The organism is Actinomycetota bacterium (genome assembly GCA_035540895.1).
Lineage (GTDB): Bacteria > Actinomycetota > JAICYB01 > JAICYB01 > JAICYB01 > DATLFR01.
In genome coordinates this window covers 1-45599 of sequence record DATLFR010000057.1, presented here as the reverse complement: position 1 = coordinate 45599, position 45599 = coordinate 1, and the positions used below count along the sequence as shown (strand labels likewise).

Sequence of the window (45599 nt, the reverse complement as noted above, 5' to 3'; positions counted from 1 at the left end):
CTGCTGCTCGGAGCGATCCTCGCCTCGACCGACCCGGTCGTTCTGCGCGACGTGCTGCGCGACCGGAGGCTGCCGCGCTCGGTGCGAGCCGCGCTCGGCATCGAGGCGGGCACGAACGACGTTGTCGTCCTGCCCGTGATCCTCGTCCTGGTCGCCGTCGCCAACGCGGAGGTGGGCGGGGTCGGAGGATGGGCCCGGTTCGCGCTCAGCCTCTTCGTCGTGGGCCCGGCCGCCGGGTTCGCCGTGGGAGCCGGGGGAGCCTGGTTGATGTCGCGTGCCGACGCGGCGTTCGGCATCCGTCGCACCTACCAGTCCCTGTTCGGCGTGGGGCTCGTCCTGGCCGCCTACGTCGCGGGGGTCGCGGTCGGGGGGGACGGCTTCCTCGCCGCCTTCGCGGGCGGTCTGGCCGTCACCGTGCTGAACCAGTCGCTATGCGACTGCTTCCTCGAGTTCGGCGAGTCGGCGGCGGAGATGTCGATGCTGGTCGCCTTCGTCCTCTTCGGCGCGCTGCTGTCCACGCAGATCCCGCTCGTGCCCGTAGGGCCTGCGGTGCTCCTCGCCGTACTCGCCATCGTCGTCATCCGGCCCCTCGCCATCGGCGCCGTACTGGTCGCGCGGTCCCGGGCGCTCTCGCGCAGCGCTCGTCTCTTCATCGCCTGGTTCGGCCCCCGCGGGCTCAACTCGCTCCTGTTCGCGTTGATCGTGGTCCACGCGGACGTGCCCGGCTCCGACCGGCTGCTCGCCGCCACCGGTGTGGTGGTGGTGGTGTCCGTGCTCGCGCACGGCGCCTCGGCGACGCCGCTCTCCTCCTGGTACGCGGCGCGCCTCGCCGAGACGACCCTCTCCGAGGAGAGGACATCGCTCGCCACGGGGCTGTTCGAGGGTCCGGACCCGGACGTCCCCCGGACGACCGTCGAGGAGCTCGCGGCCCTGCTCGCGTCTCCCGCACCGCCCGTGGTGATGGACGTCCGTTCCCGTTCGTCCTACGAGCACGACGGCGTCCGGATCCCGGGGGACGTCCGAGTGCCTCCCGACCAGGTCGACGAGTGGGCCCGTGAGCGCCTCGAGAACCATCCGGTCGTCCTGTACTGCACCTGACGCGACGAGGCGACCAGCGCCCGTGCGGCGCGGCGACTGATCCAGCTCGGCGTGCAGGCCTCGGCCCTGCAGGGCGGGCTCGACGCCTGGCGTGCCAGGTACGACGTGGAGCCGGTCCAGTAGCGTTGGGGGCCTGGGCGGCAGGACACAGGAGGGTGCATGGGCATCTCTGACCTCTTCTCGATCGAGGGCAAGACCGCGGTCGTCACCGGCGGCTCCCGAGGGATCGGCCTGATGATCGCTCGTGGCTTCACCGAGGCGGGAGCCAAGGTCTACATCTCCTCGCGGAAGGCCGACGTCTGCGACGAGGTCGCCGCGGAGCTCGGATGCGGATCGATCCCCGCCGACCTGTCCAACGACGAGGGGGTCGAGCACCTGGCGCGCGAGCTGCAGGCGCGGGAGGGGTCCGTCCATATCCTCGTCAACAACGCCGGCAACGCCTGGGGAGCCCCCTTCGACGAGTTCCCCATGCACGCGTTCGACCGGGTGTGGAACCTCAACGTGAAGGCGCCGTTCCACCTCACCCGGCTCCTCCGACCCCAGCTGCGGGCCGCCGCCTCCGACCGCGACCCGGCCCGGGTGATCAACATCGGGTCGATCGACGGGATCCACGTCCCGATGATGGACAACTTCTCCTACTCGGCCTCCAAGGCCGCCATCCACCAGCTCACCCGCCACATGGCGAAGGAGCTCGTGCAGGACAACATCACGGTCAACGCCATCGCGCCCGGACTGTTCCCGAGCCAGATGACGAAGTGGGCCTTCTCCGACGAGTCGGTGGGGGAGGCGATCCGGACGTCCATCCCGATCGGGCGACACGGTGAGCCGGAGGATATGGCCGGCACCGCGATCTACCTGTCCTCGAAGGCGGGGGCGTTCGTCACCGGAGCGGTCGTCGTGGTGGACGGGGGGAGCGCGACGCTGAAGTGACGGACCGTTCCCGCACCGTGTCCTGTTCGCGCTGCGGCGAGAGCGTCACCTGCGCGGAGGACTCGATCCCGCCGGGGTGGACCATCCTCACGGAGGACCGGCGCGTCTCCTACGTCTGCGTGGCGTGCGCGCGGGAGAACCTGCGCTCCATCGAGGCCAAGCTCCCCGAGGAGTACTGGTAGGTCACTGCGGCGGTAGCCCGACGACGATCGGACCCGGCGGCTCGGAGTACTCGAAGCGGGTGAGGGTGGAACCCCCGGGGAGCCGCTTCAGGACCCAGATCTCCAGACCCCCGGCCTTCACCGCGCTCCCGTCGGGGTTGCCCCGGGCCAGCGCCGCGTGGCTGTTGTAGAAGCCGGTCGTGGCGTTGCGGACCGGGACCCGCCCGTAGCGTCCGCGCAGCCTGGCCCAGCTCGAGCTCCCCGTCATCTGGCACGGGGTCAAGGAGGTGCCGTCGTCGAGCTCGGTCAGGTACCACCGCGACCCGGCCCAACCGCCGGAGTTGTGCATGATCGAACCGTTCCAGTCGGGGTTCGCGCAGCCTCCAGGGCCGGTCGCCGAGTACAGGTCGGGTGAGTTGAAGGCGTAGTGCATCAGCTCGTGGGTGGCCACGTATCCGAGGTGCAGGTCGTCGCGCCACCTCGTCGCCAGCAGCTGTCCGCGCCTCCCGAGCGAGATCTGGGTGCAGGGCGACTCGATGGCGAACCCGCTCCAGGTGTGGCTGTCGTGGGGGATCGTCGTCTGTATCAGGAAGTCCGCCATGTTGCCCTTCGTGAACCCGCACGGCGCGTTGTTGTAGAAGGGCACGTTCGCGGCGTGGTCGAGGTTCGTGTCCGTCACGAGGACGCGCCCGACCCGGACGAACCCGTCCGAGGCGTCCCACGTGCGCTCGGCCATGATGTCCATGCCGCGCGCTATATCGGCCAGGTTGGCGCCGTCGGGACCGCGGTCGACGACGGGTCTCTCCGGGCTGTCCAGCTGGGCGACCAGGTCGATCGTGTAGGGGTCGCCGGGGTCGGTGTAGGCGTTCACCGCCCGGAAGCTCACCGTGCTCGAGGCCTCGCCCGTGCGCGTGTCGACCACCTGCGCGTAGTAGGTGAGGCCGACCGTGAGACCGTCGAACATCACCATCTGGGCGGTGTCCGGGAGCCCGGGCTCGGGAGCCGCCGTCCGGTCGAGCGCGCCGGCACTCGTCCCGTACCGCACGACACCGGAGACGGGCTGCGTCGCCTGCCATGCGACGACCCCCCTGTACCCGGTCTTCGTCGCGAACGCGACCACCTCGGTGAACAGTCCTCCGGCTCGCGCCGGGAGGGGGACGATCACGAGCGCGGCCACGAGGGCCGCCATCAACGCTGTCCAGGCTCTGCGCACGCGTGACTCCATGCTCGGGGGAGGGCTACCGGTCCATTCGCCGCCGCCCACGCGTTCCCTCCCCATGGCGCGGGGTTGGCCGACCTGCCAGAGTCGGAGGCATGTCGGGGTACGAGATGCCTCCCGATGCCTCCCTGGCCGGTTACGAGCTCCGGGTCCGCGACCTGGAGGCGAGCGTCCGGTTCTACACCGACGTCCTGGGACTGCACGCCGACCGGCGGGAGGACGAGCTCCTCCTCGCCCCGTCCGGCGGCGGGTTCACGGTGCGCCTGACCCACGACCCGGGAGCCCCCATCCGCCCCTACCCCTCGGTCGGGCTCTACCACTGCGCGATGCTCGTCCCCGACCGGCCGGCTCTCGGCTCGATACTCCGCCGGCTCCTCGAGATCGGCTGGCCCCTGGAGGGGGCAGCCGATCACGGCGTGTCCGAGGCCGTCTACCTGCGCGACCCCGAGAACAACGGGATCGAGCTGTACCGCGACCGTCCCCGCGACGAGTGGCCCCGGGAGCAGGACCAGGTGGCCATGTACAGCCGGCGGCTCGACGACGAAGGGATCCTGGGCGAGGCTCCCGCGTCCGGACCGCTGCACCCCGACACGCAGCTCGGACACGTCCACCTGCACGTGCCGGACATCGAGGGAGCCGAGCGCTTCTACGCGGACGGACTCGGCCTCCGCGTCACCCAGCGGACCCTGCCGGGAGCCCTCTTCCTGGCCGCCGGCGACTACCACCATCACCTGGGGACGAACGTGTGGGCGCGCGGCCGGACCGCGCCCCCGGAGGCCACCGGGCTCGTGCGCTACACCTGGACCGTCCCCGATCTCGCCTCCCTCGAGACCCACATGTCGTCGTCGCCGCTCGACCCCCGCCGGACCGACACCGACCTCCGGGTCACCGACCCGGCCGGTGTGGAGGTCGTGCTGCGCTCCGCCTGACCCAGGGAGGACAGATGACCCTGTACGCCGAGACGCCGTCGCTGCGCGCCCGTCAGATGGCGCTGGACGCCGCGGTCGCCGCCTGGACCTATCTCTGGGTACGGACGGGCATGTGGCTGCACGACCTCGTCGCTGCCCTCGTCGAGCCCGGCCGGATGCTCGAGGAGGGGGGCTCCCGCATAGCGCAGGGGCTCGGGTCGGCCGGGAGCAGCGTCTCCGGCGTCCCCGTCGTCGGGAGGCTGCTGTCCGGCCCGCTGGACACGGCGGCCGAGGCCGGACGCGCCTTGGAGCGTGCGGGAGCCGCCCAGCAGGAGGCCGTCATGACCCTCGCACTCGTCCTCGGTGTGGTCGTGGCCGTCCTGCCGATCGCGTTCGTCGCGCTGCGTTACCTGCCGGGTCGCGCCAGGTGGGTCAGGGAGGCGACCGCCGCCCGTCGGCTCCTGGGCTCCGCTCCCGACCTGCGTCTGTTCGCGATTCGGGCCGTGGCCAACCGCCCCCTCAGCGAGCTGAGGCGGGCGACGCCGGATCCCGCCGGCGCCCTCGAGTCGGGGGCGTACCACGCCCTGGCCGCGTTGGAGCTGCGCGCGCTCGGGATAAGGACGCGCCAGTGACGCCGCTCGTCGGATGGGGTGCGCGATGATCGAGGCATGGGGACACCTCCGCACGTGCTGCTCGTCGACGACGACGACGACTTCCGCACCCTGTGCGCGCGGATCCTGCGCGAGCAGGGGTACCGGGTCTCCCAGCTGGGAGACGGCGACCAGCTGATCGCGCACCTCGAGGGGAAGGGGGCGCCGGACCTGATCGTGACCGACCTGATGATGCCCGGCCGTACGGGGTGGGCCGCGCTCGGGGACCTGCGCCGCGACACGCGATACGCGTCCGTCCCGGTCGTGGTCATGACATCGCGGGACGACGAGGATTTCCGCCAGATGGCCCGGACGCGCGGCGCCCAGGCGTACGTGCTGAAGCCGGTCGGCCCCCGCGAGCTCATCGACGTCGTGCGTGAGGCGCTGGCCGCCGCCGCCCAGCCGGCCGACCCCCGCTGGCGCGACCGCTAGGCGTCGGACATCGCGCAGTGCGCGGCGTTGCGCCCCGGCGCGCCGGTCACCGCCCCGCCCGGGTGGGCGCCCGACCCGCAGAGGTATAGCCCCCGGACGCCGGTGCGGGCGGTGAACCGCCCGTCGAAGCACTGTTCCGGGGTCATCTCGCCGTGGAAGATGTTCCCGCCCGTGAGGCCGAACCGGTCCTCGAGGTCGGGAGGTCCGAGCACCTGCCGGGCGACGATCGCGTCCGGGAGGTTCGGCGCGTGCTCGGCCAGCGTCTCGACCACGGCGTCCCCGGCCGCGGCACGGAGACGCTCCCACCCTGCGCGGTCTGCGTCCGATATGCGTCCGAGGGCGTCGGACAGGCCCGACGGTGCGTACTGCGCGAACGCCGACAGAACGTGTCCGCCTCCGGGGGCGAGGGTCGGGTCGGTGACCGACTGGATGAACACCTCCATCCACGGACGGCGTGATACGGCGCCCCCGGCCGCCTCCGCGTACGCCTCCTCCAGGTAGCCCAGCGACGGCGAGACCTCGATCGTCCCGGCGTGCTGGGGGGCGGGCTCGGTCCCCGGCGAGGAGACGAAGCTGGGGAGCTCGCGGAGGGCCAGGTTCACCTTCACCACGGGGCTCGCGGTCCGCCAGGCGGACAGCCGCTGCGCGTACCGCTCGGGGACCGCCTCCATGAGGCCGCCTGTCCGCACCGGGTCGGCGCACGAGAGGACAGCGTCCGCCCCGATCTCGGTCCCGTCCTCGAGCACGACGCCCCGGACTCGGTCCCGCTCCTGGACGACCCGCGCCACGGGCGCGGAGGTCCGGATGGCGGCTCCGGCCTCGGCGGCGGCCGCGGCCAGCGCCCGGGACACGCCGCCCATCCCGCCCCGGACGTACGCCCAGGTGCCGGTCGCACCGCAGAGCTCGCCCCCGAGCGCGTGGTAGGTCAGGACCCAGGCCGTCCCGGGCGCGCTGGGCGGGACCGACGCACCGATGATCCCCTGGGACCCGAAGATCCCGCGGAGCTCGTCGGAGGCGAAGAACCGGGAGACCGTCTCGGACGCGGAGCCGACGATGGCATGCCGGAAGACCTCCTCTGGCAGCTGTCGCTCGAGGTCGGCCAGCGCCGGGGGCTCAGGGGCCTCGAAGGCAGGCCGGATGAGCCGAACCGCCGCGTCGAGGAACGCGCCGTACCGCGCGTAGCCGTCCGCGTCGCCGGGCGCGATGCGCTCGATCTCGGACCGGGTCCGGGCCGGGTCGCGCCAGACGAGGAGGTGCCGTCCACCGGGCAGGGGCGCGAAGAGCTGGGGGTCCTTCGGCTGTATCACGAGGCCGTGCGTGGCCAGGTCCAGCTCGGCGTGGATACGCGGACGCAGCAGCGAGAGCGAGTAGGAGGCGGTTGAGACGCGGAAGCCGGGGGCCAGCTCCTCCGTGACCGTGGCGCCGCCCACGACGTCACGCCGCTCGAGCACCGTGACCGCCCAGCCAGCCCGGGCCAGGTACGCGGCGGCGACGAGCCCGTTGTGACCCGATCCGATGACGACCGCCTGCCTCATTCCCCCCGAACCTACAGGTTTCGTGGTCCCCCGCCCGGGGGACCACTTCACCGGTAGTGCAGAAGGTCTAGACACCTGGGGAGGGCCGAGAGGCCGTGCACGGACGCGAGGGCACAGGCGACGAGGGCTTCGACCTGCCGCGCCGTCGCATGATCCAGAAGGCCCGCCGCCGGGCCGAGGACATCGTCGCCCAGGGCATGGCCGAGGCGTACGCGATCCGCCGGGAGGCGGAGCGCGAGCGGGAGACCGTCCTGAAGCAGGCCGAGGCCGAGGCTCGCAGCCAGGTCACGACGGCCGAACACGAGTTGAACCCCGCCATAGCCGCGCTCATCGCGGACGCCCAGGAGGAAGCGGAAGCGATCATCGAGCGGGCTCGGGCCGAGGCGGGCTCCATCGTGGCTCAGGCCGAGGCCGCTGCCGACGTAGCCGCCATCCGTCAGGCCGCGCTCGAGGAGGCCGAGGCGATCAAGGCCGTCGCGATCCAGGAGGCCGAGCGCATCCGCCGTCGCCGGGAGGAGCAGGTCCTCACCCCCGTGCACTCCGCCGAGATCGCTACGCGCGAGTTCCCGACCTCCATGCGCGGGCTCGATCAGCAGGCCGTCAAGGGGTGGCTCTCGCTCGTCGCCGCCTCCCATTCGTTCCTCGAGGACGAGGTGGCTCGCCTGCAGGAGTGGTGGGACGCGCTCCTCGAGACGCTCGTCGACATCCGCACCCAGGAGGCGACGAAGCCCGAGGCCGCCCGCGAGGACCCGTGGGACCGCGTGGTGACCGCCCTGAACGAGGCCCGTCCTCGGCAGGGGGAGCCCCGGGACAACTTCGAGACGCTCCTCGTGCGGTCGGCGCTGCTCGAGACCCCATTCCGCCGCTCGCTGTACGGGCTGGAGCCCTCGCAGGTCCGGCGGGTCCTGGAGGACGCCGCCACCCGCCTCGCCCGTCTGCAGCACCGGGTGGCGGTGCTGGAGAGGCAGAACGACCGGATGCGGGACCGCCTGCTGACGAGGCTCATGTCACCCGACGCGCTCGACGCCGACGTCCGGCCGCTGCGCCAGGTGGGCGACGCCAGGGGCACGCTCCCAGCGATCGACGGGCGGTAGACCGTGGCCGGCGCCTGGGCGCTCGTGAGCGGGGGCCGAGGCCCCGACCTGCTCCGGGAGACCGTCACCCGTATACCCCTGCCGCAGGACAGGATCCACTGCGTGGTCGCCACGCCCGAGGAGGCGGACGCAGTGGTCGGGCTGGCCAGGGCCCAGGTCCTCACCGAGTGGCCGGGGCCGCCCGCCGCCCTCGCCTCGCTCGTCCGCAACCTCGCTGCGACCATGGGCAGCGACCCCGTGACCCTGCTGGCATCCGGCACGGTCCCCCGTCCCCTGCTGTGGACGGAGGTCCAGCGGCTGCTCGCCCAGGGTGGTCTCGTCGTGCCGGCCGACCGGTCCGCAGGCGGCTGGACGCGCCTCGGGAGGATGGCCCCCCGGGTCCTGCCCCACGCGGTCCTCGTGCCCCAGAGCGGGATGGCCGCGCGCGCGGACGTGCTACTCGACCTCGTCCACCGGGGCCTGCTTGGGGAGGAGGGGCTCACGCTCGCCGAGGTCGCCGAGGTGGCCGGCGGCCTGCGCGTCATGAGCGGCAAGGTCGCGCAGTGGCTCCCGCAGCCGCCCCGCCCCGACCCGGGGAGGCCGTCGACCGTGACGGTCATGATCCCCGCGCACAACGAGGAGGCCTGGATAGGACACACCCTCCGGAGCCTGCACCGGCAGACGCGGCGTCCCGACCGGATCCTGGTGATCGACGACTGCTCGACGGACCGCACCGCTGAGATCGCGCGCCACCTCGGCGCGGATGTGCTGCACACGGAGATCAATCGGCTGAAGGCGGGAGCCCAGAACCTCGGCCTCCAGCACGTGCAGACCGACCACGTCATCTCGATCGACGCCGATACCACCCTGCACCCCGAGTGCGTCGAGCGGCTGGTGGCCGACCTCGACGGAGGGTGGGACGCCACGAACGGGGCCGTCCTCCCGCAGTTCGAGAAGGGGATGTGGGCCAGGGGACGGATGGTCGAGTACGCGATGGCGATGCGGGTGCATAAGCGGGCCCAGCGGACGCTCGGGACGATGTTCGTCCTCTCCGGCTGCGTGGCCGCCTTCCGGACGCAGGCGCTCCGCGCCGTGGCCGGCTACGAGAGCAATACGCTCGCCGAGGACATGGACATCACCTGGCGCATGCAGTTCGCCGGCTTCCGGGTCGGCTACACCCCTCGCGCGATCTCGTACCCGGTCGAGCCGCAGACATGGACCCTGTACAAGGCGCAGATGCGCCGCTGGGCGGGCGGGTTCTTCCAGTGCCTGGCCACCCATCGCCGGGCGATCGGTCGCCGCGCCTCCCTGAGCTTCCTCGTCCTGGCCGGGCTGATCGACCTCGTCATCGCCTGGCTGATGGTTCCGCTGCTCCTCACCTACGGGGTCGCGGGGGCACTCAGGGGCGACCTCAGGGTCGGTCTGCTGGTCGCCGCTCCCCTGTTCGCGGTGGCCATACCCGCCGTGGCGGCGGCGGCGACGGTCGGGGTCCGCCGGGCGCTGGTTTCACTCCCCGCCTATGTGGTTATGACCTACCTAGCGCAGTGGTTCTACCTCGAAGCCCTGTTCCGGGAGTGGGTCCTGCGCCGCCAGAGCCTGACCTGGGTCAAAGGACACTAAGGAGACGCGATATGGGCACCTACTACGCACCGACCAGCGTCGGGGCGGCGGCCGTCCTCGGGGCCGCAGCCGCGAAGGGTGTGCAGGCCGCCGCAGCGGAAGGCTTGCAGCGCCTCCCGTCCACCGGCGCGTCGATCCAGGCGCTCGCCGGCCTGGGGACCACGCTCGCCGCGCTGGGAACGCTGATGATGCATCGTGGGCGCGATCGCAGGCTGAGCCCGGCGACGCCCCTCGAGCACGACTCGTAGCGATCGCACCCCGTACCAGGAACAAGGAGGCCCGGTGCTCGGCACCGGGCCTCATCCTTGCTAGGCTCCGAGCGGCGAACCCGGGCTGGGTGACCCGCCGACGAGTCCGCATCTGGTCCGAACGGACTATTCGGTCGAGTCGTTCCCGGCCGATGCATCAACCATGCGGACAAATCGGAACCACATCAGCACGCTCGGGGCGAAGGCCGGCCGGACATCGGCCGCCGCAGGTCTGGCCTTCCTCCTGGCGCTCGTGATCCTCCCCCCGGCACCGGCAGCGGCCTCCACGTCCGGACCGAAGCTCGCCGCCTGGCTCCCGTACTGGGACCAGGCCAGGGCGCTCAAGTCCTTCACCGACAACGCCGACCTCTACTCGGAGCTGTCGCCGTTCTGGTACGAGATGCGTGGGACGACCTCCGTACTCGCGTACCCGGGAGCCGGCGACAGGACCGTGGTCGACGCGGCGCGATCGCGGGGGGTCCGCGTCATACCGACGATCAACAACGACTTCGACCCGGCCAGGGTCTCGACGATGCTCGCGTCCTCCACGAACCGGACGGCGCATGTGAACACGCTCGTGAACCTCGTCGTGAACAACGGCTACGACGGGATCGATATCGACTACGAGAGCATGTACGCAGCCGACCGCGACCGCTTCACCTCGTTCATGACCGAGCTGGGCTCGGCTCTGCGCAGCCGCGGCAAGGTGCTCGCGGTCGCCCTGCACCCGAAGACGTCGGAGCCCGGGACCTGGGACGGTCCGAGGTCCCAGGACTACGCGGCTCTGGGCAGGGTGGTCGACCGGGCTCGCGTCATGGCCTACGACTACCACTGGTCGACCAGCACCGCCGGACCCGTCGCGCCGCTGGCCTGGGTCGACGACGTCGCCCGCTTCACGGCATCGGCCATCGCTCCCTCGAAGGTGCAGCTGGGGATGCCGCTCTACGGCTACGACTGGCTCGGCAGCTCCGGGGAGGGCCTCGTTCACCAGGACGTCGAGGCTCGCCGCGTGAAGTACGGCGCGACCCGCCGCTGGGACGACACGGCGAAGGCGCCCTGGTACTCCTACAGCGTCAACGGGTCGACCCGGACCGTCTACTACGAGGACCGCGAGTCGATCAAGGCGAAGATCCCCGTCGTCTCCCGCTACGGACTGGCCGGCGCCGCCACCTGGAGGCTCGGCGGTGAGGACGCCAACGTCTGGAGCGAGTTCCGGACAGCATGGGGCAGCGGGGGGACCACGACGACGACGACGCCGCCCACAGACGGGACGGCGCCGTCCAAGCCAGCCAGCGTCAAGGCAGCCACGATCACCGGCGGGGTCCGAGTGACCTGGACCGCCTCCACGGACACGGGTGGCAGCGGCCTGGCTGGATACGAGGTCCACCGCAGCACGAGCCACTCGTCGGGGTACGCGAAGATCGCCACGGTGGCGTCGCCCTCCACCGCCTACTCGGACACGGGCCACAAGAAGGGCGTGCGGTTCTACTACAAGGTGCTCGCCTACGACGGGGCCGGGAACAAGAGCGTGCTGTCCAGCTACGCCACCGCCCGCACGGGCTAGAGAACACACGGGGGGTTGTCAGTGGGGGCTCGGCCTATAGGCCGGGCCCCCACCGTCTCTCCGGGGGGTACCCTGGACGTCTCTCGCGGCCCCCGGGCCGCCCCCGAGCGACCGAGGACCCGTGACCGCGACCGTCGACGCCCCCCAGCGCCTGGCCAACCCGCTCTTCGTGAGGGTCGTCCTGGCCACCTTCGCCTACTTCGTCGCCGTCGGGGCCCTGCTGCCCACCATCCCCCTGTACGTGAGGGGGCCCCTCGGACGGGGAGACGCCGGGGTCGGCATCGCGGTCGCCGCCTTCGCCGTGTCCGCGGTCGTGCTGCGTCCGTTCGCCGGCCGGGCGGGAGACCGGCGGGGCCGCCGTCTGATCATGGTGGGCGGAGCGGGAGCGCTGGCTGCGTCGATCGCCGCGTACACCCTGGCGGACTCGTTGCCCGTCCTCGTCCTCCTGCGCGCCGTCACGGGGGCGGGGGAGGGGTTCTTCTTCGTGGGCGCGGTCGCGGTGGTCAGCGACCTCGCCCCCGATGCCCGGCGGGGAGAGGCGATGTCCTACTTCTCGCTCGGCCTCCATGGCGGGCTCGCGCTCGGACCCGCCTTCGGGGAGACGGTCCTGCGCCTGGCCGGGTTCGACGCGGTCTGGCTCGTGTCCGGCGCATGCGCCGCCCTCGGGGCCGTCCTGTGCATGACCGTGCAGGAGACCCGACCCCCAGCGGCGGCGCTGGCTCAGCGGGCCCGGTTGATAAACCCCTCCGGCGTCCTGCCCGGGACGATCCTCTTCTTCATGATGCTCGGCATAGTCGCCTTCACCGCGTTCCTGCCCCTGTACGCGCGGGAACTGGGCCTCAGGGGCTCGGCCGTCGCCTTCCTGCTCTACAGCGGGATCGTCCTGGTGATCCGCTCCGTGGGAGCCAAGCTCCCGGACATCCTGGGCTACCGGCGCGCGGCCGCGCTCGCGCTGACGGGAGGCATGGTCGGGCTCCTCGTCGTGGCCGGGGTGGGCAACGTCGTGGGTCTCTTCGTCGGCACCGCTCTCTGCGCGATCGGACACGGCCTGGCCTTTCCGGCGCTGATCTCGATGGCGGTGACCTCCTCCCCGGAGGCGGAGCGCGGTTCCGCGGTCGGGACGGTCAGCATGTTCTTCGACGCCGGTTTCGGGTTCGGGGCGGCCGTCTCCGGGCTGCTCGCATCGTGGCTCGGATACCGGGGAGCGTTCGCGGCCGCCGCGGGCGGCGTCTTCATCGGCCTCCTGTTGATCGCGGGATCGAAGCGCGGGTTCGCGGCGGCGTCCCCGCCGGCGGGGACGCCCCACGGAGCCCCGGCGGGGGCCGAAGGAGCGGGGGCCCCGGCGGGGGCCGAGGTGTCCCCCTCGCCGCCCGGCTGACCCCGCCGCTCCACCCGGGGGCTCGGGAGCTCGGGGGCGGGCTCCCGTGCACGTCCCGATCGCCGGTCCGGGACACGCGTCCGCCCGGGTTGGGGGTAGGTGGCGGTCCGTGCGCGGGAGCGGCAGCATGTCGCCGGTCCGGGACACAGGCCGCGCAGGAGAGCCGCGAGGCGAGCCCGTGTGTCCCGGAACGGCGAAGGAACTCGGTCCGTCCGATCGAGGGACGGCCCGTCAGTCGTCGGTCAGCGGCTCCCGCGCCTCGGGGAAGTGCCCCTTGTCCTGGGGGGCGTCGCGCTTGTAGACCATCACCGACCGCTTCCAGGTCAGGCAGACGTCGCCGTCCTGGTTCAGCCCGCGCGTCTTGACGCTCACGATCCCCGCGTACGGCCGGGACCGCGACTCCCGCTTGTCCACCACGAGGCTCTCGGCGTAGAGGGTGTCGCCGACGAAGACCGGGTGGAGCAGCTTGATCTCCTCCCAGCTCAGGTTGGCCATCGCGTTCTGGCTGACGTCGGAGACCGAGATCCCGAGCACGATGGCAACGGTGAGGCCCGAGTTCACGAGGTACTTCCCGAACGTGCTCTTCTCGGCGTAGTGGGCGTTGAAGTGCATCTGGTTCGTGTTCATCGTCAGCAGCGTGAACCAGATGTTGTCCGCCTCGGTGATGGTGCGGCCGAGCGGGTGGCGGTAGACGTCGCCGACCTCGAAGTCCTCGAAGTACCGGCCCGTCCACATCTGCGGCGCGTTCATGTCCGAGAGCATACCGCTGGGCGGTCCAGCGTTCCTCCCACTGGAACAGGCGTCCGGACGGGACTATCCTGGACGGACGATGAAGCCGCTGGGGGATGTCCGCATCGTGGCGCTCGAGCAGTACGGCGCCGGACCGTTCGGCTCCCTGCACCTGGCCGACCTGGGAGCCGAGGTCATCAAGATCGAGGACCCCCGGACGGGCGGCGACGTCGGGCGGTACGTCCCCCCGTTCGCGCAGGGCGAGGACTCACTGTTCTTCGAGACGTTCAACCGCAACAAGCGCTCGCTCAGCCTCGACGTGTCCACCGACGCGGGGCGTGAGGTGCTCGAGGACCTCGTGCGGGTGTCCGACGCCGTCTACTCCAACCTGCGGGGAGACGTCCCGCAGCGGCTGCGCATCACCTACGACGACCTGAAGCACCTGAACCCGGCCATCGTCTGCTGCTCGCTCACCGGGTTCGGGATGACCGGGCCCCGGCGGGCCGAGCCCGGTTACGACTACATCCTGCAGGGCATCGCGGGGTGGATGAGCCTGACCGGGGAGCCCGACGGCCCCCCGGCCAAGTCGGGTCTCTCCCTCGTCGACTACATGGGCGGGATCGTGGCGGCCACGTCCCTGCTCGCCGGTCTGCACGCCGCGCGGCGCGACGGCGTCGGCACCGACTGCGACGTCAGCCTGTTCGACGTCGCGATAGGGATGCTCAGCTACCCGGCCACGTGGCACCTCAACGGGGGGTTCACGCCGGAGCGGCTCTCGCGTTCGGCGCACCCGTCGCTCGTCCCCTTCCAGAACTTCCCGACCGCCGACGGGTGGATCATCGTCGGGTGCGCCAAGGAGAAGTTCTGGCAGCGCCTGGCCGCCGCGATCGGACAGCCCGAGCTCGCCGACGACGACCGGTTCCGCGACTTCGATGCGCGCCGCCGCAACCGCGACGAGCTGATCGCCATCCTCGACGCCGCCTTCCGCGCCCGGCCCGGCGACGAATGGCTCAAGCTCCTCACCGAGGCCGGGGTGCCGTGCGGACCTGTCAACGACGTGGCGCAGGCCCTGGCCGATCCGCAGACCGAGGCGCGCGGGATGCTCGTCACCGTCGAGCACCCGGCCTTCGGCACGGTCACCGAGCCGGCCAGCCCCGTGCGCGTCGGGCCGCCGCCCACCGAGTACCGCCGGGCTCCCACGCGCGGCGAGGACGAGCCCTACGTGCTCACCGAACTCCTCGGCTACGACGAACCGACCGTGACCCGCCTGCGGGAGGCGGGGGCGTTCGGACGATGACCGCCGCCCGACGCATCAGCGAGTGGGCGCTCTCGCTCCACGACGTCCCGCCGGAGGTGGAGGCGAAGGTAACGAGGCACATGCTGGACGGCGTGGGCTGTGCGCTGGCCGCCGTCCGGACGGGCGCCGTCCCGTCGGTCCTTCAGGCCGTCCGGACATCCGACGAAGAGGCTCCCGTCCTCGGCGTCGGACTGCGCGCATCGGCTCCCATGGCCGCGCTCGCCAACGGCGCGCTCGTCCATGCGCTCGATTTCGACGACACGCATCCGGCGGCGCTCGTGCACGCAACCGCCGCCGTCCTGCCCGCCGCGCTCGCCTTCCCTACGGCGTCCGGGCGCGAGGTACTGGCCGCCGCCGCGGCCGGGTACGAGACGGTGGTCCGGCTGGGCGCGGCGGTCCCGCACGGGTTCCACTCCCGCGGCCTGCACGCGACATCGGTCTGTGGCGTCTTCGCGGCCGCCCTGGTCGCCTCCCGCCTGATTGGGCTGGATGCCGAGCGGACCACCCATGCGCTGGGCATCGCCGGGAGCCTGGCCGCCGGATCGCTCGAGTTCCTGCACACCGGCTCCTCGACGAAGCAGCTGCACCCGGGGCTCGCGTCGATGAACGGGATCATGGCCGCGCGCCTGGCGGCGGCCGGGGCGGACGGACCGGACACGATCCTGGAGGGCAAGCACGGCCTGTACCGCTCGTACCTGCAGGCCGAGGTCGACCCGTACGCGCTGACCGCCGACCTCGGATCGCGCTGGGACATGCTCGCCACGTCTATGAAGCCCTACCCGGCGTGCCAGCTCGTCCTTGCGCCGCTCGACGCGCTGCGCACGCTGCTGCCGCTCCCGGACGACGACCTCGTCTTCCGGGTGCCGCCCGGCGCGGTCGAGATCGTCTGCGAGCCGGCTGCGCAGAAGGCCCGGCCCCGGACCCCTTACGAGGCCAGGTTCAGCCTCCCGTTCTGCGCGGCGGTCCTGGCCACCGACGGCGAGCTGACCGTCGACTCGTTGGAGCGGCTGGACCGTCCGGAGGTGGCCGAGCTGGCGGGACGGGTCCGCTACGAGGTGACGTCGTTCGCCGGACCACCGGCCGAGGCTCCCGGCCGGGTCGAGGTCGGCGGTCGCGTGGGCGAGGCTCCCGCGCTGCGCGACCCGTCAGACGCCGAGCTGATCGCGAAGCTGCGCGCGAACGCCGGGGGCCCCGTGGAGCGGCTCGCCGACACGGTGCTCGGGCTCGCGTCGCTCGCTTCGGTGGAGGAGATCTTCGAGGCGGCGCTCGCGCGGGAGCCGGTGGCGTGACTCTGCTCACCGACGAGATCCGCACCCACATCGGGCGCGAGGTCGTCTACACGGCGAACGAGGAGGTCGGACGGGCCGCGATCCGCTACTTCGCGCGCGCGATGGGCGACGACAACCCGCTGTACCGCGACCCCGCGTACGCTCGCGACCACGGGTTCGACGACGTTGTCGCGCCCCCCACCTTCGTCTGCGAGTCGAACCAGTTCGTCGAACTCCCGCCAGACCCCGACGGCTACGCGGGCCACACGTGGGGGCTCCCGGTCGATCACCTGGCCGCGATCAGGGGCGGCAACGCCTACGAGTTCCACCGGCACCTGCGTCCCGACGACCTCGTCACCACGACGTGGCGACTGGTCGACATCACGGAGCGAACCACCTCGGCTGGGGAGGCGATGCTGGTCGTGACCTCTGAGGTCACCTACACAGACGCTTCCGGAGAGCCGATCGCGCGCAACACCGAGACGCTGATCTACAAGGAGCGGAAGTGAAAGCGGGCGACGCGCTCCCGCCGCTCGAGCGGACGATCACGATCGCGGACATGGTGGCCTACGCCGGCGCGACCTGGGACCACCACCGCATGCACTACGACCGGCAGGTCTCCGAAGCCGCCGGGCTCCCGGGTCCGGTCGTGGACGGACAGGCGCTCGGTGCGCTCATGGCCGAGCAACTGATCGACCACCTCGGCCCCCGGGCGTTCATCACCCACCTGAGCTTCCGGTTCCGGTCGATGGTGTTCGCGGGGGAGACCGTCCGGTGCGAGGCCGAGGTGACCGAGGTCGGTGAGGAACACGTGTCGACCGAGCACAAGGTCACGGTCGGGGAACGCGTGGCGGCCACGGGGAGCGCGCGGGTGCGGCTGTGACCGCGTGCATCGTGGGCGTCGCCGAGTCCGACCTCGGAGTGACGGGCCGCACCGCCCTCGACCTGCTGGCCCAGGCCTCGAAGGCGGCCCTGGACGACGCCGGCTTGGCCTTCCCGGACGTCGACGGGCTCTTCACGGCGGGCGTCGGACGGTTCCCGGCCACGCTGGCCGCCGAGTACCTCGGCATCTACCCGACCTGGACCGACTCCACGATGGCCGGCGGCTCCTCCTTCGAGATCTTCGTCTCCCACGCGGCGGCCGCGATAGAGGCCGGGCTCTGCGAGGTCGCGCTGATCTGCTACGGGAGCGACCAGCGCTCGGCCAAGCGGAGAAGGCTGGCCGGCACCCCGGACGACCGGACGCCCGCCGGTCAGTTCGAGACCCCGTACGGACCGCTCAACCCCCTGTCGATGTACGCGCTGGCAGCGCAGCGTCACATGCACGAGTTCGGGACCACGCCCGAGCAGCTCGCCGAGATCGCCGTCGCCGCGCGGGAGTGGGCGCTGCTCAACCCGAAGGCGTACCGCCACGGCGACGGACCTCTCACGGTGGAAGACGTGCTCGCGTCGCCGACGGTCAGCTCGCCCCTGCGCACGCTCGACTGCTGCCTGGTCACCGACGGCGGGGGGGCGGTCGTGATGACCTCGCTCGAGCGGGCCCGCGACCTCTCGGAGACGCCGGTGGTCGTGCTCGGACACGGGGAGTCGAGCACGCACAGCTCGTTCTCGCAGATGCCGGACCTCACCGCGACGGGGGCCTACCTGTCCGGACGCATCGCGTTCGAGAGCAGCGGCACGACGCCTGCGGACATCGACGTCCTCCAGATCTACGACTCGTTCACGATCACCGTGCTGCTCACCCTGGAGGCACTGGGGTTCTGCGAGCGCGGCGAGGGGGGCGCGTTCGCATCGGCCGAGCGGCTCGGTCCAGGCGGCGACCTGGCGATGAACACGTCCGGGGGCGGGCTCTCGTACTGCCACCCGGGCATGCTCGGCATCCTTCTCGTGGTGGAGGCGGTGCGCCAGCTCCGAGGGGAGTGCGGCGCCCGGCAGGTCCCGGACGCGCGGCTCGCGCTCTGCCACGGGACGGGCGGGATCCTGTCCACGCACTCGACCGTCGTCCTGGGGGTGGACCGATGAGCGAGCCGCGCCCGATCGCTCCTCCCGACGCGCTCACCGCACCGTGGTGGGAGGCGACGTCCGAGGAGCGTCTGCTCGTCCAGCGGTGCGGTTCGTGCGGGAACGCACAGCACTACCCGCGCTCCCTATGCACGAAGTGCTGGTCCGCCGACCTCGCATACGTGGAGTCGCCCGGGGAGGGTGAGGTGTACTCCTACACGGTCGTGCACCGGTCCCCCCACCCCGCCTTCGCGGCTCCCTACACGGTCGCGCTCGTCCGGCTAGACGAGGGTCCGGTGATCCTCACCAACATCGTCGGGGGCGAGGTCGGGTGCGGCTCCCGGGTGCGCGTCGTGTGGGAGGACCTGTCCGACGGACGCAAGCTCCCCCTGTTCACACCGGTTGGAGGATAGATGGACTTCGAGCTCTCCGAGGAGCAGCAGCTCTTCCGCAAGGTGATCGCCGACTTCGCGCGCGACCACATCGCACCCGTGGCCCGCGAGTGGGAGCACGACGGCACCTACCCGACGCCGATCGTGGAGAAGATGAAGGAGATGGGCCTGTTCGGGCTCACGGTCCCGGAGGGCTACGGGGGCCTGGGCGTGGACATGGTCTCTCTCGCGCTCGTCTTCGAGGAGATCTCGAAGGCCTGGATGGGGGTGGCCGGCACGATCGGGAGCCACTCGCTCGCGTGCTGGACGATCGACCACCACGGCACCGAGGAGCAGAAGCAGCGTTGGCTCCCGAAGCTCGCCACGGGCGAGATGCGCACGGGGATCGGGCTGACCGAGCCGGGAGCCGGCAGCGACCTGCAGGGCATCACGACCCGCGCGACCCGCGACGGCGACCACTACGTCGTGCGCGGGACGAAGACCTGGATCACCAACGCCCGCCACGCGGCGATCCTGCCCGTGCTCGTGAAGACCGACCCCACCGCCGACCCGCCCCACCGCGGGATGAGCGTGCTGATCGTGGACATGGACGCACCCGGCGTCGAGGTCTCCCGCGACATCGGGAAGCTCGGCTACAAGGGGACCGAGTCGTGCGAGGTGGTGTTGGACGACGTCCGCGTCCCCGCCGACCACCTGCTGGGTGGCGTCGAGGGGCGGGGCCTGCAGCAGGTGCTGTCCGGACTCGAGGTCGGACGGATCAACATCGCGGCCCGCGCGGTCGGGATCGCCCAGGCCGCCCTGGACGCCGCCCTGTCCTACTCCGAGCAGCGCCAGGCGTTCGGACGTCCGATCGCCGATTTCCAGGCCATCCAGCTCAAGCTCGCGGATATGGCCACCGAGGTGCAGGCGGCCCGCCTGCTCACCTGGTGGGCTGCGTCACGATCGGACTCGGGCAAGCGGGCGGACATGGAGGCCGGGATGGCCAAGCTGTTCGCGTCCGAGGTGGCGATCAAGGCCTCGCTCGAGTCGATGCGCATCCACGGCGGGTACGGGTATTCCACCGAGCTCGACATCGAGCGCCTCTACCGCGACGCCCCGCTCATGGCCATCGGCGAGGGGACCAACGACATCCTGCGCACCGTCATCGCCAAGGGGCTGCGGAGGGGGGAGCGTTGAGCGCGCGCTCCTATCTGTACGTGCCGGGCGACCAGCCGGAGAAGCTGGCCAAGGCCGCCGGCCGCGGGGCGGATGCGCTCATCGTCGACCTGGAGGACGCGGTCGCCCCCGAGAACAAGGAGCTCGCCCGTCGGACCGTCCGCGACTGGCTGGGCTCCCGTGGTGCGGACGGCCCCCCCGTGTGGGTGCGCGTGAACTCGGGGCCCACGATGTCGGACGACCTGTCCGCGATCGCCGGACTCGGCTCGGACGGGGTGATGGTGCCGAAGGCGTCCCGCGCGTCGGTGGAGCAGGTGAGGGAGCTGTCCGTGATCGCCCTCATCGAGACGGCGGCCGGACTGGTGGACGCGGTCGGGATAGCGTCCTGTCCGGGGGTGGTGCGGCTCGCCATCGGGGAGGCGGACCTGGCCGTCGAGCTGGGTGTGGAGCCTTCGCCGGGGGAGCCGGAGTTCGCGTACCACCGGGCGCAGGTCGTCCTCGCATCCGCCGCCGCCGGCCTCGACGCGCCCATCGCGCCGGTATCGACCGACTTCCGCGACCTCGATGCGCTGCGGGCGAGCACGCTGGAGCTCCGCCGGATGGGTTTCGGCGCCCGGTCCGCGATCCACCCGGCTCAGGTGCAGCCGATCCACGAGGCGTTCACGCCCTCCCCGGACGAGCTCGCCCGGGCGCGCCGTCTCGTCGAGCTGTTCCACGCGGCGGGAGGCGGGGTGTGCGTGGACGACGAGGGCCGGATGGTCGACGAGCCCGTCGTGCGCGCCGCGAGGCGACTGATCGGCAGGAGCTCCCCGGGCGTTGAAGAAGAGGGTGGAGCAGGAACGGGTTCTTCGTGACGCGACGTCGTTATCTTGACGACGCGATGTCGTGAAGGTACGCTGACGGGAAGGGCGTCGGGCGGCATCATGGAGAGGATGCGCCGGCGAAGCGGGAAGGCGAGCGGTTGCGCTTGACTGAGCCTCTGGGGACGTCGTCGAACCCGAACTACCGCGCGCTGCTCGCCGTCGCCACCGTCGTCGTCTCCCTGGCCTCCCTGACCGCGGCGAAGCGGGTCGTGGTCGACGAGGCGGCGTCGACGTCGCGAGGCGGCTCGACCTCATCCCGCGCCGACGGACTGCTCGCGGACGGGACCAACCCGGCGGACCCGACCGCCGACCCTCTCTCGGGTCCGGGGTCCGGCCGGGGGTCCGTGGCCGGGGGTGCGGTCTCCGCGACCGAGACGGGCCGGCGCGTGGACGGCCCACAGGTCCCGGGGATCAACGCCTCCAACGAGATCGTCCTGACCTACTACTGGAAGGGCGACCGGACCATGACCAGCCCGTACCTGAAGGGCAGCGGGCACGACGGCAACGTCGACGAGGGCAAGGCCTTCATGGGACTGGTCAAGTACATCAACTCGCACGACAACGACGGCACCCGCTTCATGGGTCACCCGATCAAGCTCCACGGCCGGAAGATCCGCGGCGTCGTGCTCGAGGCCGGGCAGTACCCCGACAGCTACGCGTTCACGGCCGAGAAGATCGCGAAGGAGGTGAAGCCGTTCGCGGCGATCGCCGCCCACGGGTCGATCTCCTCCTACATCTGCCCCCGGCTCGCCCAGGCCGGGATCTTCAACCTGAGCACGTACGACCTCGGCGGGTCGCTCTCCCAGCGGACGAACGGCTACTGCGTACCGTCCGGCCTGCCCTGGGAGCGGCAGGTGCAGGCCTCCACCTCCTACCTGACCTGGCATGCAGCGAACACGAAGTACAACAACACCGAGCCGCGGGTCTACGGCGTCATCTACGTGGAGTACCCCGGGCTGGTCGACTCCGCCCCCAAGATGGTCGAACGGCTCCGCGCAGCCGGGCTGAACGTTCCGCCCCGCGCCGTCCGATCGCTCGCCTCCGACCTCGCCACGTCTCAGCAGCAGGCGCCGGGGGTGGTGGCGAGGATGCGCGAGGAGGGTGTGAACACGATCATCATGCCGGACGCCGGCGCCCCGATGAACTTCACCCACGCCGCGCAGACGAACGGGTTCAGCCCGGACTACTTCGTCTGGCCCTGCTCCGGACAGGACACGACGGCGATGGTCCGGCTGTACAACGCGGTGCAGTGGGCGCGCGCCTCGGGCCTCACCTGCTACGACGCCGAGTTCACCCCGGACCTGACGAACGACGACGCCGCCCGCAACGCGGAGTGGTACAAGGCTTACGTCGAGGCGACCGGGGACCGCGACGTCCCGTCGGCCGCCTCGCTCGTCTACGCGGCGCTCGCCCAGGCCGTCTTCGGGATCTCCAACGCCGGACCCAACCTGACACCGGACACCTTCAAAGCGGGGCTCGGCGCCATGCAGCCGTACCGCTACAGCGCCACGAGGGGCAGGACCGACAACCAGTCGAGCCTGCTCCTCGAGATGGGTTCGCCTGACCGGGCCTTCATCGGGGACGTGACCCGCATCCAGTGGTCGGCCTCCGCGCGCAACCCCGGGTCCGCCGCCCCCGGGGCCTACCAGTTCCCGGACCCGAGACGGTACTCGGCCGACACGCGCTTCTAGGACCTCCACGACGCATACATGTCCAGGCTCCCCGTAGGGATCATCGCGCTCGGGCTCGTCCAGGGATCCCTGGCCGCGTTCAACAGCCTCGGCATCGTCATGCTGTGGCGCACGACCCGGGTCGTGAACCTGGCCCAGCCGGCTCTAGGCCTGGTCTCGGGCGTGCTGGTCGGGATGCTCGTCGCGTCCGCGGGCTGGGGCTTCTGGTGGGCGCTCCCGATCGGGCTCGCGCTCGGAGGCGTCCTCGGCCTGCTGGCGGAGCGAGCCGTGCTGGTCCGGCTCCAGGACGTCCCCCGGGTCGTCCTGCTCGTGGCCACGGTCGGGCTCGCCCAGATCTTCGGAGCCGTCCAGGCCGCCCTCCCGTTCATCTTCGGCGGGCGGCTCCCCACCTACACGGTGGAACTCGGGATCTCGATCGAACTGTTCCCCGTCCGCCTCCTCGGGCCACACCTGCTCGCCCTGATCTGCATGCCGCTCGCGTTCTTCGGGCTCTATCACTTCCTCCACCGGAGCCGGTTCGGCCTCGCCGCCTGCGCGCTGGGCCAGGACGCGGAGCGGGCCCGGGCCCTCGGCATCCCGGCCAACGTCGTCCGTGCGGTGGTCTGGGCGATCGCCGGCGTCGTCTCCGCCTTCAGCGGCATCCTCGCCATCCCCGTCCTCGGGTTCAGCCTGGACGCGGGGATGGGGGCCACCGTCCTGCTCCTGGCGCTGACCCCAGCCGTCCTGGCCGGGCTGCGCAGCCTGCCCGGTGCCGTAGCGGCCGCGCTCGGGCTCGGCGTGGCCTACCAGGCCTGCCTGTGGTGGGCCCCCACCGCGGGACTGGCCGACCTCTTCCTCGCCCTCTCCGTCCTGGGCGCGGTGGCGTTGCAGCGCCGACGCTTCGGACGCGAGGCCGCGGCCGGACGGGCCTCCTCGTGGGAGGCGGCCACCACGCCGCGGCCCCTCCCGCACGCGATCTCCACGTCCTTCCCGATCAGGACAGCGGCCGGCCTGGGAGCCGGGCTCGCCGTGGCCGGTGCCGCGCTCGTTCCCGTCTTCCTCTCACCCAGCCAGGACGTCCTGTACGCGACCTCGGCCGCGCTCGCCCTGGGAGCCCTGGCGGTCGCGGCCGCCTGGATGTTCGCGGGCGAGGTGCCGCTCGGACACTGGGGGCTGGCCGGCCTCGGCGCGGCCGTCGCGGCGTTGACGCCGGGTCCGTGGGCTCTGAAGTGCGCGCTGGGCGGGATCGTGCTCGCCGGGTCGGGAGCGGTCCTTGCGCTGGCATCGCGCCGGCAGTCCGGGCTGTCCTTCGCCGTCCTGGGCCTCGCCGCGGCCGCCGCCGCCCCCGTCGCCCTGCTCAGGGTGGGAGGGGGAACCGTGCCCACCGACCCCGGGGTCGTGGGAGCGGTGGGCGGAGGCATCTGCGTCGTCGCCGCGATCGCGCTCTCCCGACTGCGAGCGTCGGTGCTCGGCGCCCGCATGGTGGCGGCCCGCGACGACCCCCAGCGCGCCCCCTGGCTCGGATCGGACCCCACCACGTCGCGGGTGCTCTCGCTCGCGATCTCGGGGGGACTGGCCGGTCTGGCCGGCACGCTCTACCTCGCTTCCACACCGGCGGGGATAGCCCCCGGCGCTTTCGACCCGGGCCGTTCGCTGGAGCTGCTCGCGATGGCCGTCGTGGGCGGGCTCGGCTCCCCGGCCGGCGCCCTGCTCGGCGCGGCCGTCCTCCAGATCGCCCGGTTCGCCCTGCCCGGGCCCTGGGCGATGCTCGCCTCCGGGGCCGGCGTGCTGGTGGTGGTGCTGTTCATGCCGGCCGGGCTCAGCAGGCTGATCGAGGCGGCCCGGTTCCGGTGCGTCCGGCTGATCGTGGGCGACGACGTCGTGCTCGCGCCGGTGAAGGAGCGGGCGTCGGGGCTGGCCCGGTCCGGTCCGCGCGCCTTCGCGGGAGCCGGCCCCACCGACGGCACCGGACCCCGCATCGCGGGCAGTGACACGAGGGAGGCGGCCGCCGCGCCGTCCGTGCGGGCCGCGGCCACCGCCGCTGCGCTGGGATCGGCCCCCGCCTGGGCGGCCGTCTTCGGGCTCCCCGCCGCATGGGGGGCCTACCTCGGGCTCCCCTCCGCGGCCCGGCCGTGGGCCGTCGTGGCTGGTGCCGTGCTCGCCGTCGGCTCCGCGGTGGTCGGCTGGAGGCTCTCCCCGATCCTGTTCCCCGGCCCGTCCAGGGTCGGGGCGGGACTGCTCGCCGCGTCCGGCATCGGGGCGCTCGCGCTCGCCGTCGCCGTGACTGGCGACCCGGAGGCGGGCGCCCTAGGGCTGATCGCTGTCGCGGTGCTCGGGGGGTGGCTGTCCGGACAGGCGGCCCGGCTCGCCGCGTCGGCCTGCGTCCCGGGGGTGCGGTCCGCCGCGTCGGGCGTGGTCGTGATGGGAGCCCTGCTCGGGACGATCCCGGCCGGCCACCTCGGACTCGTCGCCGCAGGCAGCGGGATGCGCCGGGCCGCGGGCTGGACCGTCGTCTACGCGGCCCTGGCCGTCTTCTGGCTCGTCCGGACGCACCGCGCCCTGCCGCACGACCGCCGCCGCATGCGCGCCCGGACCGCGGCCCGGCCCGCGGCCGGCCCCGTGGTCGAGGACGGAGAGCCCTGCCCCGCCCTCGTCCTGGACGGGGTCGGCGCGACCTTCGGTCTGACCACGATCCTGAGGTCGGCCACGCTCACCGCCTCGTCGGGTGAGCTGGTCGCGCTCGTCGGGGGCAACGGGGCGGGCAAGTCGACGCTCCTGCGGCTGGCCGCCGGCCTGATCGTCTCCGACTCCGGACGGGTTCTCGTGGCGGGTGAGGACGTCACGACCCTGCGCCCCGAGGAACGGGCCGGCGTGGGCCTGGCCTTCGTCTCGGGAGCCCGACCCGTCTTCCCCGATCTCACCGTGCTCGAGAACCTGAGGGTCGCCGCCTTCCGCACCCATCCGACCGGCAGCTCGTTCTCAGCAGCGACCGATGCCGTGCTCGATCTCGTCCCGGCCCTGGCGCATCGGCGCTCGTCCAAGGTGGGCGTGCTCAGCGGGGGGGAGCAGCGCCTCCTCGCCGTCGCGCAGACCCTGTACCGGCGGCCGGTCGCCCTGCTGGCCGACGAGCTCACGCTCGGTCTGGACGTCGAGGCGCGCCACGCCGTCCTGGACATGCTGCGGATGCTGGCCGACGACGGGGTCGCGGTCGTCGTGGTGGACCACGACCTGCCCGCGCTCCTGCCGCGTTCGGACCGGGCCGCCCTCGTCGCGCAGGGCGTGGTCCGCGACTTCGACGACCCGCTGGCCCTGCTGGAGCGGAGGTCGGACCTCCTGCCCGCCACCTTCCTAGCCGGGGTCAGCGGATGAGCGTGCTCGAGCTGCGCGAAGTCGTCGTCGAGATCGGCGACGCGCGCCTGCTCGACGGGGTCACCCTCGAGATAGCGCCGGGCCGGGTCTGCGCCCTGGTCGGCGCCAACGGAGCGGGCAAGACGACCCTGCTCGACGCCGTATGCGGCGAGATCGCATCCACCGCCGGCGAGGTGCTCGTGGACGGACGGCCGGTCACCCGCCGGGTGGGCACCGCGCCCCCGCGCGACGTGGGCCGCGTGTTCCAGGGCTCCCCGCTGCCGGAGACGCTCACGGTCTCCGAGGTGGCCGTGCTGGCCACGGGGGACAGGGGGGCGGCGGACCGGCTCATGGGGCGGTTCGGGCTCCGGGTCCACGCCACGACCTTCGTGGCCGAGCTCTCCACCGGGATGCGGCGCATCCTCGACCTGGCCGTGGCCGCCGCCCGGGAGCCGAGGCTGCTCATCCTGGATGAGCCCGCCTCCGGGCTGGCTCCCTCCGAGGTGGACGAGCTGGCGGCCATCCTGCTGCGCTGGCGCGACGAGACGGGCGGGTCGATCCTGATCGTGGAGCACGACACGGGCTTGTTGAGACGGGTGGCCGACGAGGTCGTCGTCCTCAACGCGGGCCAGGTCATCGGGACGGGCTCCCCGGAGGAGATGCTCGGGGGACACGCCGCCGCCCGGCTGCGCGTGCGCAACCCGGCCGACGAAGGGTTCAAGGACGCGCTGGCCCGGGTGGCGTCCGACGCCGAGCCCCCCGCCCCCCCGGTGAAGCGGACCGTCTCCACCTGGACGCTCATGCGGCTCGGGCTGCGCGAGTTCGCGGCCGGGATGTCCGCCGTGCTGATTCTCGGCGTCCTGAACCGGGTGATGAAGGTGGAGCTGGGCATCAGCCTGCTCGTGGTCGCGGCCGTCCTCGCCTCGTACAACCTGGCTGCGCCGATCGCGCTGCCGATCGGACACATGTCCGACCACCGCCCGATCCTCGGGCGTCGCCGCGGACCCTACATCGTCGGGGGAGCCTGCCTGGCCGGGTTCGCCGTGGCGCTGGCCCCCTACGTCGGGGACATGCTCCAGCGGGGCATAACCCCGTTCTCCGTCCTGGTCGGCGTCCTGTTGTTCACGGTCATGGGGGTCGGGATGTACGGGGCGGGTTCGGTCTACTTCGCGCTGCTGGCCGATATGGTGCCGCCCGCCGAGCGAGGACACGCTGCCTCGATCGTGTACTTCGAGCTGATGGCCGGGATCTTCGCCGGCGTCGCGCTCACCGGGAGCGTGCTCGACGACGACGCGTCGGGGATCAAGACGCTCTTCGCGCTGGCCGGGGTGCTCATCGTGGCGTTCACCTCGGTCGCCGTCTGGGGTCAGGAGCGCAAGGCGCTCGAGCGGGGTCCGTACGAGCCCGACCCCGCCGGGCACGTCCGGTTCCGAGACGCGGTCGGCTCGATAGCCCGCATGTCGCAGGCCCGGCGGTTCTTCGTCTTCATGATCGCTGCCACCCTCTTCCTGTTCCTGCAGCAGGCCGTCCTGGAGCCCTTCGGCGGCGAGGTGCTCGGCCTCAACGTCCGCCAGACGAGCGCGTTCAACGGGATGATGACCGCCGGCATCCTGCTCGGCATGTGGATCGGGGGTCGGCCGGTCGCGGAGCGGTGGGGGTACATGCGGCTCGCCCGGATCGGTCTGGTGGGCTCGGTCTTCTCGTTCGCCTTCCTCACCTTCGCCGCGGCCACCGCGAGCGCTCCGCCGAGCTGGATCTCGATCTTCGGCATCGGGGTGGCCATGGGTCTCTTCAACGTCGCCGCGCTCGCGCTGATGATGGGCATGGCGGACGCCAAGCGGACGGCGCTGTTCATGGGGGCCTGGACGATGGCCCATTCACTGGCGGACGGGGCGGCCGTGGCCGGAGGCGGGCTCATCTTCGAGGTCGCCCACCGCGTCCTGGACAGCGTCCCCGGCGGGTATGCCACCGTCTTCGCGATCGAGGCCGTCGGTCTCGCCTGCTGCATACCGCTGCTGAGCGGGATCGATCCGCGCCGGTTCGCGCAGGAGGCCGGGCTCGAGGAGGCAACGATCGCCGCCCCGGTGGCCGTGCCCGCCCCGGTCGAGCCCGTGCCCGTGGAGGCGGCGAGCGCGAACGGACGTCCTTCGACGCCGCGACGGCAGAAGGCCGCTGCGGCGAAGGGCTCCGGCTCCAGAGGGAAGACGCCCAGCAGGAAGCCCGCGCGCCGGGTCGAATAACCGCACCACAAGCGTCGAAGGGAGATGGCAACGATGCAGCTCGGTCGCCGGACACTCGCCACCACCACCGGACTCGTCCTGTCGCTCGGGATCGCGCTCGCCCCCGCCGCGGGAGCCGAACGCTGCGACACCTGGTACAGGCACGGTCACGACCCGGACGGCAACCGCCGCAGCTGGGACCACTCCTCGCCCGAGCTCGACCAGAACCACGGCGTCGTCTACGTGCACAACCACACCGGGCACTACGTGGTCCGCGGCCAAGGCTGGTACGTCGAGGTCGTCGGAGGCGGCTACTACGACGGCGGAGGCACCGGGTACACGAACCAGGGTGGGTACGTCCAGGCCGGACTCTTCCCGGGCGCCCTCGGTGTCCCGGTCGACGGCGACGTGAACGCGAACGTCAACGTGTTCGCGAGCGGCAAGCAAGGTGGTTGCGTGAGCGTGCTGGGCAACAAGGTGGGCGACCCGGGGCAGGACCCCGACATCCGCAACCGATGAACATCGTGCGCCGGCTGCTGCTCATCTCGCTCGTCTCATCCGTGGCCGTGCTCGCCCCGTCCTCACCGGCGTCGTCGTGCACACCGGGGGCCCGGGTGGCGACGGTCAACGAGGCGCACGCCACCCTCGGCGACGTGAAGGTCGCGATGTGGGAGACGACGCCGTACGACGCCTGCGCGAGCGGGGTCGCCGAGGGAGAGGTCTTCCGTCGCCTCCTCGTTACGCGTGGCGGCGAGGTCCTCTGCGACCGCCGCGACGTCGACCCGTCGTTCGACCCGTTCCTGTTCGGGGCCGGCTTGCGCACGGTCGACCCGGGGGACGATTGCGGCGTCCACGTCAGCATGTCCTCGATCAACAACCCGATCCTGCCGGACACGGTGGGCCTGTTCCCACCGTCGATCTCGGCCAGCACGCGCCGGACGACCCCCGCCGAGGGGCACGTCTGGTACACGGTCGGCGGGGTGAAGGTGGTCGGGGAGCCTGCGGTCGACCCGAACGCCTACTCGGTGCGCGGGGTCTCCGTCCGCTCGCTCTGACGCTCCCGCAGCTCCCGCTTCAGGATCTTCCCGGCTGCGTTGCGCGGTAGGGCGTCGACCATCTCGTAGCGGCGGGGGACCTTGAAGCCGGCGAGCGTCCCGCGGCAGTGCCGGTCCAGGTCGGCGGGGTCGGCATCGGGCGCGACCACGAACGCCGTCACCTCCTCGCCCCACGTCTCGGATGGGAGCCCGACCACCGCGCAGTCCCTCACGTGGGGGTGCCGGAACAGGACGTCCTCGACCTCGCGCGGGTAGACGTTCACCCCGCCCGTGATGATCATGTCCTTCGTGCGGTCGACGATGTAGATGTAGCCGTCCTCGTCGAGGTTCACGACGTCGCCGGAGGTGAGGAAGCCGTCCGGGGTCGTGCAGGCCTCGGTGGCGTCCGGGTCGTGCAGGTAGCCGTTCATGAGGAACGGGGACCGGCTGTACAGCTCGCCCGTGCAAGGAGCGGACAGCAGGTTGCCGTCCGGGTCGACCACCCTGATCTCGGTCATGTACCAGGGGGGGCCGACCGAACCCGGCTTCCGCAGGACATCGGCGGGCCGGCAGTTCGAGACGATCCCCGCCTCGGTCGAGCCGTACAGCTCGTGCAGGCCGACCCCCGGGAAGGCTTCGGACACCCACAGCTTCAAGGGGTGGGGCATGGGGGCGGCGTTGAAGTAGAGCGTCCGCAGGTCCGGGAGCCTGGGGGGCTGCTCGGCGTGGGCGCGGATCATCTGCGCGTGCGTGGGGACCAGGAAGACCGACTGGGCCCGGCTCCCGGCCGCCATGTGCAGGAACGCCTCCGGGTCGAACGAGCGCAGCATCCACAGCTCGCCTCCCGTGTGCAGGGCGCCGTACCCGAAGGCGAACCCGGCTCCGTGGTACATGGGGGCGACCGCGATCGTGGGGCGCCCCGGTCCGAGCCCCCACTCGAGCGCCGTGCAGTAGAAGGTGAGCGACCGGGAGCGGTGGCTGATCACCACCCCCTTGGGCTTCCCGGTCGTCCCCGAGGTGTAGGCGACGCAGAAGGGGTCGGTCTCTTCGGTCTCGATCCCGGCATCGTTCGCTGACGCGTCGCCCAGCGCGTCCTCGTAGGACGGCCCGAGCGACGTGCCGTCGATCGACAGCACGTGCTTGCCTGCCGAGGCGTCGGCCGCTATCGCGGAGAGCGCCTCGTCGACGACCAGGGCCTGCGCCTCGGAGTGTCCGACGATGTACTCGACCTCGGGAGCGGTCAGGCGCGGGTTGACGGGGACCATGACCATCCCGACCCGGGCGATCCCGGCCGCCACCTCGGGGTACTCGAGACGGTTGCCCAGCACGACCGCCACGCGGGAGCCGGCGGACAGCCCGGCTCCCAGCAGGTGGTTGCCGAGACGGCGGGCTCTCTCGTCCAGCGCCGCGTAGGTGAGGGCGCGGTCTCCGTCGACCACGGCCGTCGCGCCCGGCGTGGCGACCGCGAACTCGCGGATGCCGTCCGCGATGTTGAGCTGCGCGCCGCCGCGCCTGATCATCGTCAGCTGGTGACGAGCGCGGCCCGGGTCTCCTCGACCGGTCGGCTGTTGAACTCGCGGCCGACGACGAACGCTCCGTTGACGTCGCGCGAGTCGTCCGAGGCGAGCCAGATCGCGGCCGGGACGATCACGTCGGGAGGTTGATGGGGGACGCGCTCCCGCATCTGCGGCGGCATCTTGTTCGGGCCGAACAGATGGGTGTCGACCATGCCCCCGGGGGTGAGGCAGTTCACGCGCACGCCCTGATCGGCCATCTCCTTCGAGGCGATCGTCGTCATCGTGTCGATCGTCGCCTTGCTCACGGCGTAGAACCCCATGCCGGCCATGGCCAGGCGTCCTGTCTCCGAACCCACGTTGATGAAGCTCGATCCCTCCTTCATGGCCGGGAGGGCCGCCTTCATGCACAACCACGTCCCGATGGTGTTCAGCTCGAACAACCGCTCGACGATCTCGCGCGGGTAGGTGGTGAGGTGTCCGAAGCGCTCCTCGGTCCAGGTCAGGTAGGAGGCGCCCGCGTTCGCGACGAAGGTGTCGATCCGTCCGAACGCGGACAGGGTCTCGTCCACGAGGTGCTGGACCTGCTCCTCGGAGGTGATGTCGGTCGGCACCACCTTCACGTCCCCCGCGCCCGCCTCCCGGCACGCGTCCGCGACGCGCTCGAGGTCGGGAACCGTTCGGGCAGCCAGGACGAGCGTGGCGTTCTCGCTCGCGAAACCCAACGCCATCGCCTCGCCGAGTCCCCGGCTGGCGCCGGTGACAACGATCACCTTGTCTCGCAGAGCCCCCATGACCGACCCCCTGCTCCCGTGTTTCGCGACATTATGTCACGAACCGGGGAGGCCGGTTACGCGGGAGCGCCGAGGGCGCGGAGAAGGAACGAGGAGACCCTCTCGGCCGCGTCGCCGACATCGTGGGTGCCTTGGGCGATCGGGATGCGCTCGGCTCCCACGCAGGCCATCACCATCGGGCCCATCTCCTCCGGTGCGCCGCCCTTGAACTCGCCGCTGGAGAACCCCTCCTGCAGGATCCCGGTCAGCACCCGCTCCACGGGCTCGATGTGCTCGTGGAAGCGGCTGTACGTCTCCGGCCGCAGGAACTGCATGACCTCCTGTCCGGGCGGCAGGTGGCGGGCGGCGAACGCCTCCAGCTGCAGACGGACGAACGCGCGGAGCTTGTCAGAGACCGAGTCCGCGTCCTGCAGCTCCCGCTCGAACGACTCCATCGTCCGCTGGACCTCGCGATGGGTCCAGGCGAACAGCAAGGCCTCCCGGTCCGGGAAGTAGTTGTAGATGGCGGTCCGGGCGAGCCCGGCCTTCGCGGCCACGTCCGCCAGCGAGAGCCCCTCGTACCCGCGGGTCATCACCAGCTCCCCCCACGCGTCGAGCAGTCGGTCGATCGTCTCCGCCCGATGCTCGTGAAGGGTCGCCGCAGAGATCTTGGGCATCCGACCGCCAGTGTAGCGGTCCGTTACGCCCGTGATGCGAGAAGCTTGCGGAAGTACGTCCAGCTCGTCTCGTTGGGCTCGGTGAGCTCCCGGGGCGCCTCCCGGTACGTCGGGGCGTCCCGGTCGATGCGCTCGCGGATCCAGTCGGGCAGCGCGCCGTACCCCCCCTCCAGCTTCTTGCCCCGGCAGTGGTAGACGAGCATCCCGGGCCGGTCGGACATCCGCATCCACGGGAGCCACGGCCCGAGCCGCGTCCAGGACACGTTGCAAGACGCGTTCACGTTCGCCTCGTCGGCGATCTCGGACGTCTTGCAGAAGAACTGGAAGAGCTCGGCCGCGCGGTACGTGTCGTCGCCCGAGTGCTCCGGGAACTCGGCTCGCGGGAGCGGGGACGGGTACGCGAGCAGGACGTCGACGTTGAAGTAGAGGTCGTCGCCCATCCCGGTGACGGGGAGGCGCCACGGACCGTGCGGGCCCTGGAGGCGGAACCGCTGGTTCACCGGGTCGTTGAAGATGTGGACGACCTCTACGGTCTCCCCCGTGAACGGGTTCGCCCACTCGTCGATCGGCTCCCGCCGGAAGGGGTCTAGGTAGAAGACGGCCTCCCGTGTGAGCAGGTCCCAGCCCCCCTCGGTCTCGACGGCCCGGGCGATGTTGTACCCCTCTATCCCCAACAGCGGCGGTCCGGGACGTTCCGGGGGCCAGGCGTGGACGTTGCCGGTGAACCAGGTCACCGTGTCCGAACCGTCCAGGGAGGCGCGGGCCTTGATCAGAGCCCGCATGCTCGCGGCCGGGTCGCTCAGGTCGAGCGGGGGCGGCGTCGGCACGTCAGCTCACGCGGTGCTCGTCGATCAACGTCCGCTGGAAGCAGACGCCGTCCTTGAACCAGTGCCACGTGCGGGAGCGGTTGTTCCCAGAGTCGTCGAGGTGGATCAGCTCGTAGAGGGTGACCGAACGGTCCGCCTTGTAGACCCAGTGCAGGACGATGCAGTGGTCGTCCACCTCCCAGCACACGCCGTCGATGCGCTCCGTGTCGAAGTGGAGCCTCCCGTCGGCGTAGGTGGCGGGGAACTCGATGCGCTCGGTCCGCCCGTCCTCCCACGTGTACTCGTTCGTCTGGTGGTACGGGGTGGACGGGTCTTCGGGGAAGGAGCACGTGAGGCGGGACGCGTGGCGGTCGATCACCTTCGCCTCACGGTCGACGAACGTGTAGGTGCCCTCCCAGATGCCCTCGTGGCGCGCGAGCAGAGGCATCTCCTGGCGGATGTTCGTCGTCTGCACTGCACCTCCCCGTTCCGGTGTACGGAACATTGTTCCAGAGCGGCAGGCGAAGGGTCAACGGGCGGGCAGGCCGCCGTCCGTCTCGCGTGTGACCCGTCCTGCGCACACGTGGAGGCCGGGTCCCTGTCTGGGTGCCAGTCGTGCGCGTTCGGTGCCACGGGCGACACGTCCTACGCACACGTGGGAGCGGGGAGGCGGGGCGGACGGACGTGTGCGGCTCCCGCGTCACGGGAGCCGGCTCAACCCCTCAGGTGCGGGTACCACCAGGGGTCGGGGTCCGTACGCTCCGACACCAGCAGGGCCTGGCGCCGCACGAAACGGCGGATGGACGCGGCTCCCATCCGCGACCCCCCGAGCCCGGACATCTTGAACGAGTTCTTCTCCCCGTCGTGCACGAGCGCGGTCAGCGACGCGTCGTTGATGCTGACCGCGCCGGCCTCGAGCCGGGAGGCGAGCTGGACCGCCTCGTCCTCGGCTCCGAAGACGGCCGCGCTCAGGCCGTAGTGGGTGTCGTTGGCCAGGCGGACCGCTTCGTCCGGCGAGCCGAACGCCATGACGGGGACGAGAGGTCCGAACGTTTCCTCGGTCATCACCCTCATGGAGTGGTCGACCTCCGTGAGCACGGTCGGCCGGACGTAGGCCCCTCCGTCCACCCGCTCCACCTCGCCCCCGCTCAGGACCCGGGCTCCCTTGTCCACGGCGTCGCGGAGGTGGTCCTCGATCACCGCCACCTGGCGGGGGGCGATGATCGGGCCGATCTGTCCGGACGTAGGCTCCGGGACGGCGAGCTGGACCGCGGCCGCCTTCGCCACGAGCCGGTCCACGAACTCCTCGAAGACGTCGGCGGCGACGTAGACGCGCTCGATCGACTGGCAGGACTGTCCGGCGTTCGCGGTCGCCCCCCACAGGACCGCCGAGGTGGCGCGGTCCAGGTCGGCCGAGGACAGCACCACGGCCGGGTCCTTCCCGCCCAGCTCGCAGAAGGCCGGGATGAACCGGCGGGCCGCCTGCTCGGCCACCTTCCGTCCGGTCGCCACGCTCCCGGTGAAGCAGATCGCGTCCACCGTCTCGACCAGCGCGGCGCCCGTCTCGCTATCCCCGGTGACGAGCGCGAGCGGGAGCGCGTCCGGGACCGTCTCCCGCAGGGGCTCCACGAACCGCGGTGCGATCTCGCTCGGCTTCACGATCACCGCGCACCCGGCGACCAGCGCGGGGATGGCGTCGATCGTGGACAGAAGCAACGGGAAGTTCCACGGGCTGATGACGCCGACCAGGGGGTAGGGACGGACCGCCTGCTCGACGGCCACGCCCGGGACCGAAGCCGCCCGGCGCTCGGGGGAGCCGAGCGCATCCGCGGCGCCGGCCGCCCAGCGCCGCAGGGAGCCGACGACCGCGTCCACCTCCATGTGGGACTCGGCCAGGCGTCCGGTATCGGCGACGAGCGCCTCGACCAGCGCGGCCCGCGCGGCATGGACCGTGTCCGCCCACTCGAGCAGGGTGCCGGTGCGGGCGTCCAGACCGGACGCCTCCCACTGACGCTGCTCCTCGCGTATCTCCCCGGCCAGCGTGCCCAGCACCTCGGGGTCGGTGGCGGCGATGCGGTGGTCGACCCGTCCGGTGCGCGGGTTGACCACGTCGATCGTCCGGCTCACCCGATCACCCCGCGCTCGACCAGGCGGTCGATCACCTGCCGCTGCGCGCGCATGAAGTAGGCCCGGTCGGGCTCGGCTCCCGCGAGCCCGTTCGCCTCATGGAAGGACCCGCGTGCGTACTCCGGCGCGTAGAGGTCGAACCGGTTCCGGGCGAGGAGGTTCTGCATGCCCGGACGGCGACGGGCCGCGCGCAGCGCGTCGAGCTCGATCGTCGCGTTCGCGACCATCGACTCGCCGGGCCCGGCCTCGACGAGCACCCGCCCTTCGAAGTCGACCACCTGCGACTTGCCGTCGGTGGACCCGGCGGGGATCGGCGAACCCTCGATGCCGGCCGTGTTCGCCGAGACCACGTAGGCCAGGTTCTCGATCGCCCGGGCGCGCTTCGCCACGTCCTTCTGCGTCGGGAGCGGGGATCCGATCTCCGAGGTGGAGTGCAGGAAGACCTCGGCTCCCTTCATGGCCAGGCACCGAGCGACCTCTGGGAAGAGGATCTCCTCCGACGCGATGCAGGCGAGCGTCCCGATCTCCGTCCGGGCGACCGGGAACAGGTCGTCGTAGTGCTCGAGGTAGCGGTCCAGCACGTCGTGCGGGGTGGGGGAGAACATCGAGTTGAGGCGCCGGTAGCGCAGGACGACCTCTCCGCCGGGAGAGATCACGAACGAGGCCTGGAAGTACCAGCCCGGGAAGTGGGGGTCGGTCTCGTAGGCGTTGCCGGCCAGGTAGACGCCGTGTCCCCGGGCGATCTCGCCGAGCGTCTCGTACTCCGGGCCGTCCGGCGCGATCGCCGCCCGCTCGGCCCAGACCTCGATCGGCTCCCCCAGCGGGTGTCCGGTCAGGACGTACTCGGGCAGGACGACGAGCCGGCAGTCCGGACCGATGAAAGCCAGGCTCCCCGCCACCTGGGAGCCGATGCGCTCGATCGCTGCCCGGATGGCCGCCCGCGCCTCGTCCACATCCGAGACCCCGACCAGCGACCGGCAGGTCGTCTGCAGGGCGAGCGCCCGGAACGCCATCGCACCCCCGTGGTCGCGAAAACGAAACAGCGTTCCTTATTATGGAACACCGCGACCGCTGGAGAGACGTTGCCCGCTCCCACGCCACGACCGTGACAGGCACCTACGACGCGCTCGACGTGGGCGACACGTTCTCCACCCCCTCCCGAGAGGTGGACGAAGGGCTCGTCTCCCAGCTGGTGGCCACGGGTGGCTACACGCACCCGCTCTTCGTGGACGAGGCGTACGCGGCCGCGTCACCGTTCGGACGCAGTCCGCTCCCGGGCGCGGCCCTGCTGCTGCTGATGGGGGGCCTGTCCGAGCAGACCGGACGCTTCGACCGCACCACGGTCGCGCTCGTGGGGTACGACCGGGTCCGGTTCCGCGCCCCCGCCCTGCCCGGCGACACGGTGGGGGTCGAGCTGACCGTCGTCGAGAAGCAGGACCGCGGCTCCCGCGGGCTGATGACGATCGAGATGACGTGCACGAACGGGCGCGGCGACACCCTCGTCGAGGCGGCCGCGCTCTACCTGTTCGAAAGGACCCAGCCATGAGGATCGGATACGCCCCCTGGGGCGAGAGCCTGCAGGAGCTGACCGACGCGGCGAGGGCGGCCGAGGACGCCGGCTTCTCCGATGTCTGGGTGAGCGAGCTCCACCGCAGCGCGTTCGTGCCCGCGGCCGCCATCGCCACCCGGACATCGAAGGTCCGGGTGGGGACCGCGATCGCCCTCGGGTTCGTGCGCAGCCCGATGACGACCGCTCTGACCGCCCTCGACCTCGACGAGCTGACCGGGGGGCGGTTCGTGCTCGGCCTCGGATCCGGGGTGCAGCGGCTGAACGTCGACTGGCACAACGCCCGGTTCGGCAAGGCCGCCCCGCACCTGCGGGAGACGATCGAGGTGATCCGCCTCGTGATGGCGGGTGCGCACCGCGGGGAGCCGATCTCGTTCGAGGGCAAGTGGGAGCGGATCGCGCTGCGCGGCTACGAGCGCCCGTTCCCACCCGTCCGGGAGTCGGTCCCGATCTACATCGCCGCGGTCGGCGACGTGATGACGAAGCTGGCCGGTGAGGTGGGGGACGGATGGATCGGCCACGAGCTGGGCTCCCCGTCCTACCTGTCCGAGCGGCTGGTGCCGAACCTGTCCGCCGGCCTGGAGCGCGGCGGCCGCGCACGCGACGCGCTCGACGTGGTCGCCTCGGCGTGCTGCGTCATAGACGACGACTCCCGGCAGGCCAAGCGGTGGGCGGCCGGCCTGGTCGCCTTCTACGCGAGCGTCCGCACCTACGAGGACTTCTTCGACTTCCACGGTTTCCTGACCGAGGCCCGGCGGATCCAGGAGCGGTTCCGCAACGGCGACGAGCAGGGGATGGTGGAGGCCTGTCCGGACGAGATGGTCGATGCGCTCACCCTGTCCGGCACCCCGGAGGAGGTGAGGGAGAAGCTCGGTCGCTACGAGGGGCTGGTGGACGCGATGAAGCTGTCGCCGCCGACGCACTTCGTGCCCCCCGAGGTGACCCGCAGCTCGCAGAAGGCGATCCTGGAGGTGCTGGCCCCGTGATCGCCATCCGTCCGCAGCGCTTCCCCTGGTTCGACTACTCCCGTTACACGTTCTCCCTCGGGCTGGATCTGGGAGGGAGGGCATGGCTCTCCGGACACTCCGCGTCCGAGTACGACCCGGAGGCGGGACGGATCGTCGTCCGTGGCGGCATGGAGGAGCAGTCCCGGACGGCGTACGCGAAGATCGGCGCCATCCTCGAGGCGGCCGAGCTGGGGTTCGCCGACGTGCACCGTGTGGTCGAGTACGTGACCGCGGAGGGGATCGAGCAGTACGAGGGCGCGGCGGGCGTGCGCTCGGAGACCTTCGGGGGCCACGCACCCGCCGTCTGCACGGTCGTCGTGAACCGTCTGCTGCGGCCGCAGGCGCTCATCGAGATCGAGGTGACCGCCGGACCGCCGGGCAGCCCGTTCGAGGGAGGACACGCGACGGAGGGCGTCGTCTACCTGTCCTCGCTCACCGCCCCCGGCGCGGGAGACCTCGTCGCACAGAGCGAGGCCGTCTTCGCGCGGGCCGCAGAGATGCTGGGTGCGGTCGGTCTGACGCTCTCGAACGTCGTGAAGACGGTGGACTACACCACCCCGGCCACGCTCGGCGAGTACAAGCGGACCGGGCGCGTCCGCAAGGAGATGCTCGGACCCGTATACCCGGCCGCGGCCGGGATCCTGCTCTCCCGGCTGCAGCACCCGGACGCGTCGATCTCCCTCGACGTGGTCGCCTCCCGTCACGACCCGGTCGCGGTCAACCCAGGCTGGGACCGGTACTCCAAGCTCACCTACTCTCCGGCCGTGCGGGCGGGCGACGTCCTGTACATGTCCGGACAGGCGGCCCTCGACCCGGAGACGGAGAGGGCGGTGCACGCCGGGGACGTGGCCGCGCAGGCCGAGTACACCTACGAGAACATCCTGCGCGTGCTCGAGGCGGCGGGCGGGGGACCGCAGCACCTCGTGAAGACCATCGAGTACGTCACCCCCGACGGGCTGGACCGCTACCGCGAGGTGGCCGGGGTGAGGGAGCGGCTGCTCCGGGAGCCGTACCCCGCGTCGACGGGAGCCGTGTGCGAGGCGCTGCTGCGTCCGGAGTTCCTCATCGAGATCGACCCTCTGGCCGTCCTGCCCAGCCAGGGGTAGCGGGACGGCTCACGAAGGCGAGAGATCGGCGTCCACGGCGGGGACCTGGAGTCCATCGGGAGTGATGTTCCACATCTCGATGGAAAGGCGGTCCGGGGTGGCGCCGATCCGGATGCGCCACCCCCAGTCCGGGCCGGATGGGGCGGGGTAGGAACCGGTGGCGTCGAGGTCCGGACCCCCGCGGAGCACCATGATCGCGTGTCCGTTGTGCCAGGTGTCCGCCCAGTGCATCTCGACCGTTGACGCCTGCGGGTCGTGGGCCACGAGGATCGTGCCTTCCTGCTGTTGCCCCTCCCAGACCCATGTCTGGTCGAGCCGCACGAACCGCTCCTTCAGCACGGGAGCCACGTGCACCGTCGTCTCGGAGGTGACGCCGGGGTCGTCGGGGTTCAAGCGGAGCAGGTAGGTGCCTGTCCAGCTGCCGGCGCACGCGATAAGGTCGCTCATCGTCATGGTCCCTCCTGAAGCTCATGTGGATGGTCGCTGGTGAGCAGAGGGTAGCGGATCGTTGCGCCGGGTCCGGATCGGGCCGGTCCGAGTCGCGACCGGGGGATCGACGGCGTCGCGGGAGCAGGGATCGCGGCCGTCTGCGGCGAACCACACCGCATGAGGCTGGGGACGCTCACTGCGGGGATCGTGCTCTCGCTCGTCACGACGCTCCCTGCCGCCTCCCAGGTCCCCGCCGTCACGGCTACGTCGACCGTGATCGAGGGAGGCGAGCACACCTTCACCGAGCCCCTGGTCGTCGCTCCGGGCGCGACGCTGACCATCCGCGACGCCAAGGTCTTCCTTGATGCCCCGCGGCACTGTCCGACGGGCGGCACCGTCGCCTTCTGCCGGCCCCACCTCTTCGTGATGCCGGGAGCCACGCTCGTCGCCGAGCGCGTCACCTTCGACACGCACCGGTCCGTGGACATCGAGGACCCGTCGACGGGGTACATGGTCTACAGCTACGGCGGCCGGCTCCTGATCTCCGACAGCACGATCCTGCGGGCGAACGTGGTCGGCGGCGAGGCCCCCGGACATGCGAGGTCCGTCGTGAGGGACTCCACCTTCTCGCACGGGATACAGGCGATCAGCTTCACCCGCGGCATGGACGCGCTGATCGAGGGCAACACGATCGCGGCGCACAGGTTCGGGATCGATGTCCGCGACTCCAGCGCGGTCATCCGTGCGAACACCGTCAGCGTGCTCGGCTACGGGATCGACGTTCAGTCGACGCAGGTGGGCGACAAGGCGCTCCCCACCCGAGCGCTGGTCGAGGACAACGTCGTCACCGGTTCGTTGGGAGGGTTCTTCACGCTGAACGGGTTCTCGAGCACGGTGAGGGGGAACACGTTCGAAGGCAACAAGTGGGGGGCGATCCTGGGGGTCAACGGCGGGGACGCGATCGTCGCCCGGGAGCGGATCGTGTTCGAGCGCAACCGCCTGGCCGGCAACGAGAACGCGTTGCGGTCCTACGTGTCGGTGTCGCACGGACAGAGCGAGCCGACCGACTACATCGTGCCGATCCGGGGGAACTCGATCGTCGGCACTACGTGCAGGGCGGTCCAGGTCACCAGCTCGACGAACCCCAACGTCCGGCTGACGCTCGACGCCCGGGAGAACTGGTGGGGCTCCCCGGAGGGCCCGCTGACCAACGGCGACGAGTGTCCGGCCGTCACCGGAGCCGCGCTGGTGGAGCCGTGGCTGCAAGCACCGCCGGAGTAGCCAGCCACGGTCGGGCTGCCCATCGGGAGGCGGACGTCATGCCTCCTCAGCGATCGAGGCTCCCGCCTCCCTCAGCTCTGCGGCGAGCAGGGACCGGTGACAGTGGGAGGCGTCCTCGCAGTAGCAGCCCACGGAGAAGTCGGACGTGTGTGACAGCACGGCCAGCAGCTCGATGGTGCGCCGCGGCGTGCCGGACGACATCTCCCGCCGGTAGCGACGCGCGTAGCCCTGCCACCGCTTCGGGGTGATCGGCTCGGACATGATCCACGCCCGCAGCGGCTCGCTCGGAGCGAGCTCCGGGAGCCAGAGGTCGAAGTAGTCGAGCCGGGCGAAGTCCTCCTTGCGCACCCCGCGGGGCGGACGCCGGACGGTGCCGAGCCTCACGCCCTCGCCGGGCTCCCTCGGGGAGCCGAGTCGGACGACCCGGACGCTCACAGCTTCAACCGGAAGTGATGGGAGGTGATCGCCATCCGGTTGGACAGGTAGAAACGGTGGGCGTCGAACCGTTGCACGCCGGAGTCGAGCTCGAGCGTCAGGCATCCGTTCGCGCACGCGTGCTCGACGAGGTCGTCGAAGAGCGCCTTGCCGAATCCCTTCGACCGTCGCCGCTCGTCGGTGACGAGGTCGTCGACGTACAGCATCCGGCCGGCGAACAGGTTGTCGAGGACCCGGAAACCCGCCACCGCGGCCACCTCGCCCTCGTCCTCGACGAACGCCAGCTCGTACCCGCCCAGCTGTTGGCGCCGTACGGTGGGGACGAACGCATCCTCGCTCAAGTGGGGACGGAGCTGCACCACCACCGGGTAGCAGCGCGCGATCTCGGGATCGGACGTGGCGAGCTTCACCGTTCCCTGCGGAACCCCACCTCGACCGGGAGGTCGGTGAACAGCTTCGTGTCCAGGAACTCCCACCACTCGTCCTGCGTCACCCGCTCCGACTCCCAGTCGTCGTCGGACTTCAGGTTCGCCAGCGCCTTGCGGTACTCGCCGAACGCGGCCTCGTCGTCGAAGGCGGCCCAGTTCTCGAGCACGTAGACGTCACCGACCACGCTGTAGTACCAGCGGACCTCCTTCACCATGGGGAGGTCGCGGTAGAACCAGCTCTCGCGCTGCGAGAGCCAGGCCCAGAACGCCTTCATGTCCCGGCGGGCACGGGGAGCGAGCTTCATGCGGTAACGGAGGTAGATCATGCGTCCAGGATACGTACGGGCCGGGCTCCCCCGATCACCCGCTCGACAGCTCGCGTTCTAGGGGGGTCCGGAACCTGGGCACGAACCGGACGTCCCCCAGCCAGTCGCGGAGGGCGGACGCCTCCTCGGCCACCGCGCGGTGGGCGCTGCGGCCGACGTCCTCCAGGAGGCGCCAGACGACCTGTCCGTCGGCTCGCTGCGCCCACCCGCCGACCACCCGGCCGTCCCACCAGATGGTCGGGCCCGCGTTCCCGTTGCGGTCGAACAGGGCCTCACGGTGGGAGAGGTACCAGTCGCGGCCCTTCCAGCCCATGACCGTCGGATCGAGGGCGGGTAGGAAGGCGACGCGGGGCGGCGGGGGTTCGACCGGGTCGAGGTCGTCGGGGAGCACGTACCCGCTCCCTGCGTTGAGCGCGACCTCGATGGCTCCCACGGCGTCCAGGGCGCGCGTCGTCTCCCGGACGGTCCAGCCCGTCCACCACCTCATGTCCTCACGGGAGCCGGGTCCGAACGCGCGCAGCCACAGCCTCGCCAGCTCGGCCTGAGCGGGTGCGGTCTCCCACGAGTGCAGGTCGGTGCCCAGCCACTCCTCTGCGAGCGCCCAGCGGTACTGCGTGGAGGTCCACCCTCCCTTGGGCCGGGCCCGGACGATCCGTCCCTCCACGGCTAGCAGGAACAGCACACGGGTCGAGACGCCGGTCCTGCCCTGCGGCCGACCGTCGCGGTGCACCTCCATCTGCAGAGCGAGGTCGGGTACGCGCTTCGACAGCGCCAGGGCCGTGGAAGGCCCCATCTCGCGAAGGGCGTCCAGGACGTCCTGCGAGCACCGGTCCAGGAACCGGTCTCCCCGGCGCGTCAGCCCGGCTTCCTCCAGCATCCGGACCGTCCTCGTGCGCTGGGCGGCGACCAGACCGCGCGCGGCGCCCGCCTGCACGACCGGGGCGGTCTCGGTCGGGACGACGAACATGGTCCTGCGCATGCCCAGGATCCGGGCCAGGGACCTCTGCTCGTACAGCGCGTGCTCGATCTCGTCCGGGGTCACGTGCGGGGCGCGGGCCCGGGTGCCCAGGAAGACCGTGACCGGGTCGGAGGAGTGCAGGCCGACCACGGACGCCGCCACCTCCACGCAGTTCGCGGCCGGACGATGCAGGTGATGGCGGATGGACAGCCTGGCTCGCCGCTGGGCGTCGTCCAACCTGGGCATGCCACGCACCGTACCCCCGTCAGGGGGAGGGATAGGTGCGGATGAAGAACGGACCGTCGGACCCGGCGGGCTCCCCCCATGTCCAGGTGCGGGCCGACGGGTCCAAGAGCTCGGCCGGCGGACCCTCGTCCGGCGCCTCGCCGAACCACGAGGTGGACCGGTCCCAGTCGAGCAGCTTCATCGCCGGCCCCCCCAGGGTGCACGAGCGCGCGTCCTCGTCGGTGGCCGCGAGCTCGGACCGCACCCACCGGGCCGGACCGAAGAACCGGGCCACGCAGACGGTCTCCCCGACCGTGCGCATCGATGTCCGGAGCCAGCCGGACGGCATGAACCCCCAATCACCCGCGTCGAGGACGAGGTCGCCGATCTCGATGCGCCCGGACAGCACGACGACCTCCTCGGCCGCCTCGTAGTGGCCGGGGACCGTCCGCTGCCACCCGTCCGGGAACGCGACGAGCAGCGTGAGGTCGCGACCGACTGGTCCCTTCAGGAGGTACGAGACGCCGACGGGGACCGACCCGTCCGGGATCTCGAAGGGGGCGAGCTCGGCCTCGTCCAGCCTCACGGATGCTCGGCGGCGAGCTCTTCGATGATGGCCTCGGTCTCCTCGGCGGAGAACTCGCCGATCCCGAAGTCCCGTCCGAGCTCGTCGGTCAAGGCGATGTTGAGCCTGAACGCCTCCGTGCCCTCGTCCACGAACCTCTGGGCCTCCTCGTCGCCGAGCGGCATGGAGTTCAGCCTCGCGTGGTATCCGCCGAGGAAGGTCCGTGGGTCGCCGACCTCGGGGTAGCGGTAGAAGTTCGTCCCCTCCTCGGTCAGCCCGTACGCACGCTCGAGGATCTTGCGCAGGATCTCCTGCCCGAGCATGTTGCCCATGTAGCGCAACCACTGATGCGCGACGTACGCGGGCGGGAACCCGTCACGAGCCCAGGCGATCCGGTCGACGTACGCCTGGGTGGCGGGCGTGCACGTCGCGGTCGAGCGCCAGTCGGGTCCGACGAAGTAGCGGAGGTCGGAATCGATGGCGTCGGTCCGGTACAGCTCCGGGGAGTGCATGCGCCCGACGACCGGGTCGTCCTTAAGCGCACGGTCGGTCTCCTCGAGGGCGGCGTAGACGAACGACTGACGCTTCAGCCACTCGACGTAGGCGTCCTGGGGGAGCTGGGCCTTGAGGAACTGGACCATGAACGGACGCCGCTCGGCCTCCCGGTGGATGACCGAGCTCCCGCCGAAGAGCCGCTTCGCCAGCGTCTCCTCGGCCGGGGCGGCAGCCGGGGCCTCGGGGGCCCCGGCGTTGCTGTCCGCCACGTGCCCTCCCCTTACGCCGTGGCAGCCGGCTCGAGGTGCTTCACCCCGAGCTGCTCCACCATCTCGATGTTGAACTCGTACGCGAGCAGGACCTCTTCCATGATCCGCCTCTTGCCGTCCCTGTCGAGCGGGAGCTGGTCGAGGGTGCCGCGGTAGGCGTCCTTGAAGAGGTTGGCGTCCTCGATCTCGTCGAAGACGTAGTAAGCGCGGCCGTTCGTCCCTTCGAGCCCGTACGCCTGCGTCAGCGCGCGGTCGATGAAGACGCCCCCGGACAGGTCGGCCAGGTAGCGCGTGTAGTGGTGCGCCACGAACTGCTCGGGCGTCGAGTTGCGGACCCGGTCCACGTACTCCTGGGTGACCTCGAGGATCTCCGGGAGCTCGGTCGTGCCGGTGACCTGCTTGTAGAAATCGATGTCGGCTCGGATGGCGGTGGTCCGGTTGAGCTCGTCGATCACGATCGGACCGGCCACCGGGTCGTCGCGCAGCTCCTCCGCGCGCGCCTCGAGCGCCTCGTACACGGGCAGCACCTGTACCAGCAGGTCGAGGTAGCCCTCCTTCGAGAGCGTGCCCTTCACGAGGGCCTGCTCGAAGTCGGAGTACTCGGCCCGGGCGTGGTCCGGCCAGGTCTGGCGGCGCATAACGCGGGAGAGGGGTCCGTCGGCCAGCTCGTTGACGACCTCCGTGGGGATCTTCGCCTTCAGTTCCTCTATGCGGTCGATGACCATGGACATGGGTGTACCTCCGGTGCGTAGTCGGACGGGGCATTTCACGACGCCCCGTCGCATAATCTAGCCCGGTTCACGACACCGTGTCAACGGTTGCCGACGGCGCGTCGTGAAGTTCAGGTAGGGACGTGTCCGAGCTGGTGGGAGAGCTGGGTCGTCGCGTCCAGCAGGAGGCCGGCCGCGCGCTCGGCGGTCCCGGCGAACCGCTCGGCGGGGCCGCACACGCTGATCACCGCGACCGGGCGTCCGTCGAACCCGAAGACGGGCGCCGCCACCGAAGCCGCCCCCTCCATCCGCTCTCCCGCGCTGGCCGCGTACCCCCGGGAGCGGATCTCGTCCAGCTCTCGGCGCAGGGCCCGGGGGTCGGTCACGGTGGCCGCGGTCAGCCCCGCGAGCGGACCGTCCAGGTACGCCGCCTGCTCCTCCTCGTCGAGGAACGCGAGGAACGCCTTCGAGGAGGCCCCCGCGTGCAGCGGCACGGCCAAGCCGAGCTGGACGACCATCTTCACGTCCCGGACGGGAGTCACCTGGTCGACGTACACCCGGGTGCCGTCCGTGCGGACGGACAGGGTCGCCGTCTCGTCGGACTCCCGGGACAGCCTCTCCAGGTGAGGACGGGCCAGCCTCTGGACATCGGTCCTGCGCAGGTAGGAGAGCCCCAGGTGCAGCACCCGGGGGCCGAGCGAGTAGCGCCGGGTGGACTCGTCCAGCTCGACGAACCCCTTCGCCCGGAACGAGGACAGGATCCTGTAGACGACCGCCTTGGACAGGTTGAGCGCGGTGGCGATCTCGGTCACGCCGAGGGTCGGCTCGGGTGAGTCGGCGAACATGGCCAGGACGTCGGTGGCGCGGTCGATCGCGGCGATCGTCTGGGCGGGAGCCTCCGCCTCCGTGGGGGGCATGGGGCTACCGTACCGCAGAGCGGAACAGCCCCGGAACGCCGTTCCTCCCCGGGAGCCGGCGCTGCCCGGTCCGCGGGCCGGGCTCCCGATGCGTCGGTCCGGAGCCCGGCTCCCGTTGCGTAGGTTCGGCCCCGGTTCCCGGTCTGCTCGGCTCCCGTTCGCCGGTTCGGGACACACGGTCCTCATCTGGGG

47 protein-coding genes are annotated in these 45599 nt (G+C 71.5%); 28 read left to right on the top strand and 19 right to left on the bottom strand.

Features of this window, described 5'->3' with window-relative positions:
* The 3 genes from VM840_03185 to VM840_03175 all read left to right on the top strand — a co-directional run.
* The coding region (locus VM840_03185; protein ID HVL80581.1) for a cation:proton antiporter at window positions 1–1098 on the top strand (1098 nt) is incomplete at its 5' end.
* 165 nt (window positions 1099–1263) lie between these two features.
* Entirely contained in the window at window positions 1264–2028 is a 765-nt protein-coding gene (locus tag VM840_03180) for an SDR family oxidoreductase (GenBank protein ID HVL80580.1), read from the top strand.
* Between the two features lie 17 nt (window positions 2029–2045).
* Entirely contained in the window at window positions 2046–2210 is a 165-nt protein-coding gene (locus VM840_03175; GenBank protein ID HVL80579.1) for a hypothetical protein, read from the top strand.
* 1 nt (window position 2211) lies between these two features.
* On the opposite strand, the gene VM840_03170 is transcribed toward VM840_03175, so the two are convergent.
* Window positions 2212–3414 (bottom strand): hypothetical protein, encoded by a 1203-nt coding sequence (locus VM840_03170; GenBank protein ID HVL80578.1) that lies wholly within the window; start codon window positions 3412–3414, stop codon window positions 2212–2214.
* Window positions 3415–3503: 89 nt separating this feature from the next.
* On the opposite strand from VM840_03170, the gene VM840_03165 reads away from it, so the two are divergent.
* From VM840_03165 to VM840_03155, 3 genes are read left to right on the top strand one after another with little or no spacing between them, the layout of a single operon-like run.
* Window positions 3504–4337, top strand: coding sequence for a VOC family protein (locus VM840_03165; GenBank protein HVL80577.1), 834 nt, complete (start codon window positions 3504–3506; stop codon window positions 4335–4337).
* A gap of 14 nt (window positions 4338–4351) precedes the next feature.
* Window positions 4352–4948: a hypothetical protein gene (locus tag VM840_03160; GenBank protein HVL80576.1), complete on the top strand. Its 597-nt coding sequence runs from the start codon at window positions 4352–4354 to the stop codon at window positions 4946–4948.
* A gap of 36 nt (window positions 4949–4984) precedes the next feature.
* On the top strand, window positions 4985–5398 hold the full coding sequence (locus VM840_03155) for a response regulator (GenBank protein HVL80575.1): 414 nt from the start codon (window positions 4985–4987) through the stop codon (window positions 5396–5398).
* On the opposite strand, the gene VM840_03150 is transcribed toward VM840_03155, so the two are convergent.
* The gene (locus VM840_03150; protein ID HVL80574.1) at window positions 5395–6933 is read right to left on the bottom strand and encodes an NAD(P)/FAD-dependent oxidoreductase; all 1539 of its coding nucleotides are present in this window, start codon (window positions 6931–6933) and stop codon (window positions 5395–5397) included. The genes VM840_03155 and VM840_03150 overlap by 4 nt on opposite strands.
* Window positions 6934–7028: 95 nt before the next feature.
* Between VM840_03150 and VM840_03145 the strand changes: the two genes are divergently transcribed.
* The 5 genes from VM840_03145 (at window position 7029) to VM840_03125 (ending at window position 12816) form a co-directional block, all read left to right on the top strand.
* Window positions 7029–8027, top strand: coding sequence for a hypothetical protein (locus VM840_03145; GenBank protein HVL80573.1), 999 nt, complete (start codon window positions 7029–7031; stop codon window positions 8025–8027).
* A 3-nt stretch (window positions 8028–8030) separates the two neighbouring features.
* Window positions 8031–9626 (top strand): glycosyltransferase family 2 protein, encoded by a 1596-nt coding sequence (locus VM840_03140; protein HVL80572.1) that lies wholly within the window; start codon window positions 8031–8033, stop codon window positions 9624–9626.
* Between the two features lie 11 nt (window positions 9627–9637).
* A complete protein-coding gene (locus VM840_03135; GenBank protein ID HVL80571.1) occupies window positions 9638–9874 on the top strand; it encodes a hypothetical protein in 237 nt (78 codons plus the stop codon).
* 163 nt (window positions 9875–10037) lie between these two features.
* The gene (locus tag VM840_03130; protein HVL80570.1) at window positions 10038–11438 is read left to right on the top strand and encodes a glycosyl hydrolase family 18 protein; all 1401 of its coding nucleotides are present in this window, start codon (window positions 10038–10040) and stop codon (window positions 11436–11438) included.
* Between the two features lie 121 nt (window positions 11439–11559).
* Window positions 11560–12816, top strand: a complete 1257-nt coding sequence (locus VM840_03125; GenBank protein ID HVL80569.1) for an MFS transporter — start codon at window positions 11560–11562, stop codon at window positions 12814–12816.
* Window positions 12817–13047: 231 nt separating this feature from the next.
* Here VM840_03125 and VM840_03120 read toward each other — a convergent pair whose 3' ends face one another.
* Window positions 13048–13566, bottom strand: coding sequence for a MaoC family dehydratase (locus tag VM840_03120; GenBank protein HVL80568.1), 519 nt, complete (start codon window positions 13564–13566; stop codon window positions 13048–13050).
* A gap of 79 nt (window positions 13567–13645) precedes the next feature.
* Between VM840_03120 and VM840_03115 the strand changes: the two genes are divergently transcribed.
* The 13 genes from VM840_03115 to VM840_03055 all read left to right on the top strand — a co-directional run bounded on the left by VM840_03115 (window position 13646) and on the right by VM840_03055 (window position 28813).
* A complete protein-coding gene (locus VM840_03115) occupies window positions 13646–14842 on the top strand; it encodes a CoA transferase (GenBank protein ID HVL80567.1) in 1197 nt (398 codons plus the stop codon).
* The gene (locus VM840_03110; GenBank protein HVL80566.1) at window positions 14839–16131 is read left to right on the top strand and encodes an MmgE/PrpD family protein; all 1293 of its coding nucleotides are present in this window, start codon (window positions 14839–14841) and stop codon (window positions 16129–16131) included. Before VM840_03115 ends, VM840_03110 begins: the two co-directional genes overlap by 4 nt.
* Window positions 16128–16619 (top strand): MaoC family dehydratase N-terminal domain-containing protein, encoded by a 492-nt coding sequence (locus tag VM840_03105; protein HVL80565.1) that lies wholly within the window; start codon window positions 16128–16130, stop codon window positions 16617–16619. The genes VM840_03110 and VM840_03105 overlap by 4 nt, the downstream gene beginning before the upstream one ends.
* A complete protein-coding gene (locus tag VM840_03100) occupies window positions 16616–16993 on the top strand; it encodes a MaoC/PaaZ C-terminal domain-containing protein (protein ID HVL80564.1) in 378 nt (125 codons plus the stop codon). Before VM840_03105 ends, VM840_03100 begins: the two co-directional genes overlap by 4 nt.
* Window positions 16990–18132 carry an acetyl-CoA acetyltransferase gene (locus VM840_03095; GenBank protein ID HVL80563.1) on the top strand — a complete coding sequence of 381 codons (1143 nt, stop codon included), beginning with the start codon at window positions 16990–16992 and terminating at the stop codon, window positions 18130–18132. The genes VM840_03100 and VM840_03095 overlap by 4 nt, the downstream gene beginning before the upstream one ends.
* On the top strand, window positions 18129–18524 hold the full coding sequence (locus tag VM840_03090; protein HVL80562.1) for a Zn-ribbon domain-containing OB-fold protein: 396 nt from the start codon (window positions 18129–18131) through the stop codon (window positions 18522–18524). The genes VM840_03095 and VM840_03090 overlap by 4 nt, the downstream gene beginning before the upstream one ends.
* The gene (locus tag VM840_03085; protein HVL80561.1) at window positions 18525–19679 is read left to right on the top strand and encodes an acyl-CoA dehydrogenase family protein; all 1155 of its coding nucleotides are present in this window, start codon (window positions 18525–18527) and stop codon (window positions 19677–19679) included.
* Window positions 19676–20512, top strand: a complete 837-nt coding sequence (locus VM840_03080; GenBank protein ID HVL80560.1) for a CoA ester lyase — start codon at window positions 19676–19678, stop codon at window positions 20510–20512. Before VM840_03085 ends, VM840_03080 begins: the two co-directional genes overlap by 4 nt.
* A gap of 113 nt (window positions 20513–20625) precedes the next feature.
* Window positions 20626–22212 carry an ABC transporter substrate-binding protein gene (locus VM840_03075; GenBank protein ID HVL80559.1) on the top strand — a complete coding sequence of 529 codons (1587 nt, stop codon included), beginning with the start codon at window positions 20626–20628 and terminating at the stop codon, window positions 22210–22212.
* 18 nt (window positions 22213–22230) lie between these two features.
* Window positions 22231–25560, top strand: a complete 3330-nt coding sequence (locus VM840_03070; GenBank protein ID HVL80558.1) for an ATP-binding cassette domain-containing protein — start codon at window positions 22231–22233, stop codon at window positions 25558–25560.
* Window positions 25557–27779, top strand: a complete 2223-nt coding sequence (locus tag VM840_03065) for an MFS transporter (protein HVL80557.1) — start codon at window positions 25557–25559, stop codon at window positions 27777–27779. Before VM840_03070 ends, VM840_03065 begins: the two co-directional genes overlap by 4 nt.
* A 33-nt stretch (window positions 27780–27812) precedes the next feature.
* Window positions 27813–28277 carry a hypothetical protein gene (locus VM840_03060; protein HVL80556.1) on the top strand — a complete coding sequence of 155 codons (465 nt, stop codon included), beginning with the start codon at window positions 27813–27815 and terminating at the stop codon, window positions 28275–28277.
* Window positions 28274–28813 carry a hypothetical protein gene (locus VM840_03055; protein HVL80555.1) on the top strand — a complete coding sequence of 180 codons (540 nt, stop codon included), beginning with the start codon at window positions 28274–28276 and terminating at the stop codon, window positions 28811–28813. The genes VM840_03060 and VM840_03055 overlap by 4 nt, the downstream gene beginning before the upstream one ends.
* Here the strand turns inward: VM840_03055 and VM840_03050 are convergent.
* From VM840_03050 to VM840_03020, 7 genes are all read right to left on the bottom strand, one after another.
* Complete coding sequence (locus VM840_03050) at window positions 28777–30312, bottom strand: AMP-binding protein (GenBank protein ID HVL80554.1); 1536 nt, start codon at window positions 30310–30312, stop codon at window positions 28777–28779. The two genes, VM840_03055 and VM840_03050, sit on opposite strands and share 37 nt — an antisense overlap.
* 2 nt (window positions 30313–30314) lie before the next feature.
* Entirely contained in the window at window positions 30315–31100 is a 786-nt protein-coding gene (locus VM840_03045) for an SDR family oxidoreductase (protein ID HVL80553.1), read from the bottom strand.
* A gap of 56 nt (window positions 31101–31156) precedes the next feature.
* Window positions 31157–31756, bottom strand: coding sequence for a TetR/AcrR family transcriptional regulator (locus VM840_03040; protein ID HVL80552.1), 600 nt, complete (start codon window positions 31754–31756; stop codon window positions 31157–31159).
* Window positions 31757–31779: 23 nt separating this feature from the next.
* Window positions 31780–32583: a DUF1838 family protein gene (locus VM840_03035; protein HVL80551.1), complete on the bottom strand. Its 804-nt coding sequence runs from the start codon at window positions 32581–32583 to the stop codon at window positions 31780–31782.
* A 1-nt stretch (window position 32584) separates the two neighbouring features.
* Window positions 32585–33037, bottom strand: a complete 453-nt coding sequence (locus VM840_03030; protein HVL80550.1) for a DUF3598 family protein — start codon at window positions 33035–33037, stop codon at window positions 32585–32587.
* A 239-nt stretch (window positions 33038–33276) separates the two neighbouring features.
* Window positions 33277–34689, bottom strand: coding sequence for an aldehyde dehydrogenase family protein (locus VM840_03025; protein HVL80549.1), 1413 nt, complete (start codon window positions 34687–34689; stop codon window positions 33277–33279).
* A complete protein-coding gene (locus VM840_03020) occupies window positions 34686–35702 on the bottom strand; it encodes a nitrilase-related carbon-nitrogen hydrolase (GenBank protein ID HVL80548.1) in 1017 nt (338 codons plus the stop codon). Before VM840_03020 ends, VM840_03025 begins: the two co-directional genes overlap by 4 nt.
* A gap of 41 nt (window positions 35703–35743) precedes the next feature.
* On the opposite strand from VM840_03020, the gene VM840_03015 reads away from it, so the two are divergent.
* Genes VM840_03015 through VM840_03005 form a run of 3 tightly spaced genes read left to right on the top strand, consistent with a single transcriptional unit; the run spans window position 35744 to window position 38369 of the window.
* The gene (locus tag VM840_03015) at window positions 35744–36235 is read left to right on the top strand and encodes a MaoC family dehydratase N-terminal domain-containing protein (GenBank protein ID HVL80547.1); all 492 of its coding nucleotides are present in this window, start codon (window positions 35744–35746) and stop codon (window positions 36233–36235) included.
* Window positions 36232–37242 carry an LLM class flavin-dependent oxidoreductase gene (locus VM840_03010; protein HVL80546.1) on the top strand — a complete coding sequence of 337 codons (1011 nt, stop codon included), beginning with the start codon at window positions 36232–36234 and terminating at the stop codon, window positions 37240–37242. Before VM840_03015 ends, VM840_03010 begins: the two co-directional genes overlap by 4 nt.
* Window positions 37239–38369: a RidA family protein gene (locus VM840_03005; GenBank protein HVL80545.1), complete on the top strand. Its 1131-nt coding sequence runs from the start codon at window positions 37239–37241 to the stop codon at window positions 38367–38369. The genes VM840_03010 and VM840_03005 overlap by 4 nt, the downstream gene beginning before the upstream one ends.
* A gap of 9 nt (window positions 38370–38378) precedes the next feature.
* On the opposite strand, the gene VM840_03000 is transcribed toward VM840_03005, so the two are convergent.
* Entirely contained in the window at window positions 38379–38816 is a 438-nt protein-coding gene (locus VM840_03000) for a DUF1579 family protein (GenBank protein ID HVL80544.1), read from the bottom strand.
* 159 nt (window positions 38817–38975) lie between these two features.
* Here VM840_03000 and VM840_02995 point away from each other — a divergent pair, with 159 nt between their 5' ends.
* Entirely contained in the window at window positions 38976–40079 is a 1104-nt protein-coding gene (locus VM840_02995) for a right-handed parallel beta-helix repeat-containing protein (GenBank protein ID HVL80543.1), read from the top strand.
* Between the two features lie 36 nt (window positions 40080–40115).
* On the opposite strand, the gene VM840_02990 is transcribed toward VM840_02995, so the two are convergent.
* The 8 genes from VM840_02990 to VM840_02955 form a co-directional block, all read right to left on the bottom strand.
* Window positions 40116–40514: a DUF488 family protein gene (locus tag VM840_02990; protein ID HVL80542.1), complete on the bottom strand. Its 399-nt coding sequence runs from the start codon at window positions 40512–40514 to the stop codon at window positions 40116–40118.
* On the bottom strand, window positions 40511–40924 hold the full coding sequence (locus VM840_02985; protein ID HVL80541.1) for a GNAT family N-acetyltransferase: 414 nt from the start codon (window positions 40922–40924) through the stop codon (window positions 40511–40513). The genes VM840_02990 and VM840_02985 overlap by 4 nt, the downstream gene beginning before the upstream one ends.
* Complete coding sequence (locus VM840_02980) at window positions 40921–41268, bottom strand: hypothetical protein (protein ID HVL80540.1); 348 nt, start codon at window positions 41266–41268, stop codon at window positions 40921–40923. The genes VM840_02985 and VM840_02980 overlap by 4 nt, the downstream gene beginning before the upstream one ends.
* A 34-nt stretch (window positions 41269–41302) precedes the next feature.
* Window positions 41303–42472, bottom strand: a complete 1170-nt coding sequence (locus tag VM840_02975; GenBank protein HVL80539.1) for a winged helix DNA-binding domain-containing protein — start codon at window positions 42470–42472, stop codon at window positions 41303–41305.
* Between the two features lie 19 nt (window positions 42473–42491).
* On the bottom strand, window positions 42492–43037 hold the full coding sequence (locus tag VM840_02970) for a hypothetical protein (GenBank protein ID HVL80538.1): 546 nt from the start codon (window positions 43035–43037) through the stop codon (window positions 42492–42494).
* Window positions 43034–43780 carry a biliverdin-producing heme oxygenase gene (locus tag VM840_02965; protein HVL80537.1) on the bottom strand — a complete coding sequence of 249 codons (747 nt, stop codon included), beginning with the start codon at window positions 43778–43780 and terminating at the stop codon, window positions 43034–43036. The genes VM840_02970 and VM840_02965 overlap by 4 nt, the downstream gene beginning before the upstream one ends.
* A gap of 11 nt (window positions 43781–43791) precedes the next feature.
* Window positions 43792–44511 (bottom strand): biliverdin-producing heme oxygenase, encoded by a 720-nt coding sequence (locus tag VM840_02960; GenBank protein ID HVL80536.1) that lies wholly within the window; start codon window positions 44509–44511, stop codon window positions 43792–43794.
* A gap of 110 nt (window positions 44512–44621) precedes the next feature.
* Window positions 44622–45407, bottom strand: coding sequence for an IclR family transcriptional regulator (locus tag VM840_02955; GenBank protein HVL80535.1), 786 nt, complete (start codon window positions 45405–45407; stop codon window positions 44622–44624).
* Window positions 45408–45599: the final 192 nt, after the last annotated feature.

Coding starts and splice junctions, on each gene's coding strand:
- VM840_03170 (HVL80578.1), bottom strand. CDS start 3,414: ATGGAGTCACGCGTGCGCAGAGCCTGGACAGCGTTGATGGCGGCCCTC.
- VM840_03165 (HVL80577.1), top strand. CDS start 3,504: ATGTCGGGGTACGAGATGCCTCCCGATGCCTCCCTGGCCGGTTACGAG.
- VM840_03160 (HVL80576.1), top strand. CDS start 4,352: ATGACCCTGTACGCCGAGACGCCGTCGCTGCGCGCCCGTCAGATGGCG.
- VM840_03155 (HVL80575.1), top strand. CDS start 4,985: ATGGGGACACCTCCGCACGTGCTGCTCGTCGACGACGACGACGACTTC.
- VM840_03150 (HVL80574.1), bottom strand. CDS start 6,933: ATGAGGCAGGCGGTCGTCATCGGATCGGGTCACAACGGGCTCGTCGCC.
- VM840_03135 (HVL80571.1), top strand. CDS start 9,638: ATGGGCACCTACTACGCACCGACCAGCGTCGGGGCGGCGGCCGTCCTC.
- VM840_03130 (HVL80570.1), top strand. CDS start 10,038: ATGCGGACAAATCGGAACCACATCAGCACGCTCGGGGCGAAGGCCGGC.
- VM840_03120 (HVL80568.1), bottom strand. CDS start 13,566: ATGAACGCGCCGCAGATGTGGACGGGCCGGTACTTCGAGGACTTCGAG.
- VM840_03115 (HVL80567.1), top strand. CDS start 13,646: ATGAAGCCGCTGGGGGATGTCCGCATCGTGGCGCTCGAGCAGTACGGC.
- VM840_03110 (HVL80566.1), top strand. CDS start 14,839: ATGACCGCCGCCCGACGCATCAGCGAGTGGGCGCTCTCGCTCCACGAC.
- VM840_03090 (HVL80562.1), top strand. CDS start 18,129: ATGAGCGAGCCGCGCCCGATCGCTCCTCCCGACGCGCTCACCGCACCG.
- VM840_03085 (HVL80561.1), top strand. CDS start 18,525: ATGGACTTCGAGCTCTCCGAGGAGCAGCAGCTCTTCCGCAAGGTGATC.
- VM840_03070 (HVL80558.1), top strand. CDS start 22,231: ATGTCCAGGCTCCCCGTAGGGATCATCGCGCTCGGGCTCGTCCAGGGA.
- VM840_03065 (HVL80557.1), top strand. CDS start 25,557: ATGAGCGTGCTCGAGCTGCGCGAAGTCGTCGTCGAGATCGGCGACGCG.
- VM840_03060 (HVL80556.1), top strand. CDS start 27,813: ATGCAGCTCGGTCGCCGGACACTCGCCACCACCACCGGACTCGTCCTG.
- VM840_03055 (HVL80555.1), top strand. CDS start 28,274: ATGAACATCGTGCGCCGGCTGCTGCTCATCTCGCTCGTCTCATCCGTG.
- VM840_03050 (HVL80554.1), bottom strand. CDS start 30,312: ATGATCAGGCGCGGCGGCGCGCAGCTCAACATCGCGGACGGCATCCGC.
- VM840_03045 (HVL80553.1), bottom strand. CDS start 31,100: ATGGGGGCTCTGCGAGACAAGGTGATCGTTGTCACCGGCGCCAGCCGG.
- VM840_03040 (HVL80552.1), bottom strand. CDS start 31,756: ATGCCCAAGATCTCTGCGGCGACCCTTCACGAGCATCGGGCGGAGACG.
- VM840_03020 (HVL80548.1), bottom strand. CDS start 35,702: ATGGCGTTCCGGGCGCTCGCCCTGCAGACGACCTGCCGGTCGCTGGTC.
- VM840_03015 (HVL80547.1), top strand. CDS start 35,744: ATGGAACACCGCGACCGCTGGAGAGACGTTGCCCGCTCCCACGCCACG.
- VM840_03010 (HVL80546.1), top strand. CDS start 36,232: ATGAGGATCGGATACGCCCCCTGGGGCGAGAGCCTGCAGGAGCTGACC.
- VM840_03000 (HVL80544.1), bottom strand. CDS start 38,816: ATGAGCGACCTTATCGCGTGCGCCGGCAGCTGGACAGGCACCTACCTG.
- VM840_02995 (HVL80543.1), top strand. CDS start 38,976: ATGAGGCTGGGGACGCTCACTGCGGGGATCGTGCTCTCGCTCGTCACG.
- VM840_02980 (HVL80540.1), bottom strand. CDS start 41,268: ATGATCTACCTCCGTTACCGCATGAAGCTCGCTCCCCGTGCCCGCCGG.
- VM840_02975 (HVL80539.1), bottom strand. CDS start 42,472: ATGCCCAGGTTGGACGACGCCCAGCGGCGAGCCAGGCTGTCCATCCGC.
- VM840_02960 (HVL80536.1), bottom strand. CDS start 44,511: ATGTCCATGGTCATCGACCGCATAGAGGAACTGAAGGCGAAGATCCCC.
- VM840_02955 (HVL80535.1), bottom strand. CDS start 45,407: ATGCCCCCCACGGAGGCGGAGGCTCCCGCCCAGACGATCGCCGCGATC.